The 57671-nt window shown below is 32.2% G+C and carries 49 protein-coding genes, 5 tRNA genes and 3 other annotated features (2 of these 57 cut by a window edge); of the genes, 45 read left to right on the forward strand and 9 right to left on the reverse strand.

The genetic code is table 11. From position 1 onward, the window contains the following. The 4 genes from ACJDUG_RS13080 to ACJDUG_RS13095 form a co-directional block, all read left to right on the forward strand. Nucleotides 1–2995: the 3' portion of an acyl-CoA dehydratase activase-related protein gene (locus ACJDUG_RS13080; protein ID WP_406770328.1), read on the forward strand. Its footprint begins 1322 nt before the window's first position; the window shows 2995 of its 4317 coding nt (coding positions 1323–4317); the start codon falls outside the window, past its left edge; the stop codon is at nt 2993–2995. 81 nt (nt 2996–3076) lie between these two features. After that, nucleotides 3077–3297, forward strand: a binding site (T-box leader). Nucleotides 3298–3344: 47 nt separating this feature from the next. Then, the gene (locus ACJDUG_RS13085) at nt 3345–5993 is read left to right on the forward strand and encodes a valine--tRNA ligase (protein WP_406770329.1); all 2649 of its coding nucleotides are present in this window, start codon (nt 3345–3347) and stop codon (nt 5991–5993) included. 54 nt (nt 5994–6047) lie between these two features. Continuing rightward, complete coding sequence (locus tag ACJDUG_RS13090) at nt 6048–7346, forward strand: bifunctional folylpolyglutamate synthase/dihydrofolate synthase (RefSeq protein ID WP_406770330.1); 1299 nt, start codon at nt 6048–6050, stop codon at nt 7344–7346. Nucleotides 7347–7474: 128 nt separating this feature from the next. Beyond that, nucleotides 7475–8359 (forward strand): YncE family protein, encoded by an 885-nt coding sequence (locus ACJDUG_RS13095; RefSeq protein WP_406770331.1) that lies wholly within the window; start codon nt 7475–7477, stop codon nt 8357–8359. Here ACJDUG_RS13095 and ACJDUG_RS13100 read toward each other — a convergent pair. After that, complete coding sequence (locus tag ACJDUG_RS13100; RefSeq protein WP_406770332.1) at nt 8356–8880, reverse strand: DUF4364 family protein; 525 nt, start codon at nt 8878–8880, stop codon at nt 8356–8358. The two genes, ACJDUG_RS13095 and ACJDUG_RS13100, sit on opposite strands and share 4 nt — an antisense overlap. 200 nt (nt 8881–9080) lie before the next feature. Here ACJDUG_RS13100 and pdaB point away from each other — a divergent pair, with 200 nt between their 5' ends. Then, the gene (pdaB, locus tag ACJDUG_RS13105; RefSeq protein WP_406770333.1) at nt 9081–9848 is read left to right on the forward strand and encodes a polysaccharide deacetylase family sporulation protein PdaB; all 768 of its coding nucleotides are present in this window, start codon (nt 9081–9083) and stop codon (nt 9846–9848) included. A gap of 187 nt (nt 9849–10035) precedes the next feature. Beyond that, on the forward strand, nt 10036–10707 hold the full coding sequence (locus ACJDUG_RS13110; protein WP_406770378.1) for a single-stranded DNA-binding protein: 672 nt from the start codon (nt 10036–10038) through the stop codon (nt 10705–10707). Between the two features lie 46 nt (nt 10708–10753). Here the strand turns inward: ACJDUG_RS13110 and dapD are convergent, their stop codons facing one another. After that, a complete protein-coding gene (gene dapD / locus ACJDUG_RS13115; RefSeq protein WP_406770334.1) occupies nt 10754–11464 on the reverse strand; it encodes a 2,3,4,5-tetrahydropyridine-2,6-dicarboxylate N-acetyltransferase in 711 nt (236 codons plus the stop codon). 240 nt (nt 11465–11704) lie between these two features. Between dapD and ACJDUG_RS13120 the strand changes: the two genes are divergently transcribed. Beyond that, nucleotides 11705–12874, forward strand: a complete 1170-nt coding sequence (locus ACJDUG_RS13120) for a pyridoxal phosphate-dependent aminotransferase (RefSeq protein ID WP_406770335.1) — start codon at nt 11705–11707, stop codon at nt 12872–12874. Nucleotides 12875–12931: 57 nt separating this feature from the next. Here the strand turns inward: ACJDUG_RS13120 and dapB are convergent, their stop codons facing one another. The 3 genes from dapB to ACJDUG_RS13135 form a co-directional block, all read right to left on the reverse strand. Beyond that, nucleotides 12932–13687, reverse strand: a complete 756-nt coding sequence (gene dapB / locus ACJDUG_RS13125) for a 4-hydroxy-tetrahydrodipicolinate reductase (protein WP_406770336.1) — start codon at nt 13685–13687, stop codon at nt 12932–12934. Nucleotides 13688–13780: 93 nt separating this feature from the next. Continuing rightward, nucleotides 13781–14668: a 4-hydroxy-tetrahydrodipicolinate synthase gene (gene dapA, locus ACJDUG_RS13130; protein WP_406770337.1), complete on the reverse strand. Its 888-nt coding sequence runs from the start codon at nt 14666–14668 to the stop codon at nt 13781–13783. Between the two features lie 140 nt (nt 14669–14808). Continuing rightward, the gene (locus ACJDUG_RS13135; RefSeq protein ID WP_406770338.1) at nt 14809–15804 is read right to left on the reverse strand and encodes an aspartate-semialdehyde dehydrogenase; all 996 of its coding nucleotides are present in this window, start codon (nt 15802–15804) and stop codon (nt 14809–14811) included. A gap of 571 nt (nt 15805–16375) precedes the next feature. On the opposite strand from ACJDUG_RS13135, the gene ACJDUG_RS13140 reads away from it, so the two are divergent. The 13 genes from ACJDUG_RS13140 to ACJDUG_RS13200 all read left to right on the forward strand — a co-directional run bounded on the left by ACJDUG_RS13140 (nt 16376) and on the right by ACJDUG_RS13200 (nt 24830). Next, on the forward strand, nt 16376–18106 hold the full coding sequence (locus ACJDUG_RS13140; RefSeq protein WP_406770339.1) for a peptide ABC transporter substrate-binding protein: 1731 nt from the start codon (nt 16376–16378) through the stop codon (nt 18104–18106). A 72-nt stretch (nt 18107–18178) separates the two neighbouring features. Beyond that, the gene (locus ACJDUG_RS13145) at nt 18179–19129 is read left to right on the forward strand and encodes an ABC transporter permease (protein WP_406770340.1); all 951 of its coding nucleotides are present in this window, start codon (nt 18179–18181) and stop codon (nt 19127–19129) included. 11 nt (nt 19130–19140) lie between these two features. After that, nucleotides 19141–20055, forward strand: coding sequence for an ABC transporter permease (locus tag ACJDUG_RS13150; RefSeq protein WP_406770341.1), 915 nt, complete (start codon nt 19141–19143; stop codon nt 20053–20055). 12 nt (nt 20056–20067) lie between these two features. Next, a complete protein-coding gene (locus ACJDUG_RS13155) occupies nt 20068–21099 on the forward strand; it encodes an ABC transporter ATP-binding protein (protein WP_406770342.1) in 1032 nt (343 codons plus the stop codon). Beyond that, entirely contained in the window at nt 21086–22054 is a 969-nt protein-coding gene (locus tag ACJDUG_RS13160; RefSeq protein ID WP_406770343.1) for an ABC transporter ATP-binding protein, read from the forward strand. Before ACJDUG_RS13155 ends, ACJDUG_RS13160 begins: the two co-directional genes overlap by 14 nt. A gap of 103 nt (nt 22055–22157) precedes the next feature. Then, the gene (locus ACJDUG_RS13165; protein WP_406770344.1) at nt 22158–22445 is read left to right on the forward strand and encodes an alpha/beta-type small acid-soluble spore protein; all 288 of its coding nucleotides are present in this window, start codon (nt 22158–22160) and stop codon (nt 22443–22445) included. A gap of 67 nt (nt 22446–22512) precedes the next feature. Next, nucleotides 22513–23250: a class I SAM-dependent DNA methyltransferase gene (locus ACJDUG_RS13170; RefSeq protein ID WP_406770345.1), complete on the forward strand. Its 738-nt coding sequence runs from the start codon at nt 22513–22515 to the stop codon at nt 23248–23250. A gap of 21 nt (nt 23251–23271) precedes the next feature. Further along, a complete protein-coding gene (gene hslO, locus ACJDUG_RS13175; RefSeq protein ID WP_406770346.1) occupies nt 23272–24156 on the forward strand; it encodes an Hsp33 family molecular chaperone HslO in 885 nt (294 codons plus the stop codon). 109 nt (nt 24157–24265) lie between these two features. Beyond that, nucleotides 24266–24341 (forward strand) — tRNA-Val (locus ACJDUG_RS13180). 17 nt (nt 24342–24358) lie between these two features. Next, nucleotides 24359–24435 (forward strand) — tRNA-Asp (locus tag ACJDUG_RS13185). A gap of 158 nt (nt 24436–24593) precedes the next feature. Next, a tRNA-Phe gene (locus ACJDUG_RS13190) sits at nt 24594–24669 on the forward strand. Between the two features lie 8 nt (nt 24670–24677). Further along, nucleotides 24678–24752: transfer RNA gene (locus ACJDUG_RS13195), tRNA-Gly, on the forward strand. 3 nt (nt 24753–24755) lie between these two features. Further along, nucleotides 24756–24830 (forward strand) — tRNA-Cys (locus ACJDUG_RS13200). A gap of 105 nt (nt 24831–24935) precedes the next feature. Here the strand turns inward: ACJDUG_RS13200 and ACJDUG_RS13205 are convergent. Beyond that, nucleotides 24936–25640 carry a DUF6873 family GME fold protein gene (locus ACJDUG_RS13205; RefSeq protein ID WP_406770379.1) on the reverse strand — a complete coding sequence of 235 codons (705 nt, stop codon included), beginning with the start codon at nt 25638–25640 and terminating at the stop codon, nt 24936–24938. Nucleotides 25641–25795: 155 nt separating this feature from the next. Between ACJDUG_RS13205 and ytxC the strand changes: the two genes are divergently transcribed. From ytxC to ACJDUG_RS13255, 10 genes are all read left to right on the forward strand, one after another. Beyond that, nucleotides 25796–26707, forward strand: coding sequence for a putative sporulation protein YtxC (gene ytxC, locus ACJDUG_RS13210; RefSeq protein WP_406770347.1), 912 nt, complete (start codon nt 25796–25798; stop codon nt 26705–26707). Nucleotides 26708–26749: 42 nt separating this feature from the next. Further along, nucleotides 26750–26861, forward strand: a sequence feature (ribosomal protein L20 leader region). 142 nt (nt 26862–27003) lie between these two features. Next, nucleotides 27004–27525, forward strand: coding sequence for a translation initiation factor IF-3 (gene infC, locus ACJDUG_RS13215; RefSeq protein ID WP_406770348.1), 522 nt, complete (start codon nt 27004–27006; stop codon nt 27523–27525). A gap of 20 nt (nt 27526–27545) precedes the next feature. Then, complete coding sequence (gene rpmI, locus ACJDUG_RS13220; RefSeq protein ID WP_406770349.1) at nt 27546–27743, forward strand: 50S ribosomal protein L35; 198 nt, start codon at nt 27546–27548, stop codon at nt 27741–27743. Between the two features lie 28 nt (nt 27744–27771). Continuing rightward, on the forward strand, nt 27772–28131 hold the full coding sequence (gene rplT / locus ACJDUG_RS13225) for a 50S ribosomal protein L20 (protein WP_406770350.1): 360 nt from the start codon (nt 27772–27774) through the stop codon (nt 28129–28131). A gap of 51 nt (nt 28132–28182) precedes the next feature. Then, nucleotides 28183–28977, forward strand: a complete 795-nt coding sequence (locus tag ACJDUG_RS13230) for a TrmH family RNA methyltransferase (protein ID WP_406770351.1) — start codon at nt 28183–28185, stop codon at nt 28975–28977. Nucleotides 28978–28999: 22 nt separating this feature from the next. Next, nucleotides 29000–29213, forward strand: a binding site (T-box leader). Nucleotides 29214–29259: 46 nt separating this feature from the next. Continuing rightward, a complete protein-coding gene (gene pheS / locus ACJDUG_RS13235; protein ID WP_406770352.1) occupies nt 29260–30279 on the forward strand; it encodes a phenylalanine--tRNA ligase subunit alpha in 1020 nt (339 codons plus the stop codon). Nucleotides 30280–30298: 19 nt separating this feature from the next. Continuing rightward, on the forward strand, nt 30299–32680 hold the full coding sequence (gene pheT / locus ACJDUG_RS13240; protein WP_406770353.1) for a phenylalanine--tRNA ligase subunit beta: 2382 nt from the start codon (nt 30299–30301) through the stop codon (nt 32678–32680). Between the two features lie 169 nt (nt 32681–32849). After that, nucleotides 32850–33443, forward strand: a complete 594-nt coding sequence (locus ACJDUG_RS13245; RefSeq protein WP_406770354.1) for a cell division protein ZapA — start codon at nt 32850–32852, stop codon at nt 33441–33443. 262 nt (nt 33444–33705) lie between these two features. Beyond that, on the forward strand, nt 33706–34443 hold the full coding sequence (locus tag ACJDUG_RS13250; protein WP_406770355.1) for a CsxC family protein: 738 nt from the start codon (nt 33706–33708) through the stop codon (nt 34441–34443). Between the two features lie 134 nt (nt 34444–34577). Then, nucleotides 34578–35558, forward strand: coding sequence for a CsxC family protein (locus tag ACJDUG_RS13255; protein WP_406770356.1), 981 nt, complete (start codon nt 34578–34580; stop codon nt 35556–35558). 166 nt (nt 35559–35724) lie between these two features. Here the strand turns inward: ACJDUG_RS13255 and ACJDUG_RS13260 are convergent, their stop codons facing one another. Together ACJDUG_RS13260 and ACJDUG_RS13265 are read right to left on the reverse strand one after the other, a co-directional pair. After that, the gene (locus tag ACJDUG_RS13260) at nt 35725–36198 is read right to left on the reverse strand and encodes a hypothetical protein (RefSeq protein WP_406770357.1); all 474 of its coding nucleotides are present in this window, start codon (nt 36196–36198) and stop codon (nt 35725–35727) included. Between the two features lie 106 nt (nt 36199–36304). Beyond that, on the reverse strand, nt 36305–36808 hold the full coding sequence (locus tag ACJDUG_RS13265; RefSeq protein WP_406770358.1) for an SPOCS domain-containing protein: 504 nt from the start codon (nt 36806–36808) through the stop codon (nt 36305–36307). Nucleotides 36809–37029: 221 nt separating this feature from the next. On the opposite strand from ACJDUG_RS13265, the gene ACJDUG_RS13270 reads away from it, so the two are divergent. The 10 genes from ACJDUG_RS13270 (at nt 37030) to ACJDUG_RS13315 (ending at nt 49986) form a co-directional block, all read left to right on the forward strand. Continuing rightward, on the forward strand, nt 37030–37299 hold the full coding sequence (locus tag ACJDUG_RS13270) for a hypothetical protein (RefSeq protein WP_406770359.1): 270 nt from the start codon (nt 37030–37032) through the stop codon (nt 37297–37299). A 196-nt stretch (nt 37300–37495) separates the two neighbouring features. Continuing rightward, complete coding sequence (locus ACJDUG_RS13275) at nt 37496–38485, forward strand: glycosyltransferase family 4 protein (protein ID WP_406770360.1); 990 nt, start codon at nt 37496–37498, stop codon at nt 38483–38485. Between the two features lie 152 nt (nt 38486–38637). Then, on the forward strand, nt 38638–40989 hold the full coding sequence (locus tag ACJDUG_RS13280) for a U32 family peptidase (RefSeq protein ID WP_406770361.1): 2352 nt from the start codon (nt 38638–38640) through the stop codon (nt 40987–40989). A 1-nt stretch (nt 40990) separates the two neighbouring features. Next, nucleotides 40991–43351 carry an endonuclease MutS2 gene (locus ACJDUG_RS13285; RefSeq protein ID WP_406770362.1) on the forward strand — a complete coding sequence of 787 codons (2361 nt, stop codon included), beginning with the start codon at nt 40991–40993 and terminating at the stop codon, nt 43349–43351. After that, entirely contained in the window at nt 43348–43824 is a 477-nt protein-coding gene (locus tag ACJDUG_RS13290; RefSeq protein WP_406770363.1) for a 2-thiouracil desulfurase family protein, read from the forward strand. The genes ACJDUG_RS13285 and ACJDUG_RS13290 overlap by 4 nt, the downstream gene beginning before the upstream one ends. A 329-nt stretch (nt 43825–44153) precedes the next feature. After that, nucleotides 44154–45584, forward strand: a complete 1431-nt coding sequence (gene glnA, locus ACJDUG_RS13295; protein WP_406770364.1) for a type I glutamate--ammonia ligase — start codon at nt 44154–44156, stop codon at nt 45582–45584. Nucleotides 45585–45674: 90 nt separating this feature from the next. Beyond that, complete coding sequence (locus tag ACJDUG_RS13300) at nt 45675–46574, forward strand: phosphate butyryltransferase (RefSeq protein WP_406770365.1); 900 nt, start codon at nt 45675–45677, stop codon at nt 46572–46574. Nucleotides 46575–46701: 127 nt separating this feature from the next. After that, the gene (gene iorA, locus ACJDUG_RS13305) at nt 46702–48462 is read left to right on the forward strand and encodes an indolepyruvate ferredoxin oxidoreductase subunit alpha (RefSeq protein ID WP_406770366.1); all 1761 of its coding nucleotides are present in this window, start codon (nt 46702–46704) and stop codon (nt 48460–48462) included. Nucleotide 48463: 1 nt separating this feature from the next. Beyond that, nucleotides 48464–49039: an indolepyruvate oxidoreductase subunit beta gene (locus ACJDUG_RS13310; RefSeq protein ID WP_406770367.1), complete on the forward strand. Its 576-nt coding sequence runs from the start codon at nt 48464–48466 to the stop codon at nt 49037–49039. 113 nt (nt 49040–49152) lie between these two features. Continuing rightward, nucleotides 49153–49986, forward strand: a complete 834-nt coding sequence (locus ACJDUG_RS13315; protein WP_406770368.1) for a serpin family protein — start codon at nt 49153–49155, stop codon at nt 49984–49986. 37 nt (nt 49987–50023) lie between these two features. Here ACJDUG_RS13315 and ACJDUG_RS13320 read toward each other — a convergent pair whose 3' ends face one another. After that, nucleotides 50024–51514, reverse strand: a complete 1491-nt coding sequence (locus ACJDUG_RS13320; RefSeq protein WP_406770369.1) for an aminotransferase class I/II-fold pyridoxal phosphate-dependent enzyme — start codon at nt 51512–51514, stop codon at nt 50024–50026. A 270-nt stretch (nt 51515–51784) separates the two neighbouring features. On the opposite strand from ACJDUG_RS13320, the gene ACJDUG_RS13325 reads away from it, so the two are divergent. From ACJDUG_RS13325 to ACJDUG_RS13345, 5 genes are all read left to right on the forward strand, one after another. Beyond that, nucleotides 51785–52381 carry a 50S ribosomal protein L25 gene (locus ACJDUG_RS13325; protein ID WP_406770370.1) on the forward strand — a complete coding sequence of 199 codons (597 nt, stop codon included), beginning with the start codon at nt 51785–51787 and terminating at the stop codon, nt 52379–52381. Nucleotides 52382–52787: 406 nt separating this feature from the next. Next, a complete protein-coding gene (locus tag ACJDUG_RS13330) occupies nt 52788–54521 on the forward strand; it encodes a phospho-sugar mutase (protein ID WP_406770371.1) in 1734 nt (577 codons plus the stop codon). Nucleotides 54522–54542: 21 nt separating this feature from the next. Further along, nucleotides 54543–55607, forward strand: a complete 1065-nt coding sequence (locus tag ACJDUG_RS13335; protein ID WP_406770372.1) for a tetratricopeptide repeat protein — start codon at nt 54543–54545, stop codon at nt 55605–55607. Nucleotides 55608–55719: 112 nt separating this feature from the next. Next, on the forward strand, nt 55720–56619 hold the full coding sequence (galU, locus tag ACJDUG_RS13340) for a UTP--glucose-1-phosphate uridylyltransferase GalU (RefSeq protein ID WP_406770373.1): 900 nt from the start codon (nt 55720–55722) through the stop codon (nt 56617–56619). A 191-nt stretch (nt 56620–56810) separates the two neighbouring features. Next, nucleotides 56811–57671 carry the start of a polysaccharide biosynthesis protein gene (locus ACJDUG_RS13345; protein ID WP_406770374.1) on the forward strand. Its footprint extends 990 nt past the window's final position, so only the first 861 of its 1851 coding nucleotides appear in the window; it begins with the start codon at nt 56811–56813; its stop codon lies off the right edge, out of view.

Here is a 57671-nt window from a genome sequence, read left to right on the forward strand (position 1 = left end):
AAATGAGGCATGTTCATCTGGTTGCGGTTCCTTTATTGAAACCTTTGCCCATTCCTTAAATATGAGTGTTCAAGAATTTGCAAGTTCTGCTATAGGCGGTGAAAGTCCTGTAGACTTAGGCTCAAGATGTACTGTTTTCATGAATTCAAGAGTAAAGCAAGCTCAAAAGGAAGGTGCTACTGTCGGAGATATCTCAGCAGGCTTATCCTATTCTGTCATTAAGAATGCCTTGCTTAAGGTAATAAAAATTCGTGATCCAAAAGAAATGGGTAAAAAGATTATTGTTCAAGGCGGTACTTTTTACAATGATGCTGTGCTTAGAAGTTTTGAATTAATCTCTGAAAGAGAAGCAATAAGGCCAGATATTGCAGGTTTAATGGGAGCCTTTGGTGCAGCAATAATTTCTAAAGAAAGATATACTGAAGGATGCGAAACAACATTATTAAATTTAGAAGGTATAAATAGCTTTAGCACAGAAGTTACTATGAGACGCTGCGGATTATGTACTAATAATTGCCTACTTACCATAAATAATTTTGGTAATGGAGACAGCTTTATTTCAGGAAATAGATGTGAAAGACCACTAGGTTTAAGCAGCAAAAAAGAAAAGCTGCCTAATTTGTATGATTATAAATATAATAGGATATTTAATTATAAACCACTAAGAAAAGAAGAAGCAGTTAGAGGTACAGTAGGAATACCTAGGGTATTAAATATATATGAAAATTATCCATTTTGGTTTACTTTTTTTAATGAGCTAAAATTCAGGGTTGAATTATCTCCAAGATCCTCTAAGGAAATTTATGAATTAGGTATTGAAACTATTCCATCTGAGTCAGCTTGCTACCCGGCAAAGATAAGTCATGGACATATTATGAGTTTAATAAATAAAGGTATTAAATTTATATTTTATCCATGTATTCCCTTTGAACGAAAAGAACATAAAGAAGCAGATAATAACTATAATTGTCCTATAGTAACTTCTTATTCAGAGGTTATAAGGACAAATATGGATATATTAAAGGAAGAAAATATTACTTTCATGAATCCTTTTTTAGCACTTGATAATAAAGAAAAATTAAAAAAGAGACTTTATGAAGAACTAAAAATATTAAATATACCAAAGAATGAAATAAATATATCCATAGATAAAGCATGGCTTGAACAGGAAAAGTCAAGAGTAGATATTAGAAATAAAGGTGAGGAAGTAGTTAATTACCTCAAAAAATCAGGGAAAAAAGGAATTGTACTTGCTGGACGGCCTTATCATATTGATCCTGAAATCCATCACGGCATTCCAAATTTAATAACAGAGTTTGGTATGGCTGTGCTTACTGAGGACTCTGTTGATCATCTGGCTATAAGGGAAGATTCCTTAAGAGTTGTGGATCAATGGGTATATCACTCAAGGCTTTATTCTGCTGCTAATTATATAAGTAAACAGGATAATTTAGATCTTATTCAATTAAATTCTTTTGGTTGTGGTTTGGATGCTGTTACAACTGATCAAGTACAGGAGATATTGAATAAGACTGGTAAAATATATACAGTTCTTAAAATAGATGAAGGAAATAACCTTGGTGCAGCCAGAATTCGTATACGTTCATTAAAGGCAGCAATAGAGGAAAGAGATAGAAACGGTGTCACGGCTAAAAATAATGAAGTCAGTGAACCTAAAGTTATATTTACTGAAAAAATGAGGGAAGAATATACTATTTTAGCTCCCCAAATGTCCCCAATACATTTTCAATTTTTAGAAGCTGCCTTTAAGGCTTCTGGCTATAATTTGAAAGTGCTACCTTCTGTTGATATTAAGGCTGTTGATGAGGGATTAAAATATGTAAATAATGATGCTTGTTACCCGTCTATAATTGTTGTGGGACAGATAATCGAAGCTATTAAGTCCGGAAGCTATGATACAAATAAGCTAGCAGTAATTATATCTCAAACCGGGGGAGGCTGCAGGGCAACTAATTATATAGGATTCTTAAGAAAAGCCTTAAAGGATGCTGGCTACTCCAATATACCAGTTATATCCTTAAATGCTTTAGGTATGGAGAAAAACCCAGGCTTTAGCTTAACTCCAGGTTTACTAAATAAAGCAATGATGTCTGTGGTGTATGGAGACTTGTTTATGAGGGTGCTTTTAAAAGTACGCCCTTACGAAAAAGTTAAAGGTTCTGCAAATTTCCTTTATGAAAAGCTAGTAGAAGAATGTAAATCTTCAATAATAACAGGCAGCTTCTCAGCCTTTAAAAATAACATAAATAAAATCGTAGATGAATTTGATAAACTTCCAATTTTACCAATATTTAAACCTAAAGTTGGGTTAGTAGGCGAAATACTTGTTAAATTTCATCCAACTGCAAATAATAATGTTATTGATGTTGTTGAAGAAGAAGGAGCAGAAGCAGTTATGCCTGATTTGTTGGACTTTTTACTTTACTGTGCCTATGATGCAAACTTCAAGTATAAATATTTATCTGGTACAAAAAAGAAAATGATAATCAGTAATGCGGCAATTTCTGCAATGGAGTTATACAGAAAAGAAATGAAAAAGGCTCTAAGGAAAAGTAAAAGATTTCATGCACCCAGCACCATCAAAGAACTTGCTAAAGGGGCAAAGCCAATTTTATCTTTAGGGAATCAAACCGGAGAAGGCTGGTTTTTAACTGCAGAAATGGTAGAACTTATTGAAAGCGGTGTAAAAAATATTATTTGCATGCAGCCCTTTGCCTGCCTTCCAAATCATGTTACAGGTAAAGGCATGATTAAAGCGCTTAAAAGTAGATTTGAAGGTGCAAACATAACAGCAATTGACTATGATCCTGGTGCCAGTGAGGTAAATCAATTAAACAGAATTAAGCTTATGATGTCTGTAGCCTTTAAAAATTTAGAAGCTGATGAAAGCATGAGAGCATTACAAGAAGCTGCAAGTGATGAAAAGATTAATTACAATGACAATGATTTTGAAGGCGAAATGAATTCTATTTAAAATTATAACAATGATATATAAATAAATGTTGACAGAATTGAAAACAATGGTATATTATATTAATAATAAAATTTAAGATAGTTATAAGCTTTGATAAAGAGGAGTAGAGATTAAAGAGTATTTAGAGAAGAAGGTTCATCGGCTGGAAGACCTTCCATACGAATTATCTTGAAGGTAGCTTTGGAGCTTCTTTGCTGAAATTAGTAGGTAAGGACGGTTATTCTAAATCGTTAAGTGTTAAAGAGCCTATAGAAGTTTTGTAGGAATAAAGGTGGTACCGCGAGTATGTCTTCGTCCTTTTGTGGATGAAGACTTTTCTATTTGTAAAAATATATTAGGAGCTGATAATATGGAAGAATTAAAAAACATTTCAACAACCTATGATCCTAAGGAATTTGAAGAGAGAATTTATAAGACTTGGGAAGAAAAAGGCTACTTCACCCCAGAGGTGGATAAAGCTAAAAAGCCTTACACAATAATTATGCCCCCTCCAAATATAACTGGAAAGCTTCATATAGGGCATGCCCTAGATTATACTCTTCAGGACTTTTTAATAAGAGTTAAAAGAATGCAGGGCTATAGTGCACTTTGGCTTCCTGGTGAGGATCACGCTAGTATTGCAACAGAAGTTAAGGTTGAGAATGAGCTTTTAAAGCAAGGACTTATTAAAAAGGAAATGGGCAGAGAAGCATTCCTAGAAAAGGTTTGGGATTGGACTCACGAATATAGAGCGAGAATTAGAGAGCAGCTAAAAAAAATGGGAGCTTCAGCAGATTTTACTAGAGAAGCCTTTACCATGGATGAAAATTTAAATAAAGCCGTAAGAACAGTTTTTGTAAAGTTATATAATGAAGGGCTTATATACCAAGGAAATAGAATCACTAATTGGTGCCCAAAATGTAAAACTGCACTTTCAGATGCTGAAATAGAATACACTGAACAAAATGGCTATTTCTGGCATATAAAATATCCAATTGTAGGGACTAATGATTTTATTGAAATTGCTACAACTCGTCCTGAAACTATGCTTGGTGATACTGCTGTAGCTGTAAATCCAAAGGATGAAAGATATATAAATTTAGTAGGAAAAACCTTAATGCTGCCACTGGTAAATAGAGAAATTCCAATAGTTGCAGATGATTATGTAGATCTAGAATTTGGCACTGGTGCAGTTAAAATCACACCAGCCCATGATCCTAATGATTATCTGGTAGGAAAGAGACATAATCTTGAAGAGTTAAGAGTAATGAATGATGATGGTACTATAAACCATTTAGGCGGAAAATACGCAGGACTTGATAGATATGAAGCAAGAAAAGCAATAGTTAAGGATCTAGAAGAGCATGGTTATCTTGTTAAGATAAAGGAACATGTTCACAACGTAGGCTGTCATGATAGATGCGGTACAACCGTTGAGCCAATTATATCAAGGCAGTGGTATGTAAAGATGGAGAGCCTAGCTAAGCCTGCTATTAAAGCTGTTAAGGAAAAGGAAATAAAATTTGTACCAGAAAGATTTGAAAAGATCTATTATAATTGGATGGAAAATATTCAAGATTGGTGCATTTCAAGGCAGCTTTGGTGGGGACACAGAATCCCAGTTTGGTACTGCAAGGACTGCGGAGACGTTATCGTTTCAATTGATGAACCTAAAGCCTGCAGAAAATGTAACAGTACTAATTTAGAGCAGGACAGAGATGTACTTGATACTTGGTTCAGTTCAGCACTTTGGCCATTTTCAACTTTAGGATGGCCTAATGAAACTAAGGATTTGAAATATTTTTATCCTACAAGTACTCTTGTTACTGGATATGACATTATATTCTTCTGGGTTGCCAGAATGATTTTTTCAGGCCTTCACAATATGAAGGATATACCATTTGATACTGTATTTATTCATGGTATTATTAGAGATTCAGAAGGAAGAAAAATGTCCAAATCCTTAGGAAATGGAGTAGACCCGTTAGACATAATAGATCAATACGGTGCAGATGCACTAAGATTTATGCTTATTACAGGAAATGCTCCTGGTAATGACATACGCTTCCAAATTGAAAAAGTAGAGGCTGCAAGAAATTTTGCTAATAAAATTTGGAATGCTTCCAGATTTGTTATGATGAATCTTAATAAAAATATTATGGATAAGTACAAGGATGATAAAAACTACACCCTTGCAGATAAATGGATTTTATCAAGATTAAATACAGTAGTAAGAGAAATTACTGAAAATGTTGATAAATTTGAGCTTGGAATTGCTTCACAAAAAATATATGATTTTATTTGGAATGAATTATGCGATTGGTATATTGAACTAGTAAAGCCAGTTCTTTATGGGGAAGATGAAAGACAAAAGGGTATTGCATTTAATGTTCTTTATAAGGTTTTAACAACAAGCCTTCAGCTGCTTCATCCTATAATGCCTTTTATTACCGAGGAAATTTATACTCACTTAGCAGTAGAATATGAATCGATTACTGTATCTAAGTGGCCTGAATATAATGAACCTTTCTATAATAAGGACGCTGAAACTTATATGAGCTACATTATTGTTGCTATAAGAGGTATTAGAAATGTAAGAGCAGAAATGAATGTACCTCCTTCAAGAAAAGCAAAGCTTTTAGCCTTTGTTTCAAAAGAGGCTAAGCATGCCTTTAATGTAGGTACAGTATATTTTGAAAAGCTTGCTTCAGCTTCTGAGCTTATTATTATAGATTCCAAAAATGAGGTTCCAGAAAATGCTGTTTCCGTTGTTACTACTTCTGCAGAAATATTCATTCCTTTATTGGACTTAGTTGATAAGGATAAGGAATTAGAAAGATTAAATAAGGAAAAGACTAAGTTAATCAGTGAAATTGAAAGGGTAGATAAAAAACTAAAAAATGAAAAGTTTACAAGTAAAGCTCCAAAAGATGTAGTAGAGGAAGAAAGAGTTAAAGGTGAAAAATACAAAGAAATGCTTAAGGCTGTAGAACAAAGAATTAATAGCTTCACAAATTAATATTAAACAAAAATTATATAGCCTTTAATTGTTTAATTACTAAGGGGGAAGCATATGAATTACGTAGAGGCAATGGATTATATTAAAGATACTGCTAAATTTGGTAGTAATTATGGTCTTTCAAGAACAGAAAAAATATTGGAATTTTTAGGGGATCCTCATAAAAAGCTTAAATGCATCCACATTGCAGGCACAAATGGTAAAGGTTCAACAACAGCTATGCTTAACGAAATATTAAAAGAAGCAGGCTACAAGGTGGGCATGTATACCTCGCCCTATTTAGAAGAATTCGAAGAGAGAATTCAAATAAATGGAAGGAATATTCTAAAGGAGGATTTAAGTTCTGTTATTACTGAAGTTTCAGAGGCAGTCCAAAAGGTCATTGCTCTAGGCTTTGAACATCCAACGGAATTTGAAATTATCACCTGTGCCATGTTTTTGTACTTTTACAATGAAAAGGTAGATTATGCAGTCATTGAAGTTGGTTTAGGCGGAAGGTTAGATTCAACAAATGTAATAAAACCCATATTAACTATTATTACCTCCATAAGCTTCGATCATATGAAAATACTAGGGGATACCTTAGGTAAAATTGCCTTTGAAAAGGCCGGCATCATAAAAGAGGGAGTTCCCCTATTGCTTTATCCACAAGAAGCAGAAAGCTTTGAAGTTATAAACAAAATTTGTAAAGAGAGAAACAGCAGGTTAATTGAAGTTCCTAAGTGTTCTGTTTCCTTAAAAAAGATTAATAAAGAAGTTAATAGTGGGGTTCAAGGCATAATTGTAAAAACAAGTTCTAATATATATAATATTGAGCTTTCACTGCTTGGAAAACCACAGCTTCTTAACTGTTCAGTAGTAATTTTTGCTGTTGAAGAGCTAATAAAACAAAATATAATTATAAAAAAGGAACATATACTTGAAGCATTGAAGAAGGTTAAATGGCCTGGAAGATTAGAAATTTTAAGTAAAATTCCGTTAGTTGTAATAGATGGAGCTCATAATATTGATGGCATAATGAAATTAAAAGAAAGTATTGAAACATACTTTAGCTATAAGGATATAGTGCTAATACTTGGAATTTTAGCAGATAAACAGGTGGATTCTATGCTTAAAGTTATAACACCTATGGCAGCAAAAATAATTGCAGTTACTCCTCATTCTGATAGAGCAGAGTTGGCCTGTGATTTAGCAGAAAGTATAGCTGAAATAAATCCAGTAGTAGAATATGTTGAGGACTATAGGGAAGCTTATAAAAAAGCTTTAACTTACTGCAGTAAGGATACCTTGCTGCTTATATCAGGCTCACTTTATATGATAGGCGATATGAGAAAGATAATAAAAAATAGTTGACAATTAAGGTGGATTAGTTTAGACACGCTGAATAATGCAATTCAGCCTTCTAAGTCCTAGTCCATCTTTTTTATTAACAGTTTTGTTTAGTCTACATATTATATATTAGTGAAATGGAGGTGATTATCTTGAGCAATTTATATATTTGCAACACTTCTACTGATACAATTTCCAAAATAAATTTAATGGACTTTAAGGAGGAAGGACAAATTCCTTTAAGGCTTAGAAGTCAGAATAAAATTGGACCGCATGGAATATGTATTTACGAAGATAAGCTTCTTACTGCTAATAGCTTTGGAAATAGTTTATCCATTATTAGTATTGATGAGGGAGAGGAAATAGAAAATTATTTTATCGGAATGAACTGCAACGATGTTCAAGTATTTGAACATAATGCTTATATTGTTTGTGGTGAGTTAAATAATATTATAGTTTTCAATTTAATGATGAAAAAAATAATAGAAGAAATACCTTGCGGAAGTTATCCTCATAGCATTTATATAAATAAATACAATGCCTTAGCTGTTGTAGCAAATATGCACAGTGATAGCATTACTATTTTTGATTGCTTAAATAGGGATAATTTACAACAACTTTCTGTTTCTGAATATCCCACTAAGGCAATTTTTAGTGAAGATGGACAATATATTTTTGTATGTGAAAGTAAATTAGGTTTAAAGTCCTGTGGATCCCTTAGAATTATTGACATAGATTCCTTAAAAACTGTTGCAAAGATTAAATTAGGTAATTCCCCTGTAGATATTTGTACAGGGCAAAATTATTGTTATGTATCAAATTTTGGTGATGGTACCATAAGCATAATAGATATAAATAAGTTAAAAGTAATAAGAAAAATTAGGGTAGGTGGTATGCCACGAGGAATTGTAGCTAATGGAAACCATGTTTATGTTGGAGACAATTATAATAATTTACTTGTAAAAGTAGATATTAAGAAGGAAAATAAAGAGGTCATTTCCATAGGCGGCGAACCTACAGGAATGACACTTATCTAGTCCATTAAAAAATGTAATATTTTTTCATACATTTCTGAAGAAGAATTCTTCCACTTTTTACACAATTCTTGAGCCTGCTTATTCGTTGAAACACTAATTTTAAGATCCATAAGTACCTTATTATTTTCTTTTGTGATTAGGTTAACTATATAATTATCCTTATTTTCTATTGTATATTCAGCTGAAACGGTAATTTCTTTTTTTATTTTATCTAAATGCTTGTCTAAATATGCATCTAAAACCTGGGCCTTTTTTTTAGGAAGTCGATTTTCAAACATAGTTAATACTTTACTACCCTTTTCAGTTATTATTAATCTATGCTTTTTATCTTCTGCTGTATATTCTAAAAAGCCGGAGGTTAATAGTTCAGAAATATATTGATGAAGGGTAAAATAATTAATAAAGTTGTTTTCAAGTACTATTTGAGTAATTTGATTATTGGATATAGGAAGTCTTATTTTATTAAATAAATAAAGTAGCAGAAGCTTGTTTTCTGCTAAATCTGCTGTATCACCAAACATAATTTTCCTCCATTACTAGTGGACTAAAGTTATTTTTAAAATATATCAAAAATATTATAACATAAAAAGCACTTTTATATATGGGTGCTTTTAGTTTTTATCTTAGCATAAATATGTAATTTTCGCTAATTAACAATAAGCATATTAATTTACTTAGAGAATAAAATTATAGAGTAAAGAAATATGAAAGAGGGATAGAAATGAAGTCTCCTAATTTAAACAATAAAATATATAAAAGAGCAAGCTTGTTATTATTATTAATATTTATAAGTTCAATGATTTCTATTGGAATTAATTACAAAAGCATAGGTGTTTTTAAATTTTTATATAGGGAACTTCCAATATATAATGTAGATACAAAAGATAAAAAAGTTGCATTAACCTTTGATGTTAGCTGGGGTGATGATAATACCCCGAAGCTTTTAGATATTTTAGATAAATATAATATTAAAGCTACTTTTTTTCTAGTAGGTGCATGGATTGATGATAATGAGGCGCTAGTAAAGGATATGGTAAAAAGGGGACATGAATTGGGAAATCATACAAATAAGCATCCTGATATTAATAAAATCTCCAAGGAAAAACTCATCGAAGAAATTATGACCTGTGATGCAAAAATATTATCAGTTACTGGTGAAGGTACAAAGCTATTTAGATTTCCTGAAGGTACATATAATGACAACGCTATAAAAACAGTTAAAGCTACCGGTCATATTCCAATTCAATGGGACGTGGACAGTATTGATTGGAGAGAGAATGGTGCAGGCATAGAATATAATAGGGTCATAAAAAAAACAAAACCAGGTTCCATACTTTTATTTCATAACAATGCAAAGTACACTCCAGAAAATCTACCAAAGATTATAGAAAAGTTGAAAAGTGAGGGTTATAAATTTGTAAAAGTTTCGGATTTGATTTATAAAGACAATTATTATTTAGACACTTCTGGAAAGCAAATATTAAAATAACTATTATTGAAATTTATTTATAAAATGTATTATAATGGAATATATTATGTGTTAATATAATTTAACCTTAATAATAAAATATACATCAAAGAACTTATTAATATTATTAAAAAAAGTTATATTTTGTATTTATTTTGAATATTTATATTCTGTGTAGGCAATAAAACTAAGGGAAAGAGGGGTAATGATGGACAATTTAATGTTAAACAATAAGATTTATCTTGAAGGAAAAATATTATCTGACCTTCAATTTAGCCATGAGATGTATGGGGAGGGCTTCTATAATTTCGATCTTGAGGTTCCAAGATTAAGTGATGCGAAAGATATATTGTGTATTACTGTTTCTGAAAGACTTATTGGGGGAATGGAACTTAAAGAGGGCAGTGAAGTAATTGTTGAAGGGCAATTACGTTCCTATAATAAGTTCGTAGACGGAGCAAACAGGCTAATACTATCTGTATTTGCAAGAAATGTGGAGTTTTGCATAGAAAGAAGTAAAAATCCTAATCAGATATTTCTAGATGGATATATATGCAAACAACCTGTATATAGAACTACTCCCTTTGGAAGAGAGATAGCAGATATGCTTTTAGCTGTTAATCGCTCTTATAATAAGTCTGATTACATACCAACTATTGCATGGGGTAGAAATTCTAGGTTTTGTCAAAGCCTCATTGTAGGTGATAACTTAAGAGTATGGGGAAGACTTCAAAGTAGAGAATATGAAAAAAAGGTATCTGAAACTGAAACCGTTAAAAAAACAGCTTATGAGGTTTCAATTTCTAAAATGGAACGTGTTAATAAGGAATCTGGGGCAATAGAGAGCTCAGATGATGAAAACCTCATTGAGGAAGTATAGGAATAATTAATTTATTATAGAAAATAGCAGAGAAGATTCTTCTCTGCTATTCTCTTAAGTCATCTAATATTTGAGTTTTTTCTTTTGTTTTGTCATCAACAACTTTTATAATTTTAGCTGGTGTGCCGGCAACAACTACTCCAGCTGGTACATCCTCTACTACTACTGACCCTGCAGCAACTACTGAACCTTTTCCAATTTTAACTCCCTCAAGGATAACTGAGTTAGCACCTATTAAAACATCATCTGCAATTTCACAAGGGTCTTTGCTAGGCGGTTCTAAAACTCCAGCCACAACTGCTCCAGCACCAAGATGAACTCTATTACCAATTTTTCCTCTGGCACCAACAACGGCATTCATGTCAATCATAGCTCCCTCGCCAATTTCGGCTCCAATGTTTACTACTGCCCCCATCATAATAACAGCACTCTTTCCTATTACAACCTTGTCTCTTATAATAGCGCCTGGCTCTATTCTGGCATCAATATTAAGAAGATCCATAAGAGGAATGGCAGAATTACGCCTATCATACTCAATCTTAAATTTATTTATTTTTCCTTTGTTTTTCATTAAGAAATCTGAAGCTTCATGACTTTCGCCGAAGAAAACATAGAAGTTTCCATCTCCATATACATCTAGACTTCCAAAATCAGAGTTTTTAAGGTTGCCGTCTACATATACTTTTACGGGTGTAGTTTTCTTAGCATCTTTTATGTATCTTGCTATTTCATAAGGATCTGTCAAATTGTATTCCATAGTTTACCTCCTAGTAATATTCCATTTTATTAGACAATATATAATAAATTATAATAAAAAATAACAAGAAATTAAAGGGGGATTTTAATATAGCTTGGATATATTGTATAATGAATATGAAATCTGTGATAATACAGGAGGCTGAACAATTGATAATTGTTTAGTACAGAATTAGGAATACAGGAGGCTGAACAATTGATAATTGTTTAGTACAGAATTAGGAATACAGGAGGGTTAAGGTTGGAAAATTTAGATAATGAAAATAGACTCTTTTCAGATAATGTAAAAAATATTGAAATTTCTGGTATTAGGAAGTTTTATAATAAAGTAATTGATGTCCCTGAAGCACTATCACTTACCTTAGGGCAGCCTGATTTTAATGTGCCACTAAAAGTTAAAGATGCCATGATAAAAGCTATTTTAGAAAATAAAACGGCCTATACTTCAAATGCTGGAATAATTGAGCTTAGAGAAAAGCTTTCAGAGTTTCTAAGCAGTTTTGAAATTAACTTTAAGTCAGAGGAAATATGCTTAACTATTGGAGGAAGTGAAGGACTATTATCTGTTTTTACTGCCTTTATAAATAAAGGAGATAAAGTTCTAATACCATCTCCTGCATATCCTGCCTACGATAGCTGCATAAAATTGCTTGGGGGACATGTAATTGAATATAATTTAAATAAAGACTTTTCTATTAATTTTCAAGATTTAGAAGAGAAACTTCAAAAAGAGCAGCCAAAGCTTATGGTTGTTTCCTATCCTTCAAATCCAACTGGGGCAGTCTTATCAAAAGAAGATAGAAATAAGCTTTATGAGCTTTTATTAAATATGCCTACAATAATAATTTCAGATGAAATATATAGCTCCCTGTGCTATGAAGATAATTATTATTCTATTTCACAATTTAAGGAGCTTAAATCAAAAATTGTTTTGATAAGCGGTTTTTCCAAAATGTTCAGCATGACAGGACTTAGACTTGGTTATGTTTGTGCTCATAAGAAGTTTATGGATGAGGTAATGAAGGTTCATCAGTACAATGTATCCTGTGCACCATCTATAGTTCAGTGGGGGGCCTATGAGGGGCTAAGCTCCTGTTTAGAGGATGTAGAAAATATGAAAAATGAATTTAAAAGAAGAAGAGATTATGTTTATGAAAGACTTTTAGCTTTGGGACTTGATGTTACAAATCCTCAGGGAGCATTTTATATTTTTCCATCAATTAAGAAATATAATTTAAGTAGTGATGTGTTTTGCGAAAGATTACTAAGAGAAGGTAAACTAGCAGTTGTACCTGGTTCTGCTTTTGGCAGCAGGGGAGAAGGTTATGTAAGAATCTCATACAGCTACAGCATGGATGTATTAAAGGAAGCACTTGATAGGTTAGAAAACTGGTTAAAATGGGCCTTTTAAAGAAGTAAGAACCGCGGCAAATCTTATGCTGCGGCCCTTAATATTATTTTTATAAAATTATAGGATATTCTCAAGCATATTATCCATAGAATAAAGACCTGGTGATTTGCAGCACATAAACTCACAGGCTTTCAAGGCCCCAACTGCAAATACATCCCTTGAAACTGCAGTATGCTTAATTTCTATGGTTTCGCCTTGACCTGCAAATATTACTTCATGCTCACCTACAATACTGCCGCCGCGAACTGCATGTATTCCTATGTCTGTATGCTCTCTTTTGCTTATGCCTTCTCTTCCAAATTTAAAGATGGTCTCATCTGAAATGGCATCTTTAATTGTATTTGCAAGTAACAATGCAGTGCCGCTGGGGGAGTCGACCTTTTGATTGTGGTGTTTTTCAATTATTTCTATGTCATAATCCTTATATAAAAGAGCGCTAACCTTCTTTAATATATTATTTATAATATTAACTCCAAGAGACATATTTGCTGAGCGAAAAATTGGGATTTCATTGCTCATTTCTCTAATTTTTAATATTTGAGCTTCAGTGTATCCAGTAGTGCAAAGAACTAAGGAGGCTTTAGTAGCTTTTGCATAGCTTAAAAGATCATCTAATGATTCTGGCCTGGAAAAGTCCAAAATAACATCAATTTTTTCTTTACAATCAAAAATGTTATTATAAACAGAATAATCCATTGCGTCCTTCATTCTATCAACACCAGCTGCTATTTTTAGCTCCTCGAAATTTTTTGAAAGTGTAGTGACTGTTTTGCCCATTTTTCCTAAGCAGCCATTTAATAAAATTGTAACCATTTAATCAACTCCAATTAATTATTAGAATTTAAAAATCAAATTTGTGTCACGTGGAATCAGTGGAGACAGTCCCCACTGATTTTCCTCACTGATTTAGCCTTCTATCTTAAGGCCATAAGCAGTTAATTCTCTCTTTAGAACTTCAAGATTACTATCCACCATTTCACATAAAGGCAGCCTTAAACTTCCTACTTTCATCCCCATAAGATTCATAGCTGTTTTTACAGGTATAGGGTTCGTTTCAATGAAAAGAGCATCATTTAAAGCTAGGGTATCAAATTGAATCTTTAAAGCTCTTTCATGATTCCCATTTAGATACTCCATACACATATTATGCATATCTTTAGGAATTACATTAGCAAGCACTGATATTACGCCAATACCTCCTAGAGACATAATTGGAATTGTTTGATCATCATTACCGGAATATACATCTATTTTATCACCGCATAAGGCCTTCACCTTAGCTATTTGGCTGATGTTTCCGCTTGCTTCTTTTATTGCTGCAATATTTTTTATATCTGAAAGCTTAAGTAAGGTCTTAGGTTCCATGTTCATTCCAGTTCTTGAGGGCACGTTGTAGATAATTATAGGAGTTTCAACGCTATTTGCTATTGCCTTAAAATGTTCAACTAAGCCCTTTTGAGTAGTTTTATTGTAATAAGGAGTAATTATGAGGAGCCCGTCAACTCCTATGCCTTCAGCCCATTTACTCATATTTATTGAAGCCTCAGTATTATTTGTTCCTGTGCCAGCAATTACTGGAATTCTTTTATTAACCTTATCTACAGTAAATTTAATAGTTGCCTTTCTTTCTGCTTCACTCATAGTTGAAGCTTCTCCAGTAGTTCCGCAAACAATTATTGCGTCAGTCCCATTTTCAATCTGCCATTCAATCAGCTGTTCTAATTTTTCATAATCAATACCTGTTTCTGTGAATGGAGTTATGATAGCTACACCTGAACCCTTGAAAATACTCATTGTAATTCCTCCTATAATATAAATTTTAACTTTTAAGAATTCAAAGAATCAAAGGGGACAGTCCCCTTTGATTAAGTTTAATAATAAAAATTAGGTTAAGTCTTTTAATACTTTAATTTACTAAATTGTTTTAATTTTATCTATTTCTCGTCATTTATAATGCATTCTGCAATTTGTACTGCATTTGAAGCAGCTCCTTTTCGAATATTATCAGCTACAACCCATAAATTAAGACCGTTTTCAAGACTGAAGTCCCTTCTAATTCTTCCTACATAGACTTCATCATGTCCAGCTGCATCAATTGGCATAGGATAAACCAAGTTTTTCACATCATCTTTTAAGACAATTCCTTTAGAATTACTATAAAGCTCGAAAATATCTTCAATAGCAAAGTTTTTATTAAGTTCAACATTAATACTTTCACTATGGCCATAATATACAGGAACTCTAACCGTTGTAGCTGTTATTTTTAACTTATCATCATGGAGAATTTTTATTGTTTCATTAACCATTTTCATTTCTTCCTTTGTATAGCCATTTTCCATAAAAACATCAATATGTGGAAGAATATTACCTGCAATAGCATAAGGAAACTTTTTAGGTTCTAATCCTTTTAAACCTTCTTCTAAATCCTTATAGCCGGACATACCAGCACCTGACACAGCTTGATAAGTAGAGTAAACTATTCGTTTAATGCCATATTTATCATAAAGGGGTTTAAGTGCAACTACAGCTTGTATTGTGGAGCAATTTGGGTTTGCAATAATCCCTTTGTGCAACTTTAAGTCTTCAGGGTTAACTTCTGGCACAACCAGGGGAACCTCTGGATTCATTCTCCAAGCACTGCTGTTATCTATTACAACTGCTTTATACTTTGCAAAAATTGGGGCAAATTGAAGGCTGATATCTCCGCCAGCAGAAAATAGTGCAAAATCTATTTTTTTATTTTTTATATTATCTTCTTTAAGCTCCTCAACTGTTATATCCATACCTTTATAAGTTATCTTTAAACCAGCTGACTTTTTAGAAGCATAAAAATATATTTTATCTACCGGAAAGTTTCTCTCCTCTAATACCTCAATAAATTTTCTTCCAACCATACCAGTGGAGCCAACTACTGCTACATTATAGTTCATATTAAAACCTCCTTGTATTCCTTATTCTGCACTACACAATATTAATTGTGCAGCTCCCAGAAAAATCTATACTATATTATATAATTATTATTTATAAAATTATATAGTTTTTTATTAAAAAGAAAATTTATTAAGAAAATTAATAAATTGATAAAAAATAGCACAAATTTATAAAAAATCAAATTAGTTTTGAATTTATACATTCATGTATCAGAAAATTTAAAATTAATATTAGACATAGTTATTAAAATAACAAGGCAATATGTAGATTGACAAGCTTTATTAAATTATGCTACTATGTAAAAAATGAAATAAGGAGAACGGCTGTATTCAATAGTTCAACTATTTTGTCTTTATTTGTTGTTTTATGTAGATAAAATTAATTAAACATTAGTTTTAAAAAGAGCAACGATTTTAAAAATAGAGAAAAAAATAAATTTTCAGCAAATTAAAGCAGGAATTTTTGTTTTTAAGTTGAATATATTATATAAGCTATTTGAGTTTATTATTTTTTGATGTAATAAGTAGTAATACTTATTATGATAGATACAATAAAAGGGGGAATTAATAAATGAAAAGTAAAAAAGTATTGGCAGCAGTAATAACAGCTGCACTACTAGCAACTTCTTTGTTAGCAGGCTGCGGAAGCAAACCAGAAACAAATACACCAGCTGCAACAGACAAAAAGGATGCAGATCAAACATTAAACGTTCTAGGGTATGATTTTAAAACCCTTGACCCAGCATTAGCAAGTGATACTGAAACCTTTACAACCTACACTGCAGTTTATGAAGCTCTTACAAGAGAAGTCATGAAAGATGGTAAGGTTACAACTGAACTTGCCGGGGCAGAAAAAATTGATACTAACGCTGATAAAACAGTTTACACCTTCCATTTAAGAAAGGATGCAAAATGGTCAGACGGACAGCCAGTAACTGCAAAAGACTATGTATTTAACTGGAAGAGACAAGCTGATCCTAAAAATGGTGCAGACTATATGACTTTCTTAGCTGAAATTGGCATTAAAGGTGCTGATGAGCTATTAGCTGCTGTAGATAAAAACCAAACTGATAAATATCAAAGCTTATTAGATAATCTTGGACTAAAAGCAGTAGATGATTATACCTTTGAAGTTACTTTAAAGGCTCCTACAGCTTACTTTGAAAGTGCAATTGCATTTAAAGGCTTAGCTCCAGCTAGAGAAGATATTGCTAAGAAATTAGGAGACAAATATGGTTCTGATTATACAACTATGGTTTATAACGGACCATTTGTAATTTCTAGCTACCAACCAAATTCAAAAATAGTTTACACTAAAAATGATAAATATTGGGATGCAAAAGATATATCTTTAACTACAGTTAATGCTCCAATAGTTACAGAACCAGCAACTATGGTTAAGATGCTTCAAAGTAAAGAGTTAGACCTTCTAACTACTAGTATAGTAGGTGATGACTTAACTACATTAAAGAAAGCAGCTGATGCTGGAGAATATACTTATCAATCTGGTTATGATACATCAGCATTCTTCTTATATTTAAATGTAGGAAAGACAAAGAACTTTACACCTAGCCCAGCTATGAAAAGCCAAAAGGTTAGAGAAGCATTATCTCTAGGCTTAAACAGACAAGAGTTCTTAGATGTTGTTTACAAGAGAAACTTCCCATCAAATGGCATAGTTCCAAATGGAATTATGGCAGGTGACAAGGATTATAGAAAAGACGTTCCAGAACCATTAAAGGCAGTAAAAGACGATGCAAAGACATTAATGACAGAAGGATTAAAAGAAGTTGGTATTACTGACCCGTCAAAAGTTACTTTAACTCTACTTTTAGGTAAGTCTTCAGCTATTACAAAAGCTACAGGAGACTACCTGCAAAAGACTTATAAAGATGAGTTTGGAATAAATATTAAACAAGTATTTAATGTTGACTCACCAACATACTTTAAAGACAGAACAGATGGAAAATTTGACTTATGTGCAGGCGGTTGGGGTGCAGACTATAACGACGTTCATTCCTTCTTTGCTGTATTCTTAAGCAACAGCGGTAATAACAATGGTGGCTACAATAACCCTGACTATGATAAATTAGTAAAAGAAGCAGGAGCATCTGCAGATTCAGCAGTGAGAGAAAACAACTACAAACAAGCTGAAGATTTATTAATTGCAAAAGATGCAGCTGTTATTCCAACTTACTATAGAGATATAAATGCATTTATTCATACTTATGTTAAAGGCCTTTATATTCAAAAGTTTGGTGGATACTATGACTTTACAAGAGCTTATGTTTCCGGGAAATAGTAAATAACTAAATTATATATCAACAGGGCAACTGCCCTGTTGATATTCATGCTCTAAGGCGGGGGGAAGAATATGGCTAAATATATATTGAAAAGAATAGGACTTATGTTAGTAACTTTGTGGGTAGTAGCTACTTTGACTTTTATTCTTATAAATAGCATCCCAGGTGATCCTATAATGACAAAGGCAAGGGTACTGCCAGAAGCTACAGTAAAAGTTATAAGGGCAAAATACAAACTTGATCAGCCGCTATATGTTAGATATGGCGATTATCTTAAAAATTTATTAACTGGCAATATGGGTGAATCCATAATATATCCAGGAAGAACTGTTAATAGTCTGCTAAAGGCTGAGTTTCCAGTAACCTTAAGACTTGGCTTACAAGCTATTGCATTTGGACTCATAGTTGGTCTACTTTTAGGTATAGTTGCAGCCTTAAAGAGAAATTCATGGATTGATTACTTAGTTATTTTAATTGCAATATTAGGGGTATCTATTCCAGCCTTTGTACTGGCCCTCTTATTTCAACTTGGTTTCGGTGGAAAATACGGGCTGCCAACTGTAGGATGGGGCGCTCATACCTACTTCTTTACAGCCTTTAAATATACATTAATGCCATCCTTAGCACTAAGCTTTGGTAGCATTGCAAGCTTTGCAAGATATTCAAAGTCTTCAATACTAGATGTATTAAATCAAGATTATATTCTAACAGCTAAGGCAAAGGGTGTTGCACAAGTACCTTTAACCTTAAAACATATTTTAAAAAATGCATTAGTTCCTGTTATTTCCGTGCTTGGACCTAGAATTGCTTATGTTCTAATGGGTTCCATAGTAATAGAACAAATATTCGCAATACCAGGAATAGGAAGAGAACTTGTAAATTCAATAACTAACAGAGATTATACCGTTATTATGTCCCTTACAGTTTTCTTTGCCTTCATTTATATAGTAGCTCAATTATTGGCGGATATTGCCTACGTTATAGTGGATCCAAAAATGAAATTGACTGATTCTAAGGAGTAGAGGTGAAACTTATGTTACTAGATAAAAGCAAGTTTGAAATATTGGGAGCTTTTGATGCAGAAGCAGAAAAAATAAACAGACCAGCTATAACCTTTTGGAAGGATGCTTGGAGAAGGTTAAAAAAGAATCCTGTTGCAATGTTATCACTAGGGTTTTTAATATTAGTAATTTTAGCTTGTGTAATTGGACCTTATTTAGCTCCTCACAAGTTTGATACTCAAGATTACAAACTTTTAGATAAAGCCCCTTTTGGAAACTACTGGTTTGGAACTGATAATGTTGGTAGAGACCTATTTGCAAGAACCTTAATTGGAGGCAGAGTTTCTCTTATTATAGGATTTATAGGTACAGCAGTTGAATTAGTATTTGGCTGCATATATGGTGGTATAAGCGGCTACTTTGGCGGAATAGTTGATACAATAATGATGAGAGTTCTTGAAATATTTGCTACTGTACCATATTTAATAGTTGTTATATTATTACTTATTGTTTTGCCTCCTGGTATAGGAACCTTAATACTTGCATTAGTTATTACAGGCTGGATGACAATAGCCCGTCTTATAAGAGGACAAGTTATGCAGCTTAAAACTTCAGAATATGTTATGGCGGCTAAGGCCCTTGGTGCAAGTCCTACTAGAATAATTTCAAAACATTTAATTCCAAATACAATTGGTGTAATTATAGTATATGTGTCTATGGATGTACCGGGATATATATTTGACGAAGCCTATTTAAGCTTCTTAGGCTTAGGTATTCAACCTCCAAACACAAGCTGGGGTGCATTGGTATTTGCAGGACAGGGAGCTATGACAAATCATCCTCATGAACTTATTTTCCCTGCTGTAGCAATAAGTTTAACTATTCTCGCATTTAATTTACTAGGTGATGGTTTAAGAGACGCACTAGATCCAAAGCTTCGTCAGTAAGGAGGAAAGAAAATGGACAAAATATTAGAGGTTAAAAACCTAAGGGTTTCATATCATACCTACGCAGGAGAAGTTCAATCAGTAAGAGGTATAGATTTTTTCTTAAACAAAGGTGAGACTCTGGCTATAGTTGGAGAATCAGGCTGTGGAAAATCAGTTACATCTAAGTCTCTTATGAGACTAATTCAAACACCTCCTGGAGAAATTAAGGAAGGTTCAGAAATACTATTTAATGGACAAGATATATTAAAAATGGATGAAAATGCCTTAAGAGAACTTAGAGGATCAGATATAAGCATGATTTTCCAAGACCCAATGACTTCCTTAAATCCTACCATGACTGTAGGAGATCAAATAGCAGAATCTTTAATAATACACAGAGGCTTGTCAAAGGCAGAAGCCTTTGAGGAAGCTGTTAAAATGCTAAAGCTTGTTAATATTCCAAATGCTGATAAAAGAGCAAAACAGTATCCTCATGAATTTTCAGGCGGCATGAGACAAAGGGCAATGATAGCTATAGCTCTTGCCTGCAATCCTAAAATATTAATAGCAGATGAACCTACAACTGCTCTAGATGTAACTATACAGGCACAAATCATGGATCTTATTAAAGATCTTCAAGACAAGCTTGGTTCTGCTGTAATTCTTATTACACATGACCTTGGCGTTGTAGCAGATTTTGCAGATAAAATTCAAGTAATGTATTCAGGTTTAATTATAGAAAGAGGAACTGTGAATGAATTATTTTATAACCCACAGCATCCATATACTTGGGCATTATTAAGAGCTGTTCCAAGACTTTCAACTGAACACAAGGATACACTATATGCAATAAAAGGCACACCTCCTGACTTATTAAATCCCCCTGTTGGATGTCCTTTTGCAGCAAGATGTGATCATGCTATGGCAATTTGTAAGGAAGCTATGCCTGAAACTACTGTGCTTTCTCCAACTCACTCAGTTAATTGCTGGTTACAACATCCATATGCACCAAAAGTAGCTAAACCAGACGGTATTGGAGGTACAGCAAATGAGTCAAAATAAGGAAAACAAAGTTTTAATAGAAGTCAAAAATTTAAAGAAATATTTTAAAGTAGGGCCTAACGCTATACTTAAGGCTGTAGATGATGTTAGCTTTACTATTAATAAAGGTGAAACTCTTGGACTTGTTGGGGAATCAGGCTGTGGTAAAACTACCTGCGGAAGGACGGTTATGGGTTTATATCCTGCTACCTCTGGAGAAGTTTTATTCGATGGAGTGGATATTCATAACTCAAATTCTAAGCAAAAGAAAGAGTTTACTAGAAAAGCACAAATAATATTTCAAGATCCATATGCATCCTTGAATCCAAGAATGACAGTTGGAGATATTATTGCTGAAGGTATAGAAATACATGGCTTATATACAGGTCAAGAAAAAATTGATAAAATTTATAACTTACTTGAACTTGTTGGATTAAATAAGGAGCATGCTTCTAGATTTCCTCATGAATTCTCTGGCGGGCAAAGACAGAGAATAGGAATAGCTAGAGCACTTGCTATAGAACCAGAATTTATAGTTTGTGATGAGCCTATATCAGCACTAGATGTATCTATACAGGCTCAGGTTGTAAACTTACTAATAAAGCTTCAAAGGGAACTTGGACTTACCTATTTGTTTATAGCTCATGACCTTTCAATGGTTAAGCATATATCAGATAGAGTAGGAGTTATGTATTTAGGTACTATGGTGGAGCTTGCCAGCAGCCATGATTTATATGCTAAACCGCTTCATCCATATACTCAAGCTTTACTTTCGGCTATTCCAATTCCAGATCCGGAAACTGAAAAGAATAGAAAGAGAATAATGCTTGAAGGTGAAGTACCAAGTCCTATAAATCCAAAGCCAGGCTGTAGATTTGCTGCAAGATGCAGATATGCTAAACCAATTTGCAGCGAAGTAACACCAGAATTTAAAGAAGTTGAAAAAGAGCATTTTGTTGCATGTCATTTATTTTAAAAAGAGGGAGTACGCTCCCTCTTTTAAATTTTGTTGTTTTTTATGTATATTGCTCTCCTTATAAGTTAAAAATAAAAAGTAGAAACTTAGGGAGGGGAATATAATGGGTAAAACACCTTTAAAAAAAGTTATAAAGGCTAAATTAAAATCCAATAGGCAGCTTACAGAGTTAGAAAGACTTAGAGAGAAAATAAAATATGAAATAGCTGAGGAATTAGGCCTTCGAGAAAAGGTAGATAGGCTCGGCTGGAGTGGGCTTACTGCTGAAGAAACAGGAAGAATTGGGGGAATTATGACTAAAAGAAAGAAGGACATGAAACTTCCCAAGAATAAGGAAATAATAATGAAAAATGGTTATGCAGATTATAAATTTGATGGAGAAGAGAAATAATATTGACTTAGTTACTAAAAATATATAATATTAGCCTTAGAAATATTGCTAAGATGGGGGGAATATTATGAGCCAATATAAAGACTTAGCACATATTTATGATGAACTTATTAATTGCGATGTTGATTATAAAGCTTGGGCTAATAAAATTTTGACTTTATGTTCAAATTTTAATATTGAAAAAAAAGATTATTTGGATTTGGCTTGTGGAACCGGAAATTTAACAGAGCAAATTAGTAAGGAATTCAAAGCTACCTGGGCAGTGGATTTATCAAGTTCAATGCTTACTGAAGCTGAAAGTAAACTAAGAACTCATGGAATTCGTGCTAAATTCATATGTCAAGATATTTGCAATTTAAAATTAAATCAAAAGTTTGATTTAATAACCTGCTGTTTAGATGCCACCAATTATATTTTAGATGAGATAGATTTAAAGGCTTACTTCATAGGTGTTTTTCAGCATCTAAAGGATAATGGTGTATTTATCTTTGATATTAATTCTTATTATAAACTTACAAATATTTTGGGTAATAATGTGTTTACTTTTGATGATGATAAAGTAGTATATATTTGGGACAACTACCTTGAGAATGATATAGTAGATATGAAGCTCACTTTTTTTGTAAAGGAAGAGGGAAACTATAAAAGATTTGATGAGGAGCATTCGGAAAGGGCCTATAAACAAGTTGATATAGAAAAGATAATTGAGAAGGCTGGTTTTGTATTTAAGGGAAAACTAAATAATTATGAAGGAATTTCAATAGATGAAAAGTGTGAAAGAATAGCATATATTCTAACTAAATAAACAAGCAAAGGAGATATTTTTGTGTCAGATAAATTAATAAGAGCTACGGCTCAAGATGGAGCAATAAGAATAGTTGGGGCTATAACTACAGACTTGGTTAATGAAGCAGTAAAAGTACACAATTGTGCTGCTACAGCTGCTGCAGCCTTAGGAAGAATGCTAACAGCTGGAAGTATTATGGGAGCAATGCTTAAATCCGAGAAAGAAAGCTTAACCTTGCAGATATCAGGAGGTGGTGAAGCAAAGGGTGTGGTAGTAACAGCTTATCCGGATGCCTCAGTTAAAGGATATATTGGAAATCCTGAAGTGGATTTACCTGTAAATAGCAGAGGTAAACTAGATGTAGGCGGAGCAATCGGCATAAATGGCAGCTTACTTGTTATAAGGGATATGGGACTTAAAGAGCCCTATGTAGGGCAAGTTCCTATTAGTACTGGTGAAATTGGTGACGATTTAGCATACTATTTTACCGCCTCTGAACAGACGCCTTCTGCTGTAGGGCTTGGAGTACTAGTAAACACAGATTTAAGTGTAAAGGCTGCGGGAGGGTTTATAATTCAAATGATGCCTGGAGCTAGTGAACTTGTAGCTGACTTAATAACCTATAGACTTCAGGAAATACCTTCTATTACGGAACTAATAGAAAAGGGCATGACAATTGAAGAAATTCTTGAATTCATTTTTGAAGATATGAATTTAAGTATTCTAGGCAGTCTTGAGCCAAAATTTAAATGTGATTGTTCTAGAGAAAGAGTTGAGAAGGCTTTAATAAGTATTGGAAGGAAGGATCTAGAAGAGATATATAATGAAGGAAAGGAAGAGGAAATTACCTGCCATTTCTGCAATACCTCTTATGTATTTTCAAATGATGATATAGGAGAATTACTAAATAAGTTAAATAGTTAATAAATATATGGTAACAAAGTTGTTATAAAGTGGTGTATAAATAGTGGAAAAAGTTATTGACAATTATTTAATACCAATATATAATTGTAAATGTGTTAAGTAACTTTATGGGCGCATAGCTCAGCTGGGAGAGCATCTGCCTTACAAGCAGAGGGTCACAGGTTCGAGCCCTGTTGTGCCCACCATAAGGTTAATTAAATGTGGCCCAGTGGCTCAGTTGGTTAGAGTGCCGGCCTGTCACGCCGGAGGTCGAGGGTTCGAGCCCCTTCTGGGTCGCCAACTTTTGATTTAAATATGGCCAGATATATCAGTCGGTAGAGGCCGAATGTCTAAATGACATTTGGCGGGTAATATAGCCGATGGCGATCGGCTATATTACCTAGTGCTGCTTAATTACTTTATTTACGTTTTATTGCGGCGAAAACAAAACTTAATATGGCCAGATAGCTCAGTCGGTAGAGCAGAGGACTGAAAATCCTCGTGTCCCTGGTTCGATTCCTGGTCTGGCCACCATAAAATATGCGGAAGTGACTCAATGGTAGAGTGTCACCTTGCCAAGGTGAAGGTCGCGGGTTCGAGTCCCGTCTTCCGCTCCATATGGCGCTATAGCCAAGTGGTAAGGCAGAGGTCTGCAAAACCTCTATTCTCCAGTTCAAATCTGGATGGCGCCTCCAAAAGGACTTTAGAAATTTTATTTCTAAAGTCTTTTTTATATTAAAAGAAAGGATCCTTGCTAATTTTAATAAAAAATTCAATTACATTTCATATATGTCTAAATGTTAATTATTAATTACAAAAATGCTCCCTCTGTCAAAAAGTCTTCCTTTACTTAAAAACACAGGTTCTACATTGTGCTTTTTTAAAAACTCCTTTACTTCATTTTTATAGATATAATTATCTAAATGTCCATAGAAGGCCAATAAGCCTTTTTCTAATAGCCCACAGCAGCCACCAATGAAGCCATAATTTAAGCCAGGAAGAATTATATCCCCAGGTGGTAGGAGCAAAACATCAATATTTTCTTCACTTAAGGCTTTTGCAATACCATTATCGCTTGTCATTACAGCACTGCTGCTAATAATGGCTGTTGAACATTTTGTATAACCTTGAGAAACTGATTTTAGTTTTTTGTAACTTATGTTTTGCAGTAATGTATTATCTGTATACTTAAGGTTGTGAACAAATAAATTCTTTAAATTTAAGGCATTTAAAATTATATCTAATGGATACTTTGACTCAAGACTATTATTTGAATAAAGTATTTTATACTTATAATTCTCCAATTCCTTTATAAAATTTATGTCCATTTCCTTATGAACAATAATAGTATTCTCATTTATTATATTTAATAACATATCTGGATGCCCGCTTACAGCAGCATAAAGTCTTTTAAATGGAGGCACCGCTAAGACTTCTAGATTAAAAGTTCTTAAATTTTCTTTTTCATATTCATCAATTCTATAATCTACTAAGACAGCTTTCATTCTAACACCTACATTCATAATAGTTATCTCTACAATACAACCTTTTAATTATTTAATCAAGAAAGTACAAATTAACTTTTTTTGTCGATAATTGCATTATTTATTTTGCATATACATTTTTCTAAAACACATACTATTTTAAGAAAGGAGTGTGAATGATGCTACTTTTAACTGTTGTATATGAAAATGGCAATGAAGATATAATAGATGAAGTTAATGCAATGAAAAAATATTTTCGTGATAGAAATATAATTATAGGCTTTTCTGAAAGTCTAGAGTTCAATACCCACTTCTTAAAGATATTTTGTGAAGATTCTTCAGTAAATAAAAGATTTATGGATATATTTAATCTTTACATGTCTAATATTTTATATAATATGGTTATTAGTGAATATTATAAAAAAAATATGCAGGGATTTCTTACAGATACATATTTCTTTTTAAAATATGATGAGATAAAGGAGATTAAAAGGTTAAGTTTAGAGGCTTTTAAAAGTGAAGGTGCAATACTCAATGAATATATGGTGTATTTTAGAAATAGAAAAAACTCAATTATACAAAAGATAATAGAATGTATTGCAGAAAATAAAGAAATTAATATTAAAGGTTTTATTACTTTTAGAATGAAGGAGCTTTTAGGGGATTTAGAAAGTATTATAGATAAAGTTGTTGAGAGCTATATGGTAGAAAGGGAGTATAATGAATTTATAAGTCTTTTAAAGTATTTTGTTGAGCTTCAAGATAGTAAAATTGATAAGGTCAATATTCTGATACAAAAGGATGGCAGCTATATTATTTTAGATGAAGCAGGAAATAATATTATGGATAGCTTGTTAAGCGATTTGTCTGATGTTAAGTATAATGCTACAGTTAATATTGAAGATATGCTGCTTAGCGGACTCATAACCAATGCACCTAAAAAAATAATTATTCATGGGGCCGAAAATTGTACTAATAAAGAGGTTTTAGATACAATTAAGAAGGTTTTTGAAAATAGGGCTATTATTTGTAGTGGCTGCAACATGTGCAAGAAGATTAGGCAAGGTATTAAATTATGTAAGGATTAATAATTTTTATTGACAATGTGTAAAATACAGTGTACAATATTTTATGTTAAGAAGAAACAGCCGTTTCTCACCTTTCAGCGTTGCTAGATAGGTTATGATAGTTTTTCGAATTAGAACTATTAAGGGACGGCCACTGCCGTCTTTTTTTATATTTGTATAAAATGTGTTGACGGATATAAATACAATGCAATAAAGTTCTTACATTGGTTATGTTATAAAATATCCAATCTTTAAGGGTTTTTAGGACATAACTAATGTATTAGAACTTTTGAATTGTATAAATTACCTTTTAGGAGGTGAAAGTTATTAGTAAAGATTTTCTTATTAATGAGGAAATTAGAGAAAAAGAAGTAAGACTTATTGGCAGTGATAACAGCCAATTAGGTATTATTTCTACAAAGGAAGCTTTGAGGATGGCAGAAGAAAAGGAACTAGACTTAGTTCTAATTGCTCCTACTGCAGCTCCACCAGTTTGCAAAATAATGGATGTTGGCAAGTTCATATACGAGCAGCAAAAGAAGGATAAAGAAGCAAAGAAAAAGCAAAAAATTGTTGATATTAAAGAAGTTAGACTAAGTCCTAACATAGAAGAACATGATATTTCAATTAAAGCTAACAATGCTAGAAAATTCTTATTAGATGGAGATAAAGTGAAAGTTACAATTAGATTTAGGGGAAGAGAAGTGGAATATTCTCATCTAGGCCTTGGAATACTTCAGTCTTTCTCAAACAGATTAGATGAGGTTTGCATAATAGAAAAACCATCTAAACTGGAAGGCAAAAATATGATAATGATTTTAGCTCCTAAAAGAGCATAACTGAGAGGAGGAATTTTATTATGCCAAAAATGAAGACACATAGAGGTGCAGCAAAGAGATTCAAGAAAACAGGTTCAGGTAAACTTAAGAGAGCTAACGCTTTTAAGAGCCATATATTAACTAAGAAGAGCTCAAAGAGAAAGAGAAATCTTAGAAAAACTAGCTATGTAGCAGCTGCACAAGAAAAATCAATGAAGAAATTATTACCATATCTATAATATGAGATTCTTAAAGGAGGTTAATTAAATGGCAAGAGTTAAAAGGGCTGTAAACGCTCGTAAATATCATAAGAAAATATTAAAGCTAGCGAAGGGCTACTATGGTGGAAAAAGCAAATTATTCAAAACTGCTAATGAAACAGTTGTAAGAGCTTTAAGAAATGCATATGTAGGCAGAAAACTTAAGAAGAGAGACTTCAGAAAGCTTTGGATAGCAAGAATAAATGCTGCTACTAGAATGAATGGTCTTTCCTATTCAAGATTTATGAATGGTATAAAGCTTGCAGGAATTGATATAAATAGAAAAATGCTTTCAGAGATAGCTATAAATGATCCAAAGGCTTTTGGAGAATTAGTTGAAGTAGCTAAGAAGCAAATAAACGCTTAATAAAAATGCAGCTTAAGGCTGCATTTTTTTATTAGAAGTAGGTGAGAGTTTTTGGAGCTAATTCAAAGCAAGGATAATATTACAATTAAAGAGGTAAAAAAGCTTAAGGAGAAAAGGCATAGAACTTTAAATTCTAAATTTTTAGTAGAAGGTTTTAGGTTTACTAAAGAAGCTTTGAAATCTTCTTTTAATGTTTCAGAAATTTTTATAAATGAAAATAGTTTAAATAAGTGGGAAGAATATAATATAGAAAGCATGCTTACAAATTCCACAAAAGTGTACATAGTTAAGGAAACTATCTTTAGGCAGCTTTCCGATACTGAAAGCCCACAAGGCGTAATTGCTGTGGTAAATAAAATTAAAGTACCTGTAGTAAAAAAAGAAGGCATTTTTGTTTTAGCAGATAGAATTCAAGATCCTGGGAACTTAGGAACTATTATTAGAAGTGCACATGCCGCAGGAGCCTTAGGTGTTATAGTTACTAAAGGCACCGTGGACATTTATAATGAAAAAACCTTAAGGTCTACAATGGGATCTATTTTTAACATACCAGTTATAGAAGATGAAAATTTAAATTTTACTAAAGCCCTAAAAGAAAGCAATTATAAAGTAATTGTAAGCTCTTTAGAGGATTCAACTGATTTTTATATGGTTAATTTAAATCAAAATTTAATTATAGCTGTAGGTAATGAAGGAAGCGGAATTAGTGACGAAGTTTACCAAATTGGAGATATTAAAGTTAAAATTCCTATGCCAGGTGGTGCTGAATCCTTAAATGCAGCAGTGGCAGCTTCAGTTATGTTATTTGAAGCAGTAAGACAGAAGTTGACATTTAATATCAAGTAAATTATAATAAAAAATAAGTTTATATTAAACTGTGATAAAGAGAGTAAATATAATAAATTTTTTCAGGGAGAAAAGGTCAAAGACTGAAAGCCTTTTTATAAGTTTTTATGTTGAAGTTCGCTTTTGAGTTCTGACTGTGAAATAAAGTAGCTGTCAGTGGGTAGAACCATTAAATTTATCTAAGAGGACATTTATTGTCAATTAGGGTGGTAACGCGGAATATATCCGTCCCTTTTTTGGGACGGATTTTTTATGTACAAAATTTGAAAGGAGATAATGATTATGAAAGAAAAACTTGAAGCTATTATGCAAAATGGTCTAAAGGAATTAAAAGAAGCAGCCAGTAAGGTTGAAATTGAAAATATTCGAGTTAAATATCTAGGAAAAAAGGGAGAACTTACTCAAATACTGAGAGGTATGGGTGGGCTTTCTCAAGAAGAAAGACCAATAATAGGTAAAATGGTTAACGATGTGAAGGAGACTCTTGAAAGCTTTATAGAAGAGACTTCACAAAGTATTAAAAATAAGGAAAAGGAACTTAAGCTTCAAAGAGAGGTTATTGATATTTCAATGCCAGGACGAAAACAAGAGCTTGGGAAAAAGCATCCACTTGTTCAAACAATTGATGGAATTCAGGATATATTCTTATCCATGGGCTTTTCAGTAATTGAAGGGCCAGAGGTTGAGCTTGACTATTATAACTTTGAAGCACTTAATATTCCTAAAAACCATCCTGCAAGAGGAGAACAGGATACATTTTATATAAATGATAATATAGTTTTAAGAACTCAAACTTCACCAATGCAAATAAGAGCTATGGAAAAGCAAAAGCCACCGATAAAGGTTATTGCTCCAGGAAAAGTTTATCGTTCTGATGCAGTAGATGCCTCACATTCGCCAATTTTCTATCAGATGGAAGGATTAGTTGTAGATAAGGGTATTACTTTTGCAGATCTAAAAGGAACTCTTGATTTATTTGCTAAGAAGATGTTTGGTGATAAGGTAGTTACAAAATTTAGACCTCATCATTTCCCATTTACAGAACCTTCTGCAGAAATGGATGCCACTTGCTTTATGTGCGGTGGGGAAGGCTGTAAGCTTTGTAAAGGAAGCGGCTGGATTGAATTACTAGGGTGCGGCATGGTACATCCGCAGGTACTTAAGAATTGCGGTATTGATCCAGAGGTTTACAGTGGTTTTGCATTTGGTTTTGGAATAGATAGAATGGTAATGCTGAAATATGGAATAGAAGATATAAGACTTCTTTATGAAAGTGACGTTAGATTTTTAAAACAATTTTAAATTAGGAGGCTATATAATTATGAAGGTACCATATAAATGGCTAAAAGATTATGTAAATGTAAATATATCACCTAAGGAGTTAGCTGATAGACTTACTCTTTCAGGTTCTAATGTAGAAGAGGTAATTACTTCAGGAGATGAAATACAGAATGTAGTTACTGGTAAGCTTTTAAAGATTGAACCTCATCCAGATGCTGAAAAATTAGTAATCTGTCAATTAGATGTTGCTGTAGGGGAAGAACTTCAAATAGTTACTGGAGCAGATAATATGAAGGTAGGTGACATAGTTCCTGTTGCACTTCATGGTTCATCACTTCCAGGTGGAATGAAAATTAAAAGAGGTAAATTAAGAGGTATTGTCTCAAATGGTATGATGTGTTCCGAAGAGGAACTTGGCATAGCAGGAGAAGAGCAGGTTCATGGGCTTATGATACTTCCTAAGGATACACCAATAGGTAAGGATATTAAGGAAGTTCTTGGATTAGATAATGCAGTTATTGATTTTGAAATAACTTCCAATAGAGCTGACTGCTTTAGTATTGTAGGAATGGCAAGGGAAACTGCAGCCACTTTAGGGCTTAAATATAATATGCCAGAAACTAACTTTAAAGCCAGCTGTAGTAATAATATTAATGACAGCATTAAGGTAGAAGTTAAAGATACTGAATTATGCAGAAGATATATGGCTAGAGGAGTAAAAGATATTAAAATAGAACCTTCTCCGGCTTGGATGCAGGAAAGGCTTATAGAGGCAGGGGTAAGACCTATAAATAATATAGTAGATATTACAAATTTTGTTATGATTGAGCTGGGACAGCCAATGCATGCCTTTGATAGAAGAGAAATTACATCAAATAGTATTATAGTTGAAAGGGCAGATGAAAATGAAGAGTTTGTAACCCTTGATGGAATAGAAAGAGCTCTTAATGCTAATGTACTTAATATTAAAGATGGTAATAAGACTATAGGCCTTGCAGGTATTATGGGAGGACTTAATTCAGAGGTTAAGGATGATACAACAGAAATTGTATTTGAAAGTGCAACCTTCGATGGAACTAATATAAGAGTAAGTTCTCAAAATTTAGGTCTAAGGACAGAGGCATCCTCTAAATTCGAGAAGGATTTGGATCCTAATCTTGCTGAGCTTGCTATTAACAGAGCATGCAGCTTAGTAGAAGAGTTAAATGCTGGTCATGTTATGGAAGGAACTATAGATATTTATCCAAAGCTTTTAGAAGAAAAACAGCTACAAGTTAGTGCAAATTGGGTAAACAAGTTCCTAGGAACTGAAATAACTGCAGAAAATATGAAAGAATACCTAGATAGACTAGAGCTTATAACAGAATTAAAGGAAGAAAACCTTATTATAACTGTTCCTACCTTTAGAGGAGATATAAATATAAAAGAAGATGTTGCTGAGGAAGTTGCTAGAATATATGGCTATGATAATATTCCAACAACAATTATGAGCAGTGCTTCACTTAATGGTGGAAAAAATAAAAAGCAAAAGCTAGAGGATAAGATTATAGAAAGCTTAACGGCCAGCGGTTTAAATCAAGCAATAAGCTATTCATTTGTAAGTCCAAAGGTATTTGATAAAGTATTAATACCTGTGGATTCTGAATTGAGAAAGGCCGTAACTATTAAAAATCCTTTAGGTGAAGATTTTAGCATAATGAGAACAACGTCTCTTCCAACTATGATGGAAGCTTTAGCAAGAAATTATAGCAGAAGCAATGAAGCGGCTAAATTATTTGAAATTGGGAAAATTTATTTGCCAAATGAAGATGCTTCAAAGCTTCCTGAGGAAACAAATATCATTACTATAGGAATGTATGGCAAAGTTGATTATTTTGATTTAAAGGGAATAGTAGAAAATGTTTTTAGTACTGTAGGAATTACAAACGTTTCATTTAATAGAGAAAGCAGTAATGAAAGCTTCCATCCTGGAAAAACTGCTTCAGTTTATAGTAAAAAAGAAAATCTAGGAATTATAGGAGAAGTTCATCCTGATGTATGCGATAATTATGGTATTGATGAAAACACTTATGTGGCAGTACTAAATCTAGATTTGCTTGTTAAACTCTCAAGTAATGTAATTAAATATACTTCCTTGCCAAAGTATCCAGCGGTAACTAGAGATCTGGCTGTGCTTGTTGAAGACAGCATACTAGTACAGCAGATAGAGGATATTATAAGAAAGCAGGGCTCAAATTTACTTGATAGCATTAAGTTATTTGATGTTTACAAAGGAAGCCAAATACCTGAGGGAAAGAAAAGCGTTGCATATGCCTTAAGCTATAGAGCGGAAAATAAAACACTTACAGATGTAGAAGTAAATAAAACACATGATAAAATAATTCGATCACTTGAACATCAATTAGGTGCAGAACTTAGATAATGAAAAGAAACTTCCAGGTTATTAATCTGGAAGTTTTTTTATAAATAAGCTTTTAAATTTAATTAACAATTCATATTTTTATGGATAAATTAGTTAAATAGATGTTTTCTACTTAAAAAAAGTATGCTAAAATATACATAATTAAATGAAAAATTAAGAAGGTGAATCCATGAATGTGATTACCGTTAATATAAATGGTATGGAATACAATTTAAGAGGGGAAGAAAATGAAGAGTATTTGCATAAGGTTGCAAGACAAGTGGACAAGAAGTTAAAACATATATTAAGCAGTAATCCAAAGCTTAGTTTATCTTCTGCGGCAGTTCTTACTGCATTGAACTCTGTTGATGATATGTTAAAATGTGATCAGGCCTATAGCGAGGTTGAAGAAGAAAAAAAGAAGCTTAATGCAGCTGTTAAAAGTAAAGCAGAAGAATTAGAGGCACTTAGAAAGCAATTAAAATATTTAGAAGATTATAATGCAGAACTTCAGTCAAAACTGAAAAATATGGATAATGAAGATTTTTTAAAGGAAAAGCAAAGAGTAATTGAGAAGTTAAACAAAGAGCTTAGTATAACAGAAGAAAATGCAAAAAATTATTTAAATGAAAGAAATTCTCTTAAGTTAGAAAATAAGGAATTAAAGTTTCAACTTCAATCCTATAAATATAAAACTATAGATCTACAAAACAAATTAATTGAAAAAGGGATAGAACTTACAAAGGTTAAGAAAACAAGGTTCCCAGCTGTATCTTCTGATTAATTAAGAAACATAAAAACATTAAAATAATTTAGAAAGTAATCTTTGTATGATGAATTGCAGCTGCATATTGCAGTTGTTTTTTTATTTCTTAATAGCTCATTATTTCTACTAAAACATATACTGTATATCATAACTAATGTAATACATAAAAGAAATACGAGAGGCTCAGTGATTAATAATTAATGATTACAAAAAAGAAATATTAGGGGCTCAATAATTGATAATTGTTGAGTACATATTAGGAATACAAGGAGGTTTGTAAATGAACAAAAATGAAAATAACCAATCGAAGCATGAATTAGAAAATAAGGGTAATAAGGAAGAATGTGATGGAAAACTACTAGAAAATTCTGTACTAACTAACTGTACTGATATGTTAAGGGAGCTTCCTGCAAAATTTGAAACTTCATTTGTAATTGCCGAGTTTAAGGTTCAAGTTGATGTTGAATCAAAGATTAAGCTAGCTGAACCAGCTATTGAAATTAAAAGGATTAAAAAGAATGTTTTTTTGACTGAATGCAGACTAGTAGGGAAAACTAATAAGGTTTTTATTAAAGGCTTTGTTAGAAAAAATATAGAATATGCTACTATGGATTCTGTAAGCAACTCAGGTGTTTGTGGAGCAATAAAGCATACAACTGTTCACGTACCATTTCGCTGCACTGCTGAGTTAAAGAATATGAGAACACCAGAATTTAAGGTTAATCCTCAAACACAAGAGATTACCTATTTAAATAAAGAAATTTGCGGTTGTGATACTAGAGAAAAGGATTTAATAAGCGGGGAAATTTTTAATGAAAAGGTATTTTGCAAACTAGTAAGTGCTGTTATTCATGAGGCAGATATTGAGGAAGAACATGAAAAAACAGAATGTTTTCCAGGTGAGTTTTTATTTCAGAATTTTATAGAAAAAGAAGTAATCTGCTTAACCATAAAGCTGCTTCAGAACCAGGAAATATGCGAGGATAAGAAAGAGAAATTCAGTCCATTTGATTTTTAATATTGCCAAGTTACCAGGCTTTTATAAAGTCCTGGTTCTTTTTTTGTGACAGTTATTCAAAGGTGTACATATAATAAATATAAAGCAGATTTTTAATTAAGAAGAACAATAATTAATTCAGGAGGGAATTTATATTGAGCAAACATATTAGACGAAGCTCTGATTTAGATCCTAATATGTTAATAATATTACTTCTTATTCTAACTACTTTTAGTAAAAGGCCTATATTTTTTGTCCAGGAGGAACTGCATAAAAATAGACGTGGAGCTGCAGCTAATAATGATGTTCCTTTTAATTCAGAAGACAGCGGTAATTTATTTAATGACAGCGTTAATACAAAATCTTCTGTAGATCTTAATAATTCAGAGGGTAATACGGATTATAGCATTGTGTATAAGGACTTAGAGGAATTGGATAGACTCTCTAGTGTTACAGCTACAAATGATATTATAGACAAAGGTAACCTTATTAGCTCAGAAGTTATTCCAGAATATCCAAATAAATTAATAAAGCCCAATTGTGAAAATAATCAACTTGTAATTGCAGTTCCGGTATTAATATCCCAGTTTGAAATTGAATTTTCCACTGAAGCTGAAATTGAATTAGACTTTCCTGCCCTTGACATCAAAAGAATAAATAAAAGAGTAATTTTACAAGAGTGTAAGTTGCTTACAGATGTAAGTAAATTATTTTTAAGCGGCAAAATAAGAGAGAACATAGAGTATTCAGCTATCAAATCTGAAGCTGAAGATAATAACGATATAAGACATGTTGCAGTTGAAATTCCATTTAAGTGCACAACAGTAGTAACATATTTTACACTACCTATAATTAATTATGACAATACTCAGATTGAAATTGAAACTTTAAGAGAAGATAGCACTGGAAATGAAATAAATGAAAAGACACAAATAAGCAGGGAGGAATTTAATGATAAAATATATTGTAAGTTAATCAGAAATGAAATTAATGAATTATATATTGCAGATGATAATAATAATAGCAATTTAGAAGATAAGAGGCAGTTTAATATGTTAAATGAAAAATTAGTTGTAAAGCTTACACTAAAATTGATACAAGAGCAGCAAATAAATATTAAAAATGATACCTTTTAAAGCTGCAAATATATATTAAATGGCCTTTTTAATTAAATGATTAATATAAAGCTAACTCTTAATTAGCAAGAGGCGCTATTAAGGGGCGGTTAAAATAACTGCCCCTTAAAAACTTATATATGAATATCATTAGATATGCCTAAGGATTAATTTTTGGGTGAGATTTCTACCATGGTGCTTTAACTATTTCTGAAGGTTCTGTGCTTGAAACTTGAATCAATATGATATCCTTTTCTCTTAATTTGTGGAAGGTACCATGAGCAGAAGCACATAAAAGCCTAAAGCAGCCAGCGCAAACTTCAACACCTGAAACTCTCCATTCTGCTGGATTAATTTCCTCAGGAAAATCAATTTCAGCCGGAATGTTTGCTTGGAAAACAATGTCTTGTGTTATAATTTTACCTGATTTTAGAGTAACTTTTTTCGTGAGCATACCACATACTACAATAACACTGCAGCATACAAGCTCTACTTTAAAATTTTTAAGGTCTGGTTTTAGAATTACAACTGAAGCTATATCGGAATAAGTTATTCCAGGTACAAAGCAGATTTCATCTTCAATTACAACTTCTCCGCAAAATCTTTGATTCTCCAGTTCAGAAGTTGGACATGCCTTACATGGTGTAATCTTCACTTCCATATTATTTTCCCCCATTTTTTTATAGTGTCATTATAACTTCCTAGGTAAATATATTTGATATATTAGGCCTTATTTAGTAGTAATATATGGTGCTTAAAATAAAATGTTACTTGTTAAATGGTTGTTTTCCATTTTTCCTCTGTATCGCAATTATTACAATATCCTTCTCATTAAAAATGGCTTTTCCATTGGGACCTTCCTTAAATCTAAGCAATTCTGAAAATTCACATATGATTTCGGAACCTACAATTTCAAAAATATCTGTTTCTTCTGCACAGTCAAAGTCAATAAAACAGCTAAAAGGGATATCTTTGTGTACAATTAATTTATCTTCAGAACAAAAAATTGCATCCTCAGCCTTATCCCATTTTATAGTTTTATGGAGAGTTCCCCCTATAAGTACCTTTCCACAGCATACTTTTTCAATTTTTACATACAGCTTTGACATAACTTTTAAATCTTTAAAATCCTCAGGCGGTGGAGTAAGGCAAGTTCTAAAATCAATTAATACATCACAGCAATGTCTTACTCTTGGTTTCAGAAATTTATTATTAGAGGTGCATCTTGGTACGGTAAAAGAGTCATCTTTATTCTTTATGAGGCTTTCCATAGCTTTCCCTCCGATTTTAGAATATATATCCATATATTATTTTTAAAAAACAAAGCAGTTTCTATAGTATTATATTCAAACTTTCTATATTAGGTAACATTGCTGCTATAAATTTTTTATTATTAGCTGTACTGTGTAATGCACAAATTAATAAGATAATCATATATATGTTATTGTAAGCATTATTTTGGAAGATAAAATAACAGGTTAGGTGATTGAAAATGAAGAATTTTGAACATGTATCATTTGACGAGGATATCAATCAGAATAATAACTGCTTTTGTGAAGGTCAAAAAAAAGGGGAAAACAGATTTGTTATAATGGTTGATGAATCTCAAGAATGTGAAGCAATATTGACTGGACATCCATTTCAAGAAGTTTTTATTGATATATCTCAGTGCAAAGATAATATTACAGAACAGGAAGAAGATAAGGATTGCAAGGATGTAAAAAAACAAAAAACAATAAGTAAAAGGGGTTCAATAAAATAATATTGAACCCTTAATCTTTTCGAATTATACACGTCTTTTGTTTTCATTTGATTTATTATTTTATGTTTCTATGGCTATATACATATAAATAATAGTTATTTTATTTAAAAAAATAAAAACGTGATATTATATATAATTTTAGCATAGTTATATTTTAAAGGAGATAGACATTGAGATTAAGGAGGATGAATTTACAATGAAGGTTTTACTTTGCATTCGAGGAGACTATATAAAAAGTTTTGCAGGGGATTCCAAAGTAATGCTGATGACTCTAAAATATTTAAGAAAACTAGGTGCCGAAGTTGACATAAATGATGGAGATATTTCTGACTATTCTAATTATGATATTGTGCATCTTTTTAATCTTACAAGAATGGGAGAAACTTATAAATATTATAAGCAGGCACATAGGCAAAAGAAAAATATTGTTATTACTCCTATATATTGGAACCTGAATAAATATTATAGTTTCATGAATAATACTGAAAACATAAAACTATGGGATAAATGTAAACCCTATAGAGAGGAAATTCTTAAAGGCTGCAAGCTAATATATCCAAATAGTCAATTAGAAAAGAGCCTATTAGCTCAGGATTTTAATGTAAATTTGTCCTGTAACATTCTTTACCATGGAGCTGAAATTGAACATGAGGAAACTCCGCTATATAATTTAAAAGATAGATATAATTTAAGTAATTATGCACTTTGCATTGCAAGGATAACACCACAAAAAAATCAGCTTGTTTTAGCCAAAGCCTGCAGTAAATTAGGAGTTAACTTGGTGCTAATTGGAAACATTAATGATAGTTCATATTTTAGTGAATGTATTTCTTACAAAAATGTAACCTATCTTGGCTTTATGGATAGATATAATATTTATAATGCCTATAGATTTTCAAAGCTGCATGTTCTGCCAGGCTTTTGCGAAACCCCAGGACTATCTTCTCTTGAGGCAGCAGCTAGTGGCTGTAATATAGTTTCAACCATTGAGGGAAGTGCAAGAGAATATTTTAAGGATATGGCAGAGTATATTAATCCCTATGATGAGGGAACTATAATTACTGCCTTAGAAAAAAGTCTTAATAAAAGAAAAAATAATGAACTTAAGAATTATGTTTTAGAGAATTATAATTGGAATAAATATGCTGAAGAATTATATCTAAGCTATGAGAGTCTTTTATTATGAGGTTTTTAATAAGGATTAGGATTTATTCTTAATCCTTCTTTTATTTTTATTTATTTAAATTATTAAAAGCTAAAATAAGATTTAAAAATATTTCTTTTAAAATTTGTAATCTATTGTATAATAAGGGTTAGGACATTTTAGGAGAGATGATTATGAAAAAAGTTGAACTACTTGCTCCGGCAGGAAGCTTTGAAAGTTTATATGCAGCAGTACAAAGTGGTGCAAATGCAGTTTATTTAGGCGGAAACAAGTTTTCTGCTAGAGCCTATGCCTCTAATTTTGATGATGAGAATATGATTAATGCAGTAAACTACTCTCATCTATATGGTGTTAAAATATATATTACAATAAATACACTTTTAAAAGAAAATGAAATAAAGGAAGCTTTAGAATATACAAACTTTTTATATAAAATTGGTGTTGATGCATTAATAATTCAAGATACTGGGCTTGCATACTTAGTTAAAACCAATTTTCCGGATTTTGAGATTCACGCCTCTACCCAAATGACAGTTCATAATGGAGAAGGTGCTCTATTTTTAAAAAGTTTAGGTTTTAATAGGATTGTACTATCTAGAGAACTTTCTCTTGGGGAAATAGGCCATATTTCAAAGGATTTAAAGTTAGATACAGAAATTTTCATTCATGGTGCCTTGTGCATATGCTATTCAGGGCAGTGTCTAATGAGCAGCATAATAGGTGGAAGAAGCGGCAATAGGGGAAGATGTGCCCAACCCTGCAGACTTCCATATACTCTAATTAACAAAGCTACACAAAGAGAAAAATCAGCTTATTTATTAAGCCCTAAGGATATGTGTACCCTCGAGGATATAGAAAAGGTAATAGAAAGCGGTACTTCTTCATTAAAAATAGAAGGAAGAATGAAAAGACCTGAATATGTAGCTGGGGTAGTGGATATATATAGAAGAGCTATAGATGGTGTATATGAGGGTAAGGAGTTTGACTTTGCAGAGGAGAAAAAGAAGCTTTTAAAGCTATTTAATAGAGAAGGTTTTTCAAAGGCCTATTTCTTTGGAAATACTGGGAAGGACATGATGGCTTATAACTTTCCCAAAAATACCGGGATTATGCTTGGTAAAGCGGTAAAAGGAGCTTTAGTGGAGCTTAATGAAGCTTTAGTAAAAGGCGATGGTATAAGAATTGGTAATGATGGTTTTACTACTTTAAAAATTTTTAAAGACGGGAAAGAGGTGCAGGAAGCAAACTCTGGGGATTATGTTAAGATAATGCCTGTAAACTATAAAACAGGAGATATTTTATATAAGACCTCTGATGTTTCCTTACTAAAGGAATTGGAAGGCTCTTATAATAACAAATTCAATAGAAAAATTATTGTGCCATTAAAGGTTAACTTTAAAATTGGTGAATCCTTTAAAATAAAAACAATATATAATAATAATGAATTTGTTCAAATTGGAGAAAAAGTTCAAGCTGCGCAAAAGAAGCCTTTAGATAAAGAAAAACTTATAGATAATCTTAGTAAAAGCGGGGAGACACCTTTTAAGTTTAAAGGTATAGACTTTGAGCACTTTGAAGATGGCTTTATACCTATTTCAGAAATAAATGCTGCGAGACGTGGACTCACAGATCAAATAGAAGCTTATATAAAATCAAGCCAGGTTAGAAGCACTCATTTGAAATTAGAATATCCAAAATCAAATAAGTCAAATAAAGACATACCAGAGAATTTAACTGTAATTTATAGTTATGAGCAGCTTAAAGCCTTTAAGGACAGTGAAATAAATAGTGCATTAGCAGTTGACATTTTTCAGAAACAGAGACCGGTAAATTTTGAAGAGGTAAAAAAGCTGAATATAGAAAACCTATATTTAAAGGTGCCTAATATTATTAAAGGTGAATTTGATTATATATACAAAACTATTGAAAGCTATCTTCCTGAAATTAAGGGGATTATTACAGGGAATTTAGGAATTATTAATAGCTTTGCTCATAAGACCACGATACTAGGTGATTATAAATTAAATATATTTAATGAATTTTCACTTAAGTTTTTTGAAAATTATATAACTGGAACGGCCTTGAGTATAGAGCTAAACAAAAAAGAAATTGAAGCTTTGTTAAACAAGGCATCTATACCAATTCAAATTAAAATTTTTGGAAAAGAAGAATTAATGGTAAGTGAGTATTGTCCTATAGGAAGTAATTTTGGGGGTAAAAGTGAAGGGGTAAGCTGCAAGGAATGTTGTGAAACAGGAGATTACGTTTTAAAGGATAGAAAAAATACAGAATTTGTTTTAAAAACAGATAAATTTTGCAGGAGTCATATTTATAATAATGTTGCCACTAACTTAATTCCATATATCAAGGAACTTAAAGCAAATGGAGCTGCATTCTTAAGAATGGACTTCATTGATGAGAACTACGAGGAAACCTTAAAAGTTTTACAGGCGGTAAAAGCTGAAAAATGGACGGTAGAATATGTAAACTTTACAAGGGGTCATTACAAAAGGGGAGTTGAGTAATTTGAATAATAAAGCATTGAAAGTGCTGGAATTCTATAAAATTATAGAAATAATCAAGAAATATACACAAACAGCAGCAGCAAAGGATATATTAGACAACTTAAAGCCATATGATAATTTATATGAGGTACGAGAACATCTTGAGGAAACCCGCGAGGCCTTAGAGCTTTTTATGAAAAAGGGAAGACCTCCATTTGAAGGGCTTTATGATATAAGAGATGGAATTAGCAGGGCTGGAAAGGGATCTGTCTTAATGCCGGGACAGCTACTCAAAATAGCTAATATGTTAAGATGCGCAAGGAGATTTAAGGAATACGTTGCTAGAAGAGAAGAGGAAGAAAGTTTCAGAGTAATTGAAGACATCTGCCAGGGCTTAATCCCAATTAAAAAGCTAGAAGATGAGATTTTATTTGCTATTGTATCCGAGGAAGAAATATCTGATAAAGCAAGTACAACTCTTTATAATATTAGAAGAGCTCTTAAAGATAAAAATGCCTCTATAAAGGACAAAATTAATTCACTTATAAGGACTAATTCCAAGTATCTTCAAGATAATCTTTATACTATACGAGGTGAGCGATATGTTCTTCCAGTAAAGTCAGAGCATAAGGGTTCAGTACCTGGCCTTGTACATGATCAAAGTTCTACAGGTTCTACACTATTTATTGAGCCAATGAGTCTAGTTAATATAAATAATGAAATAAAAGAACTTATGCTTAAGGAAAAAGCTGAAGTAGAAAGAATATTAGCTGAACTTTCAGAAAAGGTTTATGACAGCATTGTAACAATAAAAAATAACGCTAATATTATTTGGGAACTAGATTTTATATTTGCGAAGGCTAGTTTTGCAAGTGAATATAACTGCACTTGTCCATCAGTAAATGATAATGGAGTAATAGATGTTATTGAGGCTAGACATCCTCTAATTGCTGCTGAAAAAGTTATACCTATAAGTATATATTTAGGCAGAGAATTTACATCATTAGTAGTAACTGGACCAAACACCGGAGGTAAAACTGTTACTTTAAAAACAGTTGGGCTGCTTGAGCTAATGGCTTTAAGCGGTATTATGATTCCTTCTAGAGAGAATTCCACCGTTAGTTTCTTTAATGAGGTATTTGCGGATATAGGAGATGAACAGTCTATTGAACAAAGTCTTTCAACCTTTTCATCTCATATGACCAATATCGTTAGCATAATAGGAGAAGCTGACAATAAATCTCTTGCCCTGTTTGATGAACTAGGAGCTGGAACAGACCCTACAGAAGGTGCAGCACTTGCAATATCAATATTAGAAAACCTAAGGAGAAGAGGAACAAGGATAGTTGCAACTACACATTATAGCGAATTAAAGGGCTATGCCTTAAAAACCACAGATGTAGAAAATGCCTCTGTAGAATTTGATGTGGAGACCCTAAGACCCACTTATAGACTGCTTATTGGTGTTCCTGGAAAATCAAATGCCTTTGAAATATCTAAAAGACTAGGGTTGCCTGATTATATTATCAATGATGCAAGAGAAAAAATTTCTACAGATACTCTTAAATTTGAAGAGCTTATACAAAGTCTTCAGGAGAAGAGTATTAAAGCAGAAAGCGACGCAAGGAAGGCAGAGGGCTTAAAGCTTGAAGCGGAAAAGCTTAAGGATAAATACGAGGAGAAGCTGTTTAATTTTCAAAAAACAAGAGAAAATGCAGTTATAAATGCTCAAAGAGAGGCAAAGAGAGTTGTAAAAGAGGCAAAGGAAGAAGCTGACGCAATTCTTAAAAATATGAGAGAACTTGAAAAGTTAGGCTATTCCTCTGAAGCAAGACAAAAGCTTGAAGAGGAAAGAAGAAGATTAAGGGAAAGGGCAGAAAAGGTAGAAAATGATCTTAATTCTTCTCAAAATGAAGAAGGTGAAGAACTAATTTCGGTAAAAGAAGGACAGGAGGTTTTTTTACCATCTCTCAATCAAAAGGTTGTTGTACTTACTAAACCTGACAACAAAGGCGAGGTACAGGTTCAAGCAGGCATAATGAAAATTAGTGTTAAATTAAAGGACTTAAGAGCATCAAAACTTTCTAAGGAAGAAAAAAGAGAAATTAAAAAGAGAGAAGTAAGCTTAAATCTAAAGTCAGTTGCCTCCTCCTTGGATTTGAGAGGTCTTGATTCTGAAGAGGCAACTTATAATACTGATATGTATTTAGATGATGCCTATAGAGCTGGTTTAAAGGAAGTTACAATAGTTCATGGAAAGGGCACTGGAGTACTAAGGCAGGCTATAAACGATATGTTTAAGAGACATCCTCATGTAAAGAGCTATAGACTTGGAAATTATGGCGAAGGCGGTACAGGTGTTACTATGGTGGAATTAAAATGATATTAGTAAGCGCATGTTTATGTGGTATGAATACAAGATATGATGGTGAAAATAATTCAAACGAAAAGGTTAAGGATCTATTAAAAGCAGGGAAGGCAATAGCTGTATGTCCAGAACAATTAGGAGGCTTAGGTACACCAAGACCTCCACATGAAATTTCTGACGGTAATGGGGGAACTGTGCTTGATGGTAATGCTAAAGTAATATCTAAAGATGGAATTGATGGAACTAGTTACTTCATAAAGGGTGCAGAAGAAACTTTAAAAGTTGCCTTAGAATTTGGTGTCACTTCAGCAATACTAAAAGCAAATAGTCCTTCCTGCGGCTTTAGAAAAATTTACGGCGGAACTTTCTCAAAGAAGCTTATAGAAGGAAATGGTGTAACAGCAGAACTTTTAAAAAGAAATGGAATTAAAATTTATACTGAAAATGATATAGATGATGATAAGCTATTTGAGGACTTAGGACTCTAAAAGCAATAAAGCCGGAAAGGAGATCATAAATTTTCTTCTTTGCGGTTTATTTTTTCATAAATTCAGTATTTAAGTACTATTTGTCTATTTTGGTCTCCTTAAATAAGATTCTGTACCTGCTTATCTTAATTGACTCATGAAATATAACTTTCTCTATAATAAGGATGTTGACAAAAATAATTCATGTATTATACTAAAATTATGAATATAAGCAATATTACAAATACTAGATGGAGGTAAAAGTCCTAAATGGACTTTTACGGGTAACCTAGCCGATGGGAATCGGCTGTCTTAGGTTACCCAGTGTGACAAGTGGAAGGAGAATAATCATGTTCAAAAATTTTCAAGAATTAAAAAAGTACATCGAAGACAACAGTATTAAAATTGTAGATTTTAAAGTTATAACATTACCAGGAAGATGGAATCACCTGTCTATTCCTTCAGAAAGACTTACTGAGAAAACGTTTACTGATGGGATAGGTTTCGACGGGTCTAGTTACGGTTATTCATCTATAGAAAACTCTGATATGTGTTTTATACCAGATATGACCACAGCTTTTATTGATCCATACTGCAAAATACCTACTTTAAGTATGATAGCAAATATTCATACCATAGGAAAAAATTCAGGAAGATTCAGCGGAGACCCAAGATATATTGCTGAGAAGGCTTCTTCATACCTTAAAAATTTAGGTATAGCTGATGAGTATATAATAGGACCAGAATTTGAATTTTATATTTTTGATCATATTAATTATGAAACTAAAAATCATCATCAGGAAGTATACATAGATGCCAAACAAGCACCTTGGAACTCAAACTCTAAAGAAGATAATTTAGGTTATAAAGCTCCATTCCAAAAATCTTATCATCTTGGACTGCCCTATGATTTGAATAACGACTTAAGAAGTGAAATGACCTTGAAGTTAGAGGAAATGGGGGTACCTGTAAAATATCATCATCATGAAGTAGGTGCTGCTGGTCAACTTGAGATAGAAGTAGAACTTGGCGAAATGCTAAAAATGGCAGATGCTACTATGATGGCAAAGTATGTAATAAAAAATGAGGCAGTAGCACATGGAAGAACAGCTACCTTTATGCCTAAACCTCTATTTGGTGAAGCAGGCAGCGGAATGCATGTTCATATGCTCCTGAATAAGAATGGTAAAAACATATTTTATAGTGAAAATGGATATTCCAATATGAGTCAGGAAGCACTATATTTTATAGGTGGGATACTAAAGCACTCAAAAGCTCTTCTTGGCTTTACTAATCCTTCAACAAACTCATATAAAAGATTGGTACCAGGTTTTGAGGCACCTGTTTCAATATGCTTTGCTACAGGAAATAGAAGCTCTGTTATAAGAATACCTGGATATGTTAAAGAGCCAGCTAAGAGAAGGTTCGAATTTAGACCTTCTGATGCTACAGCTAATCCATATTTGGCATATTCAGCACTTTTAATGGCTGGTATTGATGGTATTGTAAATAAAATAGATCCAACAAAAGAAGGCTTTGGTCCCTTTGATATTAATGTATTTGACATGCCGGAGGAGGAGAGAAATAAAATTGAAGCTCTTCCAAAATCACTTGATGAAGCACTAGATGCATTAAAAAAGGATCATGAATTTTTATTAAGAGACAATGTTTTTGATGAGCATTTTATTAACAACTGGATAAACTTTAAATATAAAAGAGAGGTAATGAAGGTAATACCAGTACCTTCACCAATAGAATTCGAACTATATTATGATCTATAGAAACTTTACGGCACAAAATTAACACTGAATGATGAATTAAACATTCTTCATTCAGTAGATTGCTGTGCAATTAATTTTCGGGGGGTTCTTATGGTAAAAAAACTTGGAGAATTATTTGAAATTGCAAAAACAAAGGAGAAAAAAACAATTTCTGTTGCAGCAGCACAAGATGCGGCAGTGCTAGAGGCTGTTACTGAAGCTGTGAGTAAAGGAATAGTACATGCCATTCTTGTAGGTGATGAAGAAAAAATCAGAGCTATTGCAAAAAGGGAGAATTATAGTCTAGAAGAAGTGGAAATTATTAATGAAAAAGATATAAAAAAGGCTGCTGCTATGGCAGTTAAGCTTGTTTCAGATGGTAAGGCACAATTTATTATGAAGGGAATGCTTGGAACTGCAGATTTATTAAAAGCAGTTTTAAACAAAGAGGCAAATCTTAAAAAAGAAGAATTATTGTCTCATGTTATGGTATATGAAGCACACAATTATCATAAGCTTATTATGCTTACTGATGGCGGTATGGTGCCTTACCCTGAGCTTAAAGAAAAAGTACAAATAATTAATAATGCAGTAAAACTTTGTGATGCTTTAGGAATCGAAAATCCAAAAGTTGCACCAATCTGTGCTGTAGAAGTGGTTAACCCATCTATGCAGGCAACTATAGATGCATCTGTGCTTACACAAATGAACAAAAGAGGTCAGATAAAAGGCTGCATAATTGATGGTCCTTTAGGTCTTGATAATGCTATTTCAAAGGAAGCTGCAATTCATAAGGGAATAGTTAGTGAGGTAGCTGGAGATGCAGATATATTACTTGTACCAAATATAGAAAGCGGTAATTTTTTAGGGAAGGCACTAACCTATTTTGCTAAGGCAGAGAATGCAGGTTTAATTATAGGTGCAAAATGCCCTGTGGTACTAGTTTCAAGAGCAGACAGCTCAAAATCAAAGCTGTATTCAATAGCCTTAGGTTCAATTTTATCTGATTAATTAAAGAGGGCTGAATGATTAATAATCATTTAGGTAAAAGTCCTAAATGGACTTTTACGGGTAGTTTGCGAGCGGGAGCGAGTAATCTAAACTACCCAGTTGATAAGGAATATAAGGGGGTATATTTATGAAGGTCATAATGACTGGTAATGAAGCAATGGCTAGGGGAGCCTATGAAGCTGGGTGTACTATAGCTTCGGCTTATCCAGGTACACCAAGCACAGAAATACTTGAAAATTTTGCAACCTATGAAGGAGTTTATGCTGAATGGGCACCAAATGAAAAGGTTGCCTTTGAGGTTGCTGCAGGAGCATCTATAGGGGGAGCTAGAAGTTTAACAACTATGAAACATGTAGGCCTTAATGTAGCTGCAGATCCATTGTTTACAATGGCTTATGAAGGAGTCAATGGTGGATTTGTTGTGGTTACGGCAGATGATCCAGGTATGCATTCCTCCCAAAATGAACAGGATAATAGGTTATATGCACCGCATGCAAAGGTTGCAATGCTTGAGCCTTCTGATTCACAAGAATGTAAGGACTTTATGAAAATAGCCTTTGAAATAAGTGAGAAGTTTGATACTCTAGTGCTTTTTAGAAGCACAACAAGAATATCTCATTCCAAAACTATTGTTGAATTAGGGGAAAAAGTAGAAACTGCAATCAAACCATATGCAAAAAATACAGAAAAATACATTATGATTCCTGCTAATGCAAGAAAAAAACATTATGAAGTTGAGGATAGACTTGAGGCGCTACGAGAGTATTCAAATAACTCTGATTTAAATAAGGTGGAAATTGGAAATAATAAAGTTGGAATTATAACCAGTGGTATTTCGTACCAATACGCAAAGGAAGTATTTGGGGAAGATGTTTCATATTTAAAAATTGGTATGAGTTATCCACTGCCGGATAAGATTATTAAAGACTTCGCTAAAAAGGTAGATAAGCTGTATGTTATTGAAGAAAATGAACCATATCTTGAAAATGCAATAAAGGTAATGGGAATTCAATGTATAGGTAAGGAGCTCATACCAATATGCGGGGAATTGAATCCAGATATTATTCGAAAGAATATTTTGGGCGAAGAATCTAAGGCATTTTTTAATACAGATATTATGCCTCCATCAAGACCACCAGTACTTTGCCCAGGCTGCCCTCATAGGGGAATATTTTATGCAGTATCAAAATATAAGGATATTATTTCAACTAGTGATATTGGCTGTTATACATTAGGAATGATGCCCCCATTAAATGTTGCTGATACAGTTATTTGTATGGGAGCTTCTATTTCAGGAGGCATTGGTATACAAAAGGCTAATTTAATGGGTGATAGAAGTAATAAAGTATTTGCTTTTCTGGGGGACTCCACGTTTTTCCACTCAGGTATTACAGGGCTTATTAATTCAGTATATAATAATAGTCCAATAGTAACAGTTATACTTGATAATAGAATCACTGGGATGACTGGGCATCAAGAAAATCCAGGAACAGGCAGAACACTTCAAGGTAAACCTGCACAAGAAGTGGATTTAGAAGCACTAGTTCTTGCCTGTGGAATTAAAAAAGAAAATATAAAAATAGTAGATCCATATCTACTAAAAGATACAGAAGAAGCAGTCAAGACGGCTTATAACAGCAGTGAGCCATATGTTATAATTACTAAGCAGCCTTGTGCGCTTATAAAAGAGGTTCAAAAGAAAAGGGCAAATTTAAAATGTGTCATTGACCCTGAAAAATGTAAGCGTTGTAAAGCTTGCTTAAGAACAGGATGTCCAGCACTCTCCTTTAAAAATAACATAGTTAGTATAGACAAAAATATGTGTAATGGCTGTGAACTGTGTAAACAAGTATGCATGTTTGATGCTATTGAAAAGGTGGGTGAGTAAAATGAAGGATATTAAAAGCATTTTGTTTGTTGGTGTAGGTGGCCAAGGCACAATTCTTGCTTCTAAGCTGCTTTCTGAGGGACTTATGAAATTTGGCTTCGATGTAAAAATGTCGGAAGTTCATGGTATGGCACAAAGAGGGGGAAGTGTTACTACTCAAGTCAGATTTGGTTCAAAGGTATACTCTCCATTAATAGAAAAGGGAAAGGCTGATGTGATAGTAGCATTTGAAAAAAGTGAGGCAGCAAGATATATTGACTACTTAAAAAAGGACGGACATTTAATAGTTAACGATTACGAAATCCACCCTGTTACTGTTTTAATTGGAAAGGATAAATATCCAGAGAATTTAAATGAAAGATTAAAGGCTGCAGTTTATAATACAATTATTGTAGATGCTGCAAAAATAGCAGAAGAACTAGGTAACATTAAAGCACAGAATGTAGTTCTATTAGGAGCTGTAATCAAGGCTCTGAAGTTAGAAAATATTAATTGGAAGGAAGCTATTGAAAGCGTAATACCTAAAAAAGCAATAGAACTTAATTTAAGAGCACTTTCCTCAGGAATGGAAGCATAAAAAAAAGGACTATTTTTCAATAGTCCTTTTTTTAAGTATCAGAAAGAAAAATTCTCTGTTATAATATTTTATATAAACAAAACTAATTAATTGATACTTAGGAGTGAGTTACGATGCTTGGTTATACAGAAGTTGATGCTAATGCAATTAATGTTATAAGATCATATATAAAACCATCTGAAGGATGCTGGGTTTCGGGGAATATAGAAGTTAATGATAAATTGTATAAAGAAGTTATTTTCTATAAAAAAAGTATTTTTAAGCTTGATAAAGAAGTGAGAGGATACTTATACCTAGATGAGTATGATAAGTTAGTTTCAGATAAGAATATAATATCAGAACTAGCTAAACTTTGCTTTTATTATGAAACCTTTTTTAGTAAGGATAAAGCGAAAGGAATATTAGCTACATTAAAGACAGAGGCTGAATTACAAAGAGCAAAAGATAAGATTAATCAAATTTCTGAAGGGTTAGATTTTCTATTAACTCAAAAGGTTTATGCAGCAGAAAGAGTTAAGGGGATCTTTTTAAAGAATTACAATTTAGAAGAAAAAAGTAATTCTGTATTAGAGGAATTATCAAGTAATATTAAAACCATAAGAGATCAGGACTTAACTTTTAACATTGAATTTTTGAATAAACTGTATCCATATTATGAAGAAGTGTTAAAAATAAACTTTGAAAAAGTTTTAAATACAGCTTCAATTGGGGATTGTATTGACGAGGTTAGAAAAGAGTCAGAAAAAACAAGAAAAAAATGGGGTGTTAGGGTAATAAAAAATATGGTTGGTAAGCTTATGAGGGTTAGTGACGAACTTTCCTACTTTAAAAGAATAATTTCTATATATAGTAGTGTTTTACAAATGAACAGCAGTCAATATTTAAAATATTTAAATAGTATAAATAAAGATAGAATTGAAAAAAAGATAAATTTGACAAGAGGATAATAAAAAGCTGAGCATAAATAAATGCTCAGCTTTAAGTTTATTCTACATTAATATAAACAGCATCTTCAGGTTTAACAACATTAATAAATTCAACCTTTGGATCTTCAGTTCCTTGAACGTATAATCCAGCTGCCTTTAGCTTTTCAATGTAATCAATAATTTCTACTGTTATTTTCTCACCAGGGCATAGTACTGGAATTCCAGGTGGATAAGCCAATAAGAACTCACCACTTATCATGCCAACACTTTCACTTAATGCCATCGAACTTTTTACACTGTTAAAGGCTTCTCTAGGTCTTTGAATTTGTTCTGGAATTGGCGGTATATCAATAAAATCAGATTTTCTATCACCTTTTCCAAAGTATTCGCTGCTAATTTCTCGAAGTGCTTCTAGAAGCTTATCTATATTTTCCTTAGTATCACCAAAAGAACCTACTGCTAGAGCATTGTATAAATCCGAAAGCTCCATTTGAATGTGATATTTATTAGATAATATCATATCTAAATCGTAACCTGTTATGCCTAAGTCACGACAGGTTACAGTTATTTTAGTTGGATCAAAGGCAAAAGCTCCTGACTTACCTAAAACTTCTTCGCCGAAGCAATAAAGCCCAGGTATTTTATTTATTTCATTTCTTGCATAATTGCATAAATCAATAGTTTTATCTAAAAGTTCTTTACCATGTAAAGCAATCTGCCTTCTTGCACAATCTAAGGAAGCCATTAATACATAGGAAGGAGATGTTGTCTGTAAAAGGTTAAGTACCTGCTGAACTCTATTTTTATCTATTCTTTTAGAATTAACCTGAAGTAAAGAACATTGAGTCATTGCTCCAATAATTTTATGAGTACTTTGAGCGCAGATATCAGCTCCTGCTTCTATGGCAGACATTGGTAATTTTTCATTAAAACCAAGATGTGGACCATGAGCTTCGTCGACAATTAAAGGAATATCATAACTATGAACGATGTCTGCTATTTTTTCAATATCTGTTGCAACTCCATAATAAGTCGGATTAATAATCAAAACCGCTTTTGCATCTTTGTTATTTTCTAGTGTATTTTTAACAGTTTCAGGGCTTACACCATGTGCTATACCAACTGTTTTATCAAGTTCTGGCTGCATATAAACAGGAATTGCTCCACTTAAAATAATTCCAGCTGTAACTGATTTGTGCACATTTCTTGGTATAATTATTTTATCACCATCACTTACCACAGACATAATCATGGCTTGTATTGCACCTGATGTACCATGCATAGAAAAGAAGGAAGCTTCTGTACCATAGGCATCTGCTGCTAATTCCTGTGCTTTTTTAATAGGACCTGTTGGGTGATGCAGGCTGTCAACTAATTTAAAAACTGTAACATCAATTTTTAAAGGATTTTCTCCTATAAAATTTTTGAATTCCTCATCCATTCCAATACCTTTCTTGTGGCCTGGAACGTGAAAAGGAATTGTTTCCCTATTTACATACTCCATAAGAGCATCAAAAAGTGGTGTTTGATTTTGATCTAACTTATACACCGCGCATAAGCACCTTCTTTCAATAATATGTCTGTATGCCTTGAGGCATCAAAGGTCTACTTGGTTTTCTTAAAACCATTATTATTATAAAGTATATGATTTTCAAATGCAATATGCAATATGATTTTTTATAATTATATTCTATAAATATTACTATTTCCATTATAAATCTTCTATTTTCCAAAGTGTATATTAATTTGAATAATGGTAATAATAGAAAAAGTAGGAAGCTTTAGCTTAACACTTTTAAGGAATACAGGAGTGATTATTATGGAAATGCTGAATGCAAATTCTAGGGAAAAAAGAACATCTCATGAAGCAAGAAAGGTAAGAAGAAGCGGGAAGGTACCTGGAATACTTTATGGGAAATATGTTACCAATATGTTATTTGAAATTGGTGAGTTAGAACTTACAAGGGAATTATCTAAAAATGGTGAGCACGGAATTCTAAACATCAAGATTGATGGCAAAGATCATATGGCACTTATTAAAGAAGTCCAAAAGGATCCTGTTAGTCGTAAATTTATGCATATAGATTTAGAGGAACTATCAAATGATACAGTTGTAGTTGCTGATGTTCCACTTGTTTTTGTAGGAGATAGTCAGATAGCTCGTAATGGTGCAATCTTACATAAGGAGAAAAATAAAATTAAAGTTCAGTGTAAAGGCGGCAACCTTCCTAAATCAATTAGTGTGGATGTTTCTAATTTAAATTTTGGAGAAACTTACAGAATCGCTAATATTGAATTTTCAGAGGAAATTACATTGATGGAAGATCCTAATACTGTTATCGCAGCTATAACAGATGCAAATACTGATACTATAGTAAATGATACTCCACAGGAAGTTAATAGTATAGAATTATAAGTAAATTTTTGCTTTAGTTGGATTATAGTCTATACCAGAAGCTTTAAATGTCTATCTTAACCTAACTAGTTCATTAGCTAATTTATGCTTATTTACTTTAAAAGAGTAATATAAAGTAAGAATACCCAGTTGTAGACTTACTTTATATTACTCTTTTTTAATGTTTAATACCTCAAGAAATATAGACTTTAATATGATGAAGATATCAAACAATAGCTTTTAATAATAAAATGTATAATAACTAAAAGGTTCAAAATACAAAAATATAGTCTATTTCCTAAATTTTATAGTATAATATAGATGTTGTTTAAGCGTAAATAGGTAAATAAGACTATACTTACTTACATTCGGGAGGCACAATGATTAATAATAATTGTGTTAATGGTAAGGAATACAGGAGGGAACTATGGATTATAGACAAAAATATGAATTGTGGATTAGTTCAAAAAAAGTCGATACTAAAACAAAAGAAGAATTAACTAATATAACCGATGAAATGGAATTGGAAGATAGATTTTATAAAGAATTAGAGTTTGGTACTGGCGGCTTACGGGGAATTATAGCTGCTGGAAGTAATAGAATGAATGTGTATACTGTTGGTAAGGCAACTCAAGGTCTAGCAAATTATTTACTAAATATATACAAGAATGATGTTTCTGTAAGTATAGCATATGACTCTAGAATTATGTCAAAAGAGTTTGCCGAAACTTCAGCCTTGGTACTTTGTGGTAATGGCATAAAAGTATACCTTTTTGACACTTTAAGGCCCACACCTATGTTATCCTATGCAGTAAGATTATTAAATTCAAAAGCAGGTATTGTTATTACTGCTTCTCATAATCCGAAAATTTATAATGGTTATAAGGTTTATGGAGAAGATGGGGGACAGGTAACTGATGAAGCTGCAAAGGAAATATTTAATTATATCAATGAAGTAGATAACTTCAATAAGATTAAAAGTATTTCAGCGGAGGAGGCAGTAAAGCGGGGATACCTTAATATTATCGGGGATGAAGTTGATAAAAGTTATTTTGAGAGAGTAAAAGGTCTTACATTAAGGAGTGAATTAGTTAAAGCTAGTGCAAAGGAATTAAAAATAATTTATACTCCAATTCATGGGAGCGGCAACATACCTGTAAGAAGAGTACTTAAGGAACTTGGCTATGAAAATGTATTTGTAGTTAAGGAACAGGAAATGCCGGATGGAAATTTCCCAACTGCGGCATACCCAAATCCTGAAGAACCAAAGGTTTTTGAATTAGCTCTTAAAATGGCTGAGGAAATAAAGCCTGATATTATTTTTGGCACTGATCCTGACTGTGATAGAATAGGAGTTGTAGTTAAGGACAATAATGGAGAATATAGGGTTTTAACAGGTAATCAAACAGGAGTATTATTATCAAATTATATTTTGAATTCACTAAAAGAAACTGATAAACTTCCAAAGGACGGAGCAATTATTAAAACTATTGTAACTTCAGAGCTTGCAGCGAGAATCTCTGAAAACTATGGAGTGGAAATAATAGATGTATTGACTGGTTTTAAATATATTGGGGAGAAGATAAAAGAATTTGATAAAACCAATACAAAGGACTTTATTTTCGGTTTTGAAGAAAGCTTCGGTTATTTAGCAGGTGATTTTGTAAGGGACAAGGATGCAGTCATTGCCTCAACTCTAATTTGTGAAATGGCGCTTTTTTATAAAACTAAGAATATGAGTTTATATGATGCTTTAATTGAATTATATAACAAGTATGGATATTATAAAGAAAGCTTGATTTCTATTGAACTTAAAGGCAAGGAAGGACAAGAAAAAATAGAAAAAGCACTTGAATATTTAAGACATTCTATGAAGTCAAGTATTAATGGTACAAAAATTATTAAGAAAATGGATTATAGATTAAGTATTGAAAAAGATTTGATAAGTATTAAGGAAAATATTATTAATCTTCCTAAATCTAATGTTCTTAAATTTATTTTGAAGGATAATTCCTGGTTTGTAGTAAGACCCTCAGGAACTGAACCTAAAATGAAGATATATCTTTCTTGTATAGGGCGGAGTGATGAGGATGCTAAGAAAAGGTTACAAGAATTCAAAAATAGTATTCTTGAAATTGTAAATCTTGCATGTAATAAATAATAATAGTAAAGAGGTAAATTTATGGAATCATATTTTTCAGAGAGATTATCTTCTGTTTTATTTTTAGAAATTAACAAGAATAAACTCATGACATTATTTAATGTTTTTTTAGAAGAAAATGTATATATGCCTATAAAATCCAGTAAGCTTATTGTTGAGATTAAATCAGGGAATAATTTAAACGAAATTTCAATTAATAATTTTTTGGAAGGTATGTTCTATGTATTGGGCATTGATGATAAATTCAAATATAATCATTTATATTTAGACATGCTCGTAAATTTTAATGATGCAATTCCTTTCATTAAAAATTTAGTTTTTAATGAAATTAAGAAAGAAAATTATGAAGATGCCTATATTTTTATAAAAGGCTTAGTGAACTTGGAAAAGAATGAAGAAAATTATGAAAAGCTTATTTCCTTAGCAGAAATATTAAGGGAAAAAGATAAAGGTTTTATAAATGAAGAATTGACTATAATTACAAAAGCAAAGGAAATAGAAAATTTCTCTATTCCTTATTTATACGAAGCTATACTTAATAAGGACAATGGAGATTTTGAAGCTGCATTATTGTCTATAAAAACCTATGTTGCTAAAGGCGGCGCAAAGACCTCTGAAATAATTGACCTTATGCATTCTTTAATAAATATTGTGAATTATGAAGAAGGAAAAAGCATTTTATATGAAGATCCAAACAAAGCGTTAAAGCTTCTTATACCTCTAATAGAGGAGTATAGTGATAATGCAGCCCTATTTTTCAATATAGCAGTAGGCTACAGAATACTAGAAAATTACGAAAAGGCCATTTATTACTTAAATGAGGCACTAGAAATAGATGATGCTTTAGTAGAGGTAGTAAATGAATTAGGAATTAATTATGCTTCTATGGGTGACCTTGATAAAGCTATTCTATATTTAAGAAAAGCTTTTGAAGCAACAAAGTCAGTTGAAATATGTACTAATCTTATTATGTGCTATATGGATGCAGGGGACTTACAGCAGGCCAAAAACCATTTGGAAATAGCAAAAAAGCTTGACAGCAAGGATGAAATAGTTATAAAGCTTGCTGCCCTATTAGATAAATAATTATGTAAATCCATATATTAATAAATTAAGAATTATTCAATAGTTATTTGTAATTTTATCTTTATTAGAATATAATTTGTTTGAATCACTTATTTTGAAGGGAGAACTGTATATGAAAGTTAAAAAGGCTATTATACCAGCCGCTGGTCTAGGTACAAGATTCTTACCAGCTACAAAAGCACAGCCTAAAGAAATGCTGCCAATTGTAGATAAACCAACAATACAGTACATAATTGAAGAAGCAGTTGCATCAGGTATTGAAGAAATACTAATAATAACTGGAAGAAATAAAAGAGCTATAGAGGATCACTTTGATAAATCTGTAGAATTAGAGCAAGAATTAGAAACTCATAATAAGCAGGAATTGCTTACTATGGTTAAAGATATTTCAAATATGGTTAATATATATTATATAAGGCAAAAGGAACCTAAAGGCCTTGGTCATGCCATAAGCTGTGCTAAAACCTTTGTAGGTAAGGAACCCTTTGCAGTAATGCTTGGTGATGATGTAGTTGATAGTAAAACACCTTGCCTAAAACAATTAATCGATTGTTTTAACGAATATAAAACAACTATACTAGGAGTTCAAGAAGTACCTGCTGAAGATGTTTCAAAATATGGAATAGTTAAAGGTATGCATATTGAAGACAGGGTTTATAAAGTTAAGGACTTAGTTGAAAAGCCTAAATCGGAGGAAGCACCTTCCAATATAGCTATTTTAGGCAGGTATATAATAACACCTCAGATTTTTGATATTCTTGAAAACACTGTTCCTGGTAAAGGTGGAGAAATACAGCTAACGGATGCATTAAAGGTGCTTATTCAAAGTGAGGCGATGTATGCCTATAATTTTGAAGGCAGAAGATATGATGTAGGGGATAAACTAGGATTTTTAGAAGCTACTGTTGAATTTGCCCTTAAGAGAGAAGAATTAAGAGAGCCATTTATGGAGTATTTACTAACTATTAAAGAAAATCCTAATTTTATAGAGCTATATAACGAATTTAAATAAGCTACTTAAAATATTCTTTTGTTATTTAATACCTAATCAAATTAGGGCAGTTAATTATCAAAACTGTCCTAATTTTATGCATTGATTTACTATCATATTTAAATAGCAGAAAAACGTTGAATATTTTTTGAAATGTTGTAAAATGGTTTATGTAGTGCTGTTATCTTATTGTTAATTTAGGAAGTGATAAAGTGAAGAATCAAAAAACTTTCCTTTTCATCGATGTTGTACTAGTTGTATTTTCTCTTTATGCTGCATTACTTTTGAGGTTTGATTTTAATATACCAAATAATTATATATATTTTTTTAAACTAAGTATTATACCTGTGTTAGTATTAACTATAATTTTTAATTCAATTTTTAATTTATACAAGCACATTTGGAAGTATGCATCAGTTGAAGAATTAATTTCTATCATTTACTCTATATCATTAACTAATATTGTTTTTGTTATCTATAGTTATTTTATTAACTATAAACTATTAGAGAATCAGTATTTCAGATTTCCATTTACGGTACATATAATATTTTGGATATTGAGTACTATCCTTTTAGGAGGAACTAGATTTGCCTTCAGAGTAAGCGAAGGATTGAAGAGAAATACTATTAAGGAAGAAAAATTAGTTAGATTATTAATTATTGGTGCTGGAGATGCAGGGGCTATGCTTATAAAGGAAATTAAGAAGCATAGTGAGCTCAATTACGATATTATAGGTATTATAGATGATGATAATTCAAAAATAGGAAAGAATATTAATGGAATAAAGGTCCTAGGAAATAGGAACAAAATTGTTAGTGTCTGTAAAGATTATGATGTGGATGAAATTATACTTTCAATACCATCATCTGATTATCAGACTCAAAGAGAAATATTAAGGATATGCAAAAATACTAAATGCAAGCTTAAAACTGTTCCTGGTATATATGAAATATTAGATGAGAAAGTAAGCATGAATAAAATTAGAGACGTTAAAATAGAGGATTTACTGGGAAGGGAACCTGTTAAACTAAATAATGAAAATATTAATAAGTATATTATGAATAAAACAGTT

The sequence above is a fragment of the Candidatus Clostridium stratigraminis genome (assembly GCF_045310675.1).
GTDB lineage: Bacteria > Bacillota > Clostridia > Clostridiales > Clostridiaceae > Clostridium_AT > Clostridium_AT stratigraminis.

Coding starts and splice junctions, on each gene's coding strand:
- ACJDUG_RS13085 (WP_406770329.1), top strand. CDS start 3,345: ATGGAAGAATTAAAAAACATTTCAACAACCTATGATCCTAAGGAATTT.
- ACJDUG_RS13090 (WP_406770330.1), top strand. CDS start 6,048: ATGAATTACGTAGAGGCAATGGATTATATTAAAGATACTGCTAAATTT.
- ACJDUG_RS13100 (WP_406770332.1), bottom strand. CDS start 8,880: ATGTTTGGTGATACAGCAGATTTAGCAGAAAACAAGCTTCTGCTACTT.
- pdaB (WP_406770333.1), top strand. CDS start 9,081: ATGAAGTCTCCTAATTTAAACAATAAAATATATAAAAGAGCAAGCTTG.
- ACJDUG_RS13110 (WP_406770378.1), top strand. CDS start 10,036: ATGGACAATTTAATGTTAAACAATAAGATTTATCTTGAAGGAAAAATA.
- dapD (WP_406770334.1), bottom strand. CDS start 11,464: ATGGAATACAATTTGACAGATCCTTATGAAATAGCAAGATACATAAAA.
- dapB (WP_406770336.1), bottom strand. CDS start 13,687: ATGGTTACAATTTTATTAAATGGCTGCTTAGGAAAAATGGGCAAAACA.
- dapA (WP_406770337.1), bottom strand. CDS start 14,668: ATGAGTATTTTCAAGGGTTCAGGTGTAGCTATCATAACTCCATTCACA.
- ACJDUG_RS13135 (WP_406770338.1), bottom strand. CDS start 15,804: ATGAACTATAATGTAGCAGTAGTTGGCTCCACTGGTATGGTTGGAAGA.
- ACJDUG_RS13140 (WP_406770339.1), top strand. CDS start 16,376: ATGAAAAGTAAAAAAGTATTGGCAGCAGTAATAACAGCTGCACTACTA.
- ACJDUG_RS13145 (WP_406770340.1), top strand. CDS start 18,179: ATGGCTAAATATATATTGAAAAGAATAGGACTTATGTTAGTAACTTTG.
- ACJDUG_RS13150 (WP_406770341.1), top strand. CDS start 19,141: ATGTTACTAGATAAAAGCAAGTTTGAAATATTGGGAGCTTTTGATGCA.
- ACJDUG_RS13155 (WP_406770342.1), top strand. CDS start 20,068: ATGGACAAAATATTAGAGGTTAAAAACCTAAGGGTTTCATATCATACC.
- ACJDUG_RS13160 (WP_406770343.1), top strand. CDS start 21,086: ATGAGTCAAAATAAGGAAAACAAAGTTTTAATAGAAGTCAAAAATTTA.
- ACJDUG_RS13165 (WP_406770344.1), top strand. CDS start 22,158: ATGGGTAAAACACCTTTAAAAAAAGTTATAAAGGCTAAATTAAAATCC.
- ACJDUG_RS13170 (WP_406770345.1), top strand. CDS start 22,513: ATGAGCCAATATAAAGACTTAGCACATATTTATGATGAACTTATTAAT.
- ACJDUG_RS13205 (WP_406770379.1), bottom strand. CDS start 25,640: ATGAAAGCTGTCTTAGTAGATTATAGAATTGATGAATATGAAAAAGAA.
- ytxC (WP_406770347.1), top strand. CDS start 25,796: ATGATGCTACTTTTAACTGTTGTATATGAAAATGGCAATGAAGATATA.
- rpmI (WP_406770349.1), top strand. CDS start 27,546: ATGCCAAAAATGAAGACACATAGAGGTGCAGCAAAGAGATTCAAGAAA.
- rplT (WP_406770350.1), top strand. CDS start 27,772: ATGGCAAGAGTTAAAAGGGCTGTAAACGCTCGTAAATATCATAAGAAA.
- pheS (WP_406770352.1), top strand. CDS start 29,260: ATGAAAGAAAAACTTGAAGCTATTATGCAAAATGGTCTAAAGGAATTA.
- pheT (WP_406770353.1), top strand. CDS start 30,299: ATGAAGGTACCATATAAATGGCTAAAAGATTATGTAAATGTAAATATA.
- ACJDUG_RS13245 (WP_406770354.1), top strand. CDS start 32,850: ATGAATGTGATTACCGTTAATATAAATGGTATGGAATACAATTTAAGA.
- ACJDUG_RS13250 (WP_406770355.1), top strand. CDS start 33,706: ATGAACAAAAATGAAAATAACCAATCGAAGCATGAATTAGAAAATAAG.
- ACJDUG_RS13260 (WP_406770357.1), bottom strand. CDS start 36,198: ATGGAAGTGAAGATTACACCATGTAAGGCATGTCCAACTTCTGAACTG.
- ACJDUG_RS13265 (WP_406770358.1), bottom strand. CDS start 36,808: ATGGAAAGCCTCATAAAGAATAAAGATGACTCTTTTACCGTACCAAGA.
- ACJDUG_RS13270 (WP_406770359.1), top strand. CDS start 37,030: ATGAAGAATTTTGAACATGTATCATTTGACGAGGATATCAATCAGAAT.
- ACJDUG_RS13275 (WP_406770360.1), top strand. CDS start 37,496: ATGAAGGTTTTACTTTGCATTCGAGGAGACTATATAAAAAGTTTTGCA.
- ACJDUG_RS13280 (WP_406770361.1), top strand. CDS start 38,638: ATGAAAAAAGTTGAACTACTTGCTCCGGCAGGAAGCTTTGAAAGTTTA.
- ACJDUG_RS13290 (WP_406770363.1), top strand. CDS start 43,348: ATGATATTAGTAAGCGCATGTTTATGTGGTATGAATACAAGATATGAT.
- glnA (WP_406770364.1), top strand. CDS start 44,154: ATGTTCAAAAATTTTCAAGAATTAAAAAAGTACATCGAAGACAACAGT.
- ACJDUG_RS13300 (WP_406770365.1), top strand. CDS start 45,675: ATGGTAAAAAAACTTGGAGAATTATTTGAAATTGCAAAAACAAAGGAG.
- iorA (WP_406770366.1), top strand. CDS start 46,702: ATGAAGGTCATAATGACTGGTAATGAAGCAATGGCTAGGGGAGCCTAT.
- ACJDUG_RS13310 (WP_406770367.1), top strand. CDS start 48,464: ATGAAGGATATTAAAAGCATTTTGTTTGTTGGTGTAGGTGGCCAAGGC.
- ACJDUG_RS13315 (WP_406770368.1), top strand. CDS start 49,153: ATGCTTGGTTATACAGAAGTTGATGCTAATGCAATTAATGTTATAAGA.
- ACJDUG_RS13325 (WP_406770370.1), top strand. CDS start 51,785: ATGGAAATGCTGAATGCAAATTCTAGGGAAAAAAGAACATCTCATGAA.
- ACJDUG_RS13330 (WP_406770371.1), top strand. CDS start 52,788: ATGGATTATAGACAAAAATATGAATTGTGGATTAGTTCAAAAAAAGTC.
- ACJDUG_RS13335 (WP_406770372.1), top strand. CDS start 54,543: ATGGAATCATATTTTTCAGAGAGATTATCTTCTGTTTTATTTTTAGAA.
- galU (WP_406770373.1), top strand. CDS start 55,720: ATGAAAGTTAAAAAGGCTATTATACCAGCCGCTGGTCTAGGTACAAGA.